Raw genomic sequence first — 51,691 nt, 5'->3', positions numbered from 1 at the left:
TTTCTGGGTCTGTTCAATGTGCTCATAGTTCAAAGATATTTAAAATTCTTTAAAATTTTCTGTTTTCGTAAAATACAAAGCATCTTTGTAAAATACAATTTCAGAAGATTTTGAAAGCAGTAAAAATACAATTTTTCGGACAAGAAAAGATCTCAAAAACAAATTTGTATTTTGTGCGCATTCCTTAACACAAACTCAAATTACGAAATACTTATGTCTTTTAAGAATTTTTAACGCCGGGTTTTCTATAAAACAAATACCTTAAAACCAAAGTATAAAAAGCAAAAATCGAAGTTGTTAAAGTTCCTATTATAAAAAGAAACTCGGTCTGCGACAGAATGAAGAATTTATACGAAACACCAAAACCATGCAGCAAAATAACAGCAGCTATAAAAATTGCCCAGGTCGAAGAAAAAATAAAAGCTTTTTTAGCATTTTCCTGTCGCAGTTTTCGCTCAGAACTTTCATTTGCCTGCTCAATTTCAAATCTTTTTAATTCAATATATTCCGAATGGCTTTTCGGATCATAAGGTTTCATTAAATGATTTTCCTTTTCGGCTTCTTTGGTAACATCTTTCGGAATATTAATAATATCGTTTCCTAAAGCACTTTCGGGTAATTTTTCTGCCAGTGTTTTTTCCATTTAACTATCTAGTTTTTCCTTATAATATTCTTTAATAATATCATTGCCAATAATTACATTGTGCGTTCCGTCCCAAGTCTGCGACCACGGACTTCCCTCTTCATGCGTTAAAGCCGAAAGCTGTAATCCTGATAAACCTTTATAATTATTCCAGATTTTTTTTAGAAACTCTTTGTCTTCATGTTTCAATGGAGTTTTAGCCGAAATATTAATCAAAAACGGATCAACAGGATCTTTTCCAAACATTCGTATTTCGTAATACAAATCAGGAATAACCGAACCGTATTTCCAGGCCTGCACTTCATTATCGAAAAGAGGTTTTCCGGTAATTCCTAAATGCCAGCCGTGCGAAATGTAAGTAAGCTTGAGCAGTTTCATTGGGTCAAGTCCCTGACCTTCTTCTTCCGCCAGCTCAATAAAATATTTGGCTATATCAAAACAATTATACATTTGCTGTCTTTTAATTTCTCTTTTAACAAAACTAAGAAAAAGGAGATGAAATCCAAATTTGTAAAACTATATCTACAACATTTTTCTTTTTTGATTTTCAATGAATTGCCTCAAGCTTTAGCTGGAGGTAAATAAATCTATATTACAAAGGCTTTAGCCAAATTATAAAGTTTGGGTAAAGCCTTTTTATCCTAAACAAAAAACCTCCAGTTAAAACTGGAGGCAATTGATTTTATTTATCAACTTTATTCACTAGTCTAATTTTAGTAGACTGTACTATTGTTTTTTGATTTATACTTTCTTTCCGATCAAACTCAATTTCTAAATTTTGCATTCCTAAAGTTTCCAGAATATCTTTTGCTTTTTTTCTAACAATCATCCAATCCAGATTAGCTGCAAGTAAATCATCATTCCAAAAACTGACTGAATCTTTTTGATTCATATTATCAAAAAAATCACTCAAATCATTTAACTTTTCTATTTGTAAACTTGTCAGCCATTGAAATTCTAAATATAAATCTATAGAAAATTTATAAAAAGTATCAAAATCCTCTGCCATTTCACAACAGACTTCTCCAAAGCCAATAATTTCAACTTGTCTTTCAGAATTGCTTGAAAGAATTATTAAAGTTTTTATTAACTCTGAAAATCTCCAGTAAACAAGATTGATTTTATTGGTTAAATCAAACTTTCCATAATCTAATAAAGGATCAAATTCCATAATTACATTTTAAAAAACTGCCTCCGTTTTAAATGGAAGTAAACAAATGTATATAAAAAAGGCTTTAGCCAAAATTCAAAATTTTGGTTAAGACCAATCCAAATTAAAACAAAAAACCTCCAGTTAAAACTGGAGGCTATTGATATATTTAATTTGTGTAATTAGCGGCTATAAAAAATCAATGTTCTCCATATCCAATATCATCCATTTTACCGCTGAAAACACGATATTGAATAATAAAATAAATAATAACCAGAAACAAAGCGATAAAAAACCAGCTCAATCCGGCGCTTAATCCGTATTCATGAGCAGCGGTGTTGTAAATTGTTAACGATGGGTTTACATTATTGGTTGACGGCAGAACATTCGGGAAAATCGAAACAGCAGTTGAAGCAAAACCTCCCACTAAAAATAAAGTTGAAAATATAAATCCGTGACCGTCTTTTTTAAAGGAACGTACTTTAAATAAACCCGCAATGCCAACAAAAGTTAAAAGCGGGAAAAACCATAAAATAGGATTCTCAACAAAATTATGAAACGGTTTCGGCTCGATAAAATGCCAGATTTGTAACGATATACAAACTAAAACCAGCAAAACAATATTCAAAGCAAAAACCACTTTTTTTAGTTTTGGGTTCAACGATGAATTTGTTTTATAAATAATCCAGTTGGCACCGTGAATTGTTAGAGCAACTACACTCACAATTCCTAAGAAAAGTGTAAACCAGTCGATAATTCCCAATTCATTTGCCTGCGGACTAAAAGTTGGATTCCACAAAGGCAGAAAGAAAAAATGAGGTTCCTGAGTAGAAACGCCATTTTGAACCATTCCGAGATTGACACCGCGAACAATATTTCCTAAAGCAATTCCGAAGAATAAAGCCAAAAGCAGACTCGCAATCCCGAAAGCTTTGTCCCAAATACTTTCCCACATAGGATTATGAATTTGTCCGCGCATTTCAAGTCCGATGGCACGGAAAATCAAAAGCCATAAAATCATAATCAACGGCAGATAAAAACCGCTGAAAGAGGATGCATATAAAGTTGGGAAAGCAAAAAACAAAACACCTCCGGCTGCAATAAGCCAAACTTCATTGGCATCCCAAAATGGACCAATGGCGCTTGTAATTGCTTTTTTATCTCTTTCTGTATCAGCAAAAAATAAATGAATTATTCCTGCTCCAAAATCGTAGCCGTCTAAAACCAGATAAACAGCCAGGATTCCCATTAAAACTACGTACCAAAAAAATTCCATACTTATATTTTTTCTGATGAAAGGTCCACATTATGAGGGCCTTTATTAATAATTTTTCCAACTAAAAGCAAAAACAACATTCCCAGTAAAAGGTATAAACCAATAAAACCCAGTAATGTAAACAAGGTATTTCCGGATGAAACCGTTGGCGAAGCACCGGCTGCAGTTCGCATTAAATTGTAAACCAGCCACGGCTGTCTTCCTAATTCTGCCGTATACCAGCCTGTTGTATTGGCAATATATGGAAATGGCATCATGAACATCAAAGACCATAAAATCCATTTGGTTTGGAATAATTTCCCTCTGATTAATTGGAAAAGCGAAATCACCATTAATCCAATAAAAACCGTTCCAAGTCCTACCATAATATGATACGCATAATACAATCCCGAAATATTGGTTGGATGCAGATCTTCTTCAAACTGATCTAAACCTTTTATTTCCTGCTCCCAGTTTCCGTAAGTCAGGAAACTTAAAATATTTGGAACGGCAATTTTATTATCGAGTTTTTTGTCTTTTACGTCGGGCTGTCCTATTAAAACAATTTCAGAACCTTTTTTCTCGGTATGAAAAATTCCTTCCATTGCTGCAAAAGTTACAGGCTGATATTTTACAACATTTTTTGCCAGTAAATCTCCGGTTGGAACTGCTACAATTACACTCGAAATCAATCCGAAGATTACTCCCGTTTTTAGGAACAATTTCCCAAAAGAAACATTCTTCTTACTCAATATATAAAAAGCACCAATTCCTGCCACAACAAACGAACTCGTAACTAAAGAAGCTGCCTGATTGTGTAAATAAGAAGGCCAAAGCCAAGGATTAAGGAATAAAGCCTGAAAATTATTCAGAACAAATTTTCCGTTTTCCAGGATTTCATATCCAACAGGATTCTGCATCCAGGAATGTGTAGCAATAATTAAGTAACCACTGGCCCAGGAACCTATCATAATTAATAATCCGGTTACAAAATGCCATTTATGGCCAAGGAGTTTTTCTCCAAATAAAAATAATCCCAAAAAAGAGGATTCAAGAAAGAAAGAAAACATTCCTTCCATTGCGAGGGTCTGGCCTATGATTCCTCCGGTTAATTCGGAGAATTTTGCCCAGTTGGTTCCAAATTGAAATTCCATTGGAATTCCTGTTACCACACCCATTGCAAAATTGAGGGCAAAGATTTTCATCCAGAAATGGGTGGCGTGATTGTATTGTTCGTTATTAGTTTTTAAGTATTTCCATTTGAAGTAAACAATGATGAGCGAAAGACCCATTGTAAGCTGCGGAAAAAGATAATGAAAAGTAATGGTGAAGGCGAATTGCATTCGGTCATAAAAGAGCATTTCTTCCATAATGGTAATTTGTTTATGAAGTTCCACAAATTTAACCATTAGAACCCGAATTAACCTCCTTTAAAAAAAGTTTATCACCTGATATTTGTTAAACTTTTCAACAATTTAAAGAGTAGAAATGACACTTGTCATTTTTTTGAGTTACATACAGTTTGTCATTTCGACCGAAGGAGAAATCCCCTCAAATAACTCCGCAAAGTAAATCGCCAATCTTTGTCGAGCTTCTTGCGAAGATTTCTCCTTCGTCGAAATGACAAGATTATCTATAGATTTACGTGATAAAACATAACCCGCGGTTTCAACCTCGGGAACACAATGCATATCGATACGTTTCCTGCGGTTGAAACCGCAGGCTATGTTTGATTTTGATTGCCTGACTTTTATTGGTTATTTTTCTAAAATCCCTTTTTCTACACTTTCATTAATCAAACCTTCGGCGTAATTCCATATTGATTTTGAGCCTTCTTTTATGATACTTTTCTTTTCATAGACTTTATCATATCTCACTCCAAATTCTTTCCAGGTGCCGCCATTGTTAGACGTGTTTTGCAAAAGAGGTTCTAATCGGTCCATAGATCTGGCAAATTTAGCTTCGTTGGTTTCTCCCGCTTCAAATTCTTCCCAGATTGAAATAAATTCTTCGGCTTGATTTTTTGGCAGTAAACCAAAGATTCTGTTTGCGGCTAATCTTTCCTCATCAGTATTTGAGTGATTTTTTACTGTATCGTAAATAAAAACATCTCCCGCATCGATTTCTACAATGTCATGAATCAAAACCATTTTTACAACTTTCAAAACGTCAATAGTTTCATTAGAATGTTCTGCCAGAACAATTGCCATTAACGCCAGATGCCAGCTGTGTTCTGCATCATTTTCACATCTGTCGCTGTTGAATAATTTTGTTTTGCGCTGTATGTATTTTACTTTATCAATTTCTTTTATAAAAGCTATTTGATCAAATAAGTCTTTTGTGTTCATTTTCTTTTTTATTTTGAAATGACATTCGTCATATGCAAAATTAAAGCTTAAAGCGTAATTGCTCAAGTTTAAACACATTTATATTAAAGCATATGGCAAAATCCGCATTATTTTACACAAAAACCTAATTTCTGTAACATTAGTCACCTATTTTTTTAAAAAACAAAACTACCTTTGTATCCCATCATTTTACAACACCTATCATGAAAATAGAACAAATTTACACCGGATGCTTAGCACAAGGTGCATATTATATCACTTCAAATGGCGAAGCGGCCATTATTGATCCGCTTAGAGAAATACAGCCTTATTTAGATCGTTTAGAACGCGACGGAGTAAAGCTGCAATATATTTTTGAAACGCATTTTCACGCTGATTTCGTTTCAGGACACGTTGATTTAAGCAAAGAAACCGGAGCACCAATTGTTTACGGTCCAAATGCTGCCTGCGAATTTGACTGCATTTCTGCAAAAGACGGACAGGAATTTAAAGTTGGAAAAGTAACGATCAAAGTTTTGCACACTCCGGGACATACTATGGAAAGCACTACTTTTTTACTTATTGACGAAAATGGAAAAGATCACGCTATTTTCTCTGGAGATACTTTATTTATTGGCGATGTAGGCCGTCCGGATTTAGCTCAAAAAGCTTCTGGAATGACTCAGGATCAATTGGCGGGAATTTTATTTCATTCGTTAAGAGATAAAATCATGACGCTGGCTGATGATGTGATTGTATATCCTGCTCACGGTGCGGGAAGTGCCTGCGGAAAAAATATGAGTAAAGAAACGGTTTCGACTATTGGAAATCAAAAAGCTACAAATTATGCTTTGCGCGCTGATATGACCGAAACAGAATTTATAAAAGAAGTTACTGACGGATTATTACCTCCTCCGGCCTATTTTAGTATGAACGTTGCCATGAACAAACAAGGTTACGAAAGCTTTGAAACGGTCTTGCATAATGGAATGAAATCTATTAAAGCAGAAGAATTTGAGGCTGTGGCCGAAGAAACCGGAGCTTTGATTTTAGATACTCGTAAAAGCGGTGATTTTGCCAAAGGATTTATTCCGCAGTCTATTAATATTGGAATCAACGGTGATTTTGCACCGTGGGTTGGAACTTTAATTGGAGACGTAAAACAACCTATTATATTAGTAACCGAAGCTGGCTTAGAAGAAGAAACCGTTACGCGCTTAAGCCGTGTAGGTTTTGACTCAATTATTGGGCATCTTGAAGGCGGTTTTGAAGCCTGGGAAAAAGCAGGTTTTGAAATTGATACGGTAAACCGAATTTCAGCAGAAGAATTTGCCGGAAAATTTAATATTAAAGAAGACAAGGTTATTGATGTTCGTAAGGAAACAGAATATGAAGCAGAGCATATCGAAGATGCTTACAGCAAACCTCTAGCTTATATTAATGACTGGGTAAAAGATATTAACCCAAATGAACATTTTTTCCTGCATTGTGCCGGCGGTTACCGCAGTATGATTGCGGCTTCTATTCTTCAAGCACGAGGATTTAGAAATTTCAGCGAAGTTGACGGCGGTTTCGGAGCAATCTCAAAAACAAATATTCCAAAATCTGATTTTGTTTGTCAAAGCAAAACATTAAAAGCTTAAATTTTCACCATTAAGATATTAAGTTAATTAAGTTGAAATGCTTAATTTTTCTTAACCTTCTTTAAGAAGTTTCATTAAGTCAGATTGGCTTAATTTCCTTAATCCCTTAATGGTGAAAAACCAAAACACTTAATTTTAATTATGAGTATATTAGAAATTATAAGAGAACCATGGCCTTGGTATGTTGCAGGTCCGTTAATTGGATTAACAGTTCCAATTTTATTAATTATTGGGAATAAATCTTTTGGGATTAGTTCGTCTCTGCGACATATTTGTGCGGCTTGTATTCCGTCGAATATTTCATTTTTTAAATACGACTGGAAAAAAGAAAGCTGGAATTTATTCTTTGTTTTCGGAATATTTCTGGGTGGTGTAATCGCTGCGTATTTGTTATCTAATCCAAATCCAGTAGAAATTACTCCGGAACTTTCAGAACAATTGGCTTCTTACGGAATTACAGATCATACTGGTTTAGTTCCGGTACAGCTGTTTTCATGGGAAAGTTTGTTTACACTTCGCGGATTTATTATGATGGTCGCGGGCGGATTTTTAGTTGGTTTTGGAACACGTTATGCTGGCGGATGTACAAGCGGACATGCTATTATGGGAATTTCAAATTTACAATGGCCTTCAGTTGTAGCTACAATTTGTTTTATGATTGGCGGTTTTGTAATGTCACTTTTGATTTTACCATATATTCTTTCACTTTAAAATTTTTAAAATGAGCAATTTAGAAAATAAAAATACAGACAGCGAAGGAATCAACGCAAGTCATAAAAAAGAAACAGCATTTGCAAATCTTAAATATTTAATCGTTGGAATCTTTTTCGGAATTGTATTCGTAAAAGCCGAAATCATCAGCTGGTTTCGTATTCAGGAAATGTTTCATTTGCAGTCATTCCATATGTATGGTGTAATTGGAAGTGCAGTTGCGGTTGGAGTAATTTCAGTATTCCTAATTAAAAAATTAAACATCAAAACCCTTCAGGGCGAAAAAATCGAAATTCAGCCTAAAACTTTCAATAAAGGACAAATCTACGGAGGCCTGATGTTTGGTTTTGGATGGGCAATTACAGGAGCTTGTCCGGGGCCTCTTTTTGCTCAAATTGGTACTGGAGCAACAGTAATCGTGGTAACTTTGGTAAGTGCCATTGCAGGAACCTGGGTTTATGGTTTGATAAAAGATAAACTGCCTCATTAATTTTTTATATAATCCAAAAAATGAATTCTACTCAACAATTAGTTTTACGAAAAGCAGTTATTTCTGAAGTACCTGTTATTTGGGAAATACTTCAGAATGCCATTGAACAAAGAAGACTAGACGGAAGTACACAGTGGCAGGATGGTTATCCAAATGAGCTTACCATTAAAAATGACATTGAAAATGGTTATGGCTATGTGCTTACAGAAAATGAATCTATTTTGTGTTATGCAGCTATTATTTTTGGTAAAGATCCAGCTTACGAAAATATCGAAGGCAAATGGCTTAGCGACAGTGATTACACAGTAGTACACCGCGTAGCAGTTTCGAAATTGGCAAAAGGAAAAGGAATTGCCACAAAATTATTTGAAAAAATTGAAGGCTTATCTATTGAAAATAATATTTACAGCATAAAGGTAGATACTAATTTTGACAATGTTCCAATGCTGAAAATTTTAGACAAATTGAAATACACTTATTGCGGTGAAGTCTATTTAAGAGGCTCTGCAAGAAAAGCATTTGAAAAACTACTGCATTAAAATATAGTTCTCAAAATATTCGATAACCCGACAGATTTTAGAATCTGTCGGGTTTATTTTTTTAATAGTTAATTCATTCCGTAGGAATGTCTCATTGGTAGAATTGAATTTGAATTTCATTTGTACGTTCCGCAGGAACGTTTGATTAATGAACAAATACATAATAAACACCTGTCCTTACAAAGACACAATACAGAACGATATTTTTTTCTACCAATGACACATTCATACGGAATATTTCTTCATCAATTTTTAATTTCATTTCGTTAAGTTTGCTTTAAACAAAAAGTCCCGTAAAAAATATGAATCGTTCAGAGCAGTTACTAAAACTACAAAATACCGAAAATTGGGACGTAATAATTATAGGCGGAGGAGCCAGTGGTTTAGGAACTGCAATTGATGCTGCCAGCCGAGGTTATAAAACCATCTTACTTGAAGCTGTAGATTTTGCCAAAGGAACTTCCAGCAGAAGTACCAAATTAGTTCATGGCGGTGTACGATATCTAGCACAGGGAGATGTCCACTTAGTTAGAGAAGCATTAAAAGAGCGAGGTTTACTGGCACAAAATGCAAATCATTTGGTAAAAAATCAATCTTTTATTATTCCAAATTACCATTGGTTAAGCGGTTACTTTTACACCATTGGATTAAAAATTTATGATCTATTATCAGGAGGTTTAAGTTTGGGGAGTTCTAAATATCTTTCCAAAAAGAAAACTATCGAAATGCTTCCAAATGTAGAAGAAAACGGACTTGTAAATGGTGTTATTTATCATGACGGGCAATTTGACGATTCTCGTTTGGCTGTAAATCTGGCTCAGACTGCGGTAGAAAACGGAGCTTGTGTTTTAAATTATACAAAAGTTATTAATTTAATAAAAGATGATAAAAATCAAATCACCGGCGTTCAGGCAGTTGATCAGGAAACCGGAATAAACTATAACATAAAAGGTGCAGTTGTAATAAATGCAACAGGAGTTTTTACAAATGCCATCATGAAGCTAAACGATAAAGTTTACAAAAAATATATCGTGCCGAGTCAGGGAATTCATTTGGTGTTTGATAAATCTTTTCTCCCGGGCGAACATGCTTTGATGATTCCAAAAACAAAAGATGGAAGGGTTTTATTTGCTGTTCCGTGGCACAATCACGTTGTAGTAGGCACAACCGACACTTTAATAAAAAAACAAAGTTTAGAACCTATTGCTTTAGAGAGCGAAATTGAATTTGTTTTAGAAACAGCACAGCGATTCCTTGCCAAAAAACCAACAAGAGCCGATGTATTATCTGTTTTTGCAGGTCTGCGTCCGTTAGCTGCTCCAAAAGAAGAAGGCAAAAGCACAAAAGAAGTTTCCAGAAGCCATAAAATTATAGTTTCAGAAACTGGTTTAATAACCATAACAGGAGGAAAATGGACTACTTACCGAAAAATTGCCGAAGACATCATTGACAAAGCAATACTAAAAGGAAAACTTCCCAAAAAACCTTGTATTACGCAACACTTAAGCATTCACGGAAATAAGCCTACAACGACTCTTGATCGGGAAGATCACTTGTATATTTATGGTTCTGATATTGCAAAAATACTCCAGTTGCAAAAAAAAGAACCAGAATTAAAAGAAAAACTCCATCCTGATTATGAATTTACATTGGCAGAAATTGTTTGGGCTGTACGTTATGAAATGGCAAGAACTGTAGATGATATTCTGGCAAGACGTGTTCGATTATTGTTTTTGGATGCCAGAGCTGCAATTGAAGTATCTGAAAAAACAGCAAGGGTAATTGCAAAAGAACTTGGACATGATGAAAATTGGATCGCTAAGGAAATTGCAGATTTTAAAGCGACATCTAAAGGATTTTTTCTCTCAGAATTTCGATAAGCAGTTCAAAATCAAAGTACATTTTTAACTCCATCCGATTTATGGTTAAAAAATTAATCTTACAAAAATGCCTCAGCAATAAAAATATTTAAATCTGAACATTCTAGTTTAACATTAAGTTAAATATCAAAATATCAACTATTTAAATCTAAAAAATAAATTAACTTTAGGCATTAATAATTAATTATTTATACGGCTTTTTTTCATATTAACAAATAATTAACACAACACTTGTATATACAACTATTAAAAGTTATACATTTGTATATACAAATTATACACTTACGACTATGACAATTGAAGAGGTTATTAAGAGTACAGTTAAGATGGATAATGCGAAAAAAGTTATTCTGAACATTATGTACACACAAAATGTGATTCAGGATCATTTCAACGAGATAATGAAACCGTATGATTTGTCTGGAGAACAATATAATGTGCTGCGTATATTAAGAGGACAAAAAGGAAATCCTGCTAATATGTGTGTTATACAAGAACGTATGCTGGCAAAAACAAGTAATACAACACGATTAGTTGACAAATTATTACTTAAGGAACTGGTAACAAGAAACGTTTGTCCGGATAATCGCAGAAAGATTGAGGTGCTGATTACACAAAAAGGACTTGATGTTTTAAAAGAATTAGACCCGAAAGTAGATGCGCACGAGCGTGCATTTGCCGAGAATATAAGTCCTGAAGAATTAGAATTATTAAATAAATTATTAGAAAAATACCGAACCCAACAAAATTAACATTATGAGCACATTATTAGACAATCTAAAATGGAGGTATGCAACAAAGAAGTTTGATGCAACAAAAAAAATATCTGCTGCAGATTTAAATACTTTAAAAGAAGCTGTAAGATTAGCTGCTTCTTCATACGGATTACAACCTTATAAAGTAATTATTGTAGAAAATCCAGAAATTAGAGAAAAGTTAAAAGCAGCAGCTTATGGACAAACTCAAATTACTGATGCTTCGCAATTATTCATTTTTGCAAACGACTTAAATGCAGGACCAGAATCTGTTGCTGCTTACATTAAAAACATCAGCGAAACAAGAGGTGTTCCTGCTGAAGCTTTAGGCGGATTTGCTGACATGATAAATGGCGTAATTTCAAACTTATCACAAGAAGCTAAAAACATCTGGACAGCAAAACAAACTTATATTGCTTTAGGAACTTTATTAGCTGCTGCTGCAGAATTAAAAATCGATGCTACGCCAATGGAAGGGTTTAATCCTGCTGCGTTTAATGAAATCTTAGGTTTCGACAAATTAGGTTTAAACGCTTCGGTTATTGCAACTGTAGGTTACAGACATGATGAAGACGATACGCAGCACTACAAAAAAGTTAGAAAATCTCACGAGGAATTATTTATCACTATATAATTATTTACAAATCTAAATTCAATTTTAACAACATGAAAAATTTAAAAACAATTGCAATTGCATTATTCGTAGCTGCTGCTGGTATTTCAGTAAACGCACAAACTAAAAAAATCGACGTAAAAGCTTCTACTATTAAATGGGTAGGTAAAAAAGTAACTGGAGAGCACTCTGGAACTGTAAACTTTAAAGACGGTGCTGTAGTTTTCAAAGGAAAAAAATTAACAGGTGGTTCATTTACTGTTGATATGACTTCATTAACAGCTACAGATTTAACTGGAGAATACCAAGGAAAATTAAACGGTCACTTAAAAGCTGACGATTTCTTTGGAACTGATAAATTCCCAACTTCTAAATTAGTTTTCAAAACTATTGGTTCTAAATCTGCTGACGTTTATACTGTAACTGCTGATTTAACTATTAAAGGAATTACTAAACCAGTAACTTTTGATATCACTGTAAACGGAAACACTGCAACAACTGCTTTCAAAGTTGACAGAACTAAATACGATATTAAATACAACTCTGGTAACTTCTTCGAAAACTTAGGAGACAAAACTATCAATGACGATTTCGAATTAGCAGTGTCTTTAAAATTCTAATTAAGGCTTACTAATTCATATTATAAGAAAAACCCCGGCAGTTTAATTCTGCCGGGGTTTCTTTTTTCTATTACTTTTCATAAAAATAACGTTCTTAATACTATAATAACACTTTCATAACAACCATCCCCGTATTGATTAACATACGGCCTCTAATTTTGAGGAAAATAAAAACTCAAAAACTAGAAACTCAAAATTATAGTTATGAAAACAAAATTACGAATTGTATTTTTCGCTCTGATTACCAGCTTTTTTATACACGCCCAGCAGCAGCCAAAAGGAATTATTGGAACTACAAACTGGATGAACAATTGGACAAATTTTAAACCAGCCATAAATGAATATAACGAAGCAACTAATATAATTGCCGGAACAATTGATAAAGATACCCGCTTAGTTAAGCGTAATACGTATCATTTAGTTGGTGTTGTGTATGTTACCAATAATGCTACTTTAACCATAGAACCGGGAACAGTAATTCGAGGCGATGATAAAACCTGCGGTACTCTTGTAATTACAAACGGAGCAAAAATTATGGCTGAAGGTCTTGAAACTGACCCAATTGTTTTTACATCAGAAAATGAAAAAAACAATAGAAAGCCAGGTGACTGGGGCGGGATTATTATTTTAGGAAAAGCGCCTATAAATACTTTGGGAGGCATTCACACTTTACCTTTTGATCTAGAACCAACTTTAAATCATTATGGAGGTCAGGACCCAGAAGACAATTCTGGAGTTATGAAATATGTTAGAATTGAATATGCAGGACGAAAATTAAGTGCTTCTAAGGAATTAAACGGACTTTCTTTAGCCGGAGTGGGAAGAAAAACAGTTTTAAGCAACATTCAAATCAGTTTTTCAAATGATGATTCTTTTGAATGTTATGGAGGTGACCTGAATATGAGTAACTTAATCTCATACAGAACAACTGATGATGATTTTGATTTTACACAAGGTGCACAAATCAATATTACTAACAGTATTGCTGTTCGTCATCCGTTCTCATCAGATATCTCAGGATCAAGATGTTTTGAAGTAGATTCATACGATAAAGTTCAAAATACAGATATGAGCAAAAAAATGACCAAAATTAATGCTTCAAATATCACTTTAATAAATTTAGAAGAAAACAATCAGGGCTTGGTTAGGGAATCTATTTATGTAAGAGAAAATACATTTTTTAACTTAAACAATAGTATTGTTTCTGGTTTTTCGCCTTTTGTTTTATTAGAAGGAAATATTGGAAACGGAAATGAAAACTTAGCAAAAATGAGTTTTAAAAATACCATAGTTAACAATTGTAACGGAGGAATTACGAGCGAATCATCAAGTTCAGATGCATCAATTCAAAACTTTTACAATCCAAATTCTGGTCTTGAATACACAAAAATGAAAAATATAGAATTGTTTATAACGCCAAACATCAAAGGAAATCCAGATTTTAGAGCAAACGTAAACAACACGCTGGCAATTGGAAATTAAGCTTTTAGTCAAAAGTTAGAATTTAAAATTTAACAAATTTCAAAGATTAGAAAAGTTTTTTTTGAAAATTTATGTATTCTAATTCAAATTACATTTATATCTTTGTCACATCAAAATAAAGAAATGAGAACAATAATGAACAATACTTGGTGGTGGAACAATTTACGTCAAACGTCGTGAACGAAGCTTCCTATGGTATTTTCAAAACTATAAATATAAAAGGCTTGTCATCACGACAAGCCTTTTTTTTTGGCCGGAACTTTAACAGAAAAATATATTAAAACTAAAAAACAACATACATTGAAACCGTTTATACTCAACACACATTACAAACAAATTCTGGCAGATACCATTACGCCGGTAAGTATTTATTTTAAAATAAGAGATAAATTTCCAAATAGTTTATTGTTGGAAAGTAGTGATTATCACGGAAACGACAATAGTTTCTCATACATCTGCTGTAACCCTATTGCAACAATAAAAATTGAAAACGAAACCATTTCAAAAACTTTTCCAGACGGAACTTCAGAGCAAAGTACAATCGATGCTTCAACCAATATTCCAGAAGTAATTCAGGAGTTTTCAAATCAATTTAAATCAGAAAAAAACGATTTTAAATTCATTAATAATGGTTTATTCGGATACATTTCTTACGATGCTGTCCGCTACTTCGAAAAAGTTTCAATTGCCAAAAAAGACAATGCAACTTCAATTCCTGATGTATTTTATGCAGTTTACCAAAACATAATTGCGATTAATCACTTTAAAAATGAGGCTTATATTTTCTGTCACAGTGTTGACGGAAGAAATAACATTTCTGAAATCGAACAATTATTGCAGTCAAGAAATATCGCTTTATACAAATTCACTAAAGAAGGTGAAGGTTTCTCTAACCTAACAGATGAAGAATTCAAACACAATGTAGCTTTAGCAAAAAAACACTGTTTTCGCGGCGATGTTTTTCAATTGGTTTTATCACGTCGTTTTACACAAGGTTTTAAAGGTGATGAATTTAATGTTTACAGAGCTTTACGAAGCATCAATCCTTCTCCTTACCTATTCTTTTTTGATTATGGAGATTTCAAAATATTTGGTTCTTCACCCGAAGCACAAATTATTGTAAAAAACAGAAAAGCAGAAATTCATCCAATCGCTGGAACTTTCAAAAGAACAGGAAATGACGAACGCGATGCGCTTTTAGCAAAAGAACTTTCTGAAGATAAAAAAGAAAACAGCGAACACGTAATGCTGGTAGATTTAGCCAGAAATGATTTAAGCCGCAACGGACATGATGTAAATGTAGAAAAATACAGAGAAGTTCAGTTTTTCTCTCATGTAATTCATTTAGTTTCAAAAGTTACAGGACATTTACATGACAAAGCTACAACTATGCAGGTCGTTGCAGATACTTTCCCGGCAGGAACATTAAGCGGTGCGCCTAAACACAGAGCGATGCAGTTGATTGAAGATTACGAAAAAACAAATCGTAATTTTTACGGAGGTGCAATTGGAGTAATGGATTTTGACGGAAACTTTAACCATGCAATTATGATTCGAACTTTCCTTTCAAAAAATCATCAATTGCATTGCCAGGCTGGTGCCGGAATCGTAGCGAGTTCTGACGAAGAAAGCGAAATGCAGGAAGTTTATAATAAATTAAGAGCCCTAAATACAGCGCTTGAAATGGCGGAAAATATTTAGTCGCCAGTCGCGGTTTTCAGTCGCAGAACTTGAAACCTGAAACAATAAAAAAACAAACCATAAAAACCACAAACCATGAAAAAAGCAGTATCAATTTTAGTTTTAATCATTGCCATGACATCTTGTAATTCAGAGAAAAAACACAATCCGATTGAAGGAACCTGGCGTCTTATATCAGCAGAAACGACAGAAAAAGATTCAACTTTTTCTACTTTCAATTCAAAAACAAAAATGATTAAAATTATAAATGAAACGCATTTTGCTTTTTTCAATCATGATTTAAATAACGGAAAAGATTCAACAAATGCAGTTTTCTTTGGAGGAGGCGGGAAATACACCTTAAAAGACAGCACATATACAGAGTATCTGGAGTTTTTCAATAACAGACAATGGGAAAACAACAAATTTGAATTTACAGTAAAAGTTAAAAACGACACATTGATTCAAAAAGGAATCGAAAAAATAGAAAAGTTAGGAGTAGACCGAATTATTACTGAAAAGTACGTTCGAGAAAAATAAATAAAAAAACAGCTGGGAGTCACGGTTTTCAGTCGCAGTTAAAAACCTTAGCAACTTAGAACCTTAGCAGCTTAGAACCTCAAAGAAAATGAAAAAAATATTAGTTATAGACAATTACGATAGTTTCACTTATAATTTAGTACACTATCTGGAAGATTTAAACTGCGAAGTAACCGTTTATAGAAATGATGAATTCGAAATTGACGAAATCGCTTCTTTTGATAAAATATTACTTTCTCCAGGTCCCGGAATTCCAGATGAAGCAGGTTTACTAAAAGCAGTAATCGAAAAATACAGTCCTACAAAAAGTATCCTTGGAGTTTGTTTAGGACAACAGGCTATCGGAGAAGTTTTTGGCGGAACACTTTCTAACCTTGATAAAGTATACCATGGTGTCTCGACAAATGTAAAAACGGTAGTTTCAGACGAAATTTTGTTTGAAGGCTTAGGAAACGAATTTGAAGTTGGAAGATACCATTCATGGGTTGTCGATGCAAATTTACCTGATGATTTAGAAGCAACTTCGGTAGACGAAAACGGGCAGATTATGTCTTTACGACACAAAAATTATGATGTAAGAGGCGTTCAGTTTCATCCGGAAAGTGTTTTAACCCCAAAAGGAAAAAGGATTTTAGAGAATTGGATTAACAGCTAGTCGAAAGTTTTAAAGTCGAAAGTCATAAAGTCAAAAAAGGTCTTTCGCTATTTTAAAACTAAAAAACACAAGAAAAAAAATGAATTACAAAGTCAAGGACTTTAAGACCTTCGACTTTAGACTTTAAGACTAAATTTCAATGAAAACTATATTAAACAAATTAATCAACCACGAAGTGCTTTCTAAAGAAGAAGCAAAAAACGTATTGATTAATATTTCAAGCGGTCAATACAATCCAAGTCAGATTTCGGCATTTTTGACTGTTTTTATGATGCGAAGCATTACGATTGACGAACTTTCTGGCTTTCGCGAAGCTTTATTAGAATTATGTATTCGTATCGATTTATCTGCATATAACACAATCGATTTATGCGGAACAGGCGGTGATGGAAAAGATACCTTTAATATTTCGACTTTAGCCTCTTTTGTAGCGGCAGGAGCTGGAATAAAAGTGGCAAAACATGGAAATTACGGTGTTTCTTCTATTTCAGGATCAAGCAATGTAATGGAAAAAATGGGAATTAAATTCAGTAATGATCCTTCATTTTTAGAAAAATGCATCGATCAGGCAGGAATCTGTGTTCTGCACGCTCCCCTGTTTCACCCAGCAATGAAAAACGTTGGACCAATCAGAAAAGAACTGGCAGTAAAAACTTTCTTTAATATGTTAGGTCCAATGGTAAATCCATCATTTCCACAAAATCAGCTCGTTGGAGTTTTCAACTTAGAACTGGCAAGAATGTATGCCTATTTATACCAAAATACCAATGTAAATTTCACAATCCTGCATTCGCTTGACGGTTATGATGAAATTTCCCTAACCGGGCCAACAAAAATTATTACCAGCCACATGGAAGGAATGATAAAACCAGAAGATTTTGGCATTCGTCTTTTATCTCAAACTGAAATTGAAGGCGGAAAAACCATTGAAGAATCAGCCGAAATTTTCACCAATATTATTTCAGGAAAAGGAAACGAAGCACAAAATAATGTTGTTTGTGCCAATGCAGCAATGGCAATTGCAACAGTTACAAAATGTTCTCCTCAAGAAGGATTTGAATTAGCAAAAGAAAGTTTATTCTCAGGAAAAGGGTTAAAAGCTTTACAAAAATTACAGGAATTATCACTTTAAAAAAAGCTTTGTATCTCAGTATCTTAGAATCTTAGCACCTTAAAAAAATGAATATTTTAGATAAAATAATAATAGATAAAAAACGAGAAGTTATTCTAAAGAAATCCATTATTCCGGTTTCTCAGCTGGAAGCTTCGGTCTTTTTTAATAAACAAACTATTTCTTTAAGTCAGAAATTAAAAAACAGCAATTCTGGAATTATCGCAGAGCACAAACGTCGTTCACCTTCAAAATCAATCATCAACAACAATTTTACAGTTGAAGAAGTCGTAAAAGGATATGAAAATGCTGGTGCCTGCGGAATTTCGGTTTTAACAGACGGGAAATATTTTGGTGGCTCTTTAGACGATTTACTTTTAGCCAGAGCAAGCGTAAACATTCCGCTTTTGCGAAAAGAATTTATTGTAGACGAATATCAGATTTTAGAAGCAAAAGCACACGGAGCTGATTTAATTCTATTAATCGCAGCGGTTTTAACCCGTGAAGAAATCAAATCTTTATCTGAATTTGCCAAAAAACTAGGTTTAGAAGTTTTACTGGAAGTTCACAATCAGGAAGAATTAGAAAAATCGATTATGCCAACTTTAGACATGATTGGCGTTAACAACAGAAACCTGAAAACTTTTGAAGTAAGTCTGGATTTCAGTAAAGATTTAGCATCGCAAATTCCGGACGATTTTGTAAAAGTATCCGAAAGCGGCATTTCATCAATCGAAGCCATTCAGGAACTAAAACCATACGGTTACAAAGGTTTCTTAATAGGAGAAAACTTCATGAAAACCGACAACGCCGGACAAGCAGCTGTTGACTTTATAAGTCAGCTGTAAGCCGTAAGCTATTAGCAAAAAGTAAATAAAAAAATCAGCACAAAGCAAAAAGCCTAAAGCCTATTGCCTAAAGCTTAAAGCAGTATAAAAAAAATGAAACTCAAAATATGCGGTATGAAATATCCTGAAAACATTCTCGAAGTAGGTGCACTCCTGCCCGATTATATGGGATTTATTTTCTGGGAAAAATCCGCACGATATTTTAATGGAACTATTCCTGAACTTATAAAAACAGTCAAAAAAGTAGGCGTTTTTGTAAACCAAAGTCTGGAAGAAATTTTAGAAAAAGTCGTAAAACACAATTTACAAGCCGTTCAGTTACACGGAAATGAATCGGTTGAATTTGTATCACAACTAAAAAAACAATTATCAAAAAAAATCGAAATCATAAAAGTATTTTCAGCCGATGAAAATTTTGATTTTGAAATCATAAAACCTTTCGAACCATTCTGCGATTATTTTCTATTTGATACAAAAGGAAAACTACCCGGCGGTAATGGAACAACTTTCGACTGGAGCATATTAAAAAAATACAATTCGAAAAAGCCTTTCTTTTTAAGCGGCGGTATTGGAATGAAAGAATTAAAAGCCATCGAAGAAATTTCAAAAAGCAGTTTACCTATTTATGCAGTCGATGTAAATAGTAAATTTGAAATTGAACCAGGGCTGAAAAACAGAAATTTATTTAGCAATTTCAAACGAAAATTTGATGTTGCCAACTTTTAAAATTTAAAAAAATGAGTTTTAACGTTAACGAAAAAGGATATTACGGTGAATTTGGAGGAGCTTACATTCCAGAAATGTTATATCCGAATGTAGAAGAACTACGCCAAAAATACTTAAGCATAATGGACGAACCTGATTTTAAGGCAGAGTTCAACCAATTGCTAAAAGATTATGTAGGACGCCCTAGTCCGTTGTATTTTGCAAAACGCTTATCTGAAAAATACAATACAAAGGTTTATCTAAAAAGAGAAGATTTAAACCATACCGGAGCGCATAAAGTCAACAACACAATCGGGCAGATTTTATTAGCAAAACGTTTGGGTAAAAAAAGAATTATTGCCGAAACCGGTGCGGGTCAGCATGGTGTAGCAACTGCAACAGTCTGCGCACTAATGGGAATTGAATGCATCGTTTATATGGGAGAAATTGACATTGCGCGTCAGGCACCAAACGTTGCGCGTATGAAAATGCTTGGCGCTGAAGTTCGTCCGGCTCTTTCGGGTTCAAGAACCTTAAAAGACGCTACCAACGAAGCAATTCGTGATTGGATTAATAACCCTGTAGACACACATTATATCATTGGATCGGCAATTGGACCGCATCCTTATCCTGATATGGTAACACGTTTTCAGAGTATTATCTCAGAAGAAATAAAATGGCAGTTAAAAGAAAAAGAAGGACGCGAAAATCCTGATTATGTTGTTGCCTGCATTGGCGGCGGAAGTAACGCCGCAGGAACGTATTATCATTTTCTGCACGAACCGCAAGTTGGAATTATTGCTGTTGAAGCTGCCGGAAAAGGTGTTGACAGCGGACACAGTGCTGCAACCAGTAAACTAGGAAAAGTTGGTGTTATTCACGGTTGTAAAACGCTTTTAATGCAGACGCCAGACGGGCAAATTACTGAACCATATTCGATTTCTGCCGGACTTGATTATCCTGGAGTTGGGCCTTTACACGCGCATTTAGCACAAACCGGACGCGGCGAATTTTTCTCTGTAACAGATGATGATGCTATGAATGCAGGTTTGCAGCTGACAAAACTAGAAGGAATTATTCCTGCTATTGAAAGCGCTCATGCATTTGCAGTTTTGGATCAGAAAAAATTCAAACCAGAAGATATAGTAGTGATCAGTCTTTCTGGACGTGGAGATAAAGATTTAGATAATTATATTGATTACTTTAAATTGTAATAAAAATTGTAATTTGGACGTTGGTTTTTAAAATCGCTAACGCAAACAATAACAAGAAAAATCATAATTATGGAACTATTATTTTCATACGGAACTTTAAGATCAAAACAAATTCAAATGCAGATTTTTAATAAAGTTTTAAGCGGAACACCAGACCAAATACTGGGTTTTAAACTTAAGAGTTTACAAATAGAAGAAGAATTTGGAATGGCAGATTATGTTGTTGCAGTACCAAGCGAAAATCTGGAAGACATTATACATGGTGTTGTTTTTGAAGTTTCTAGTCAAGAAATGTTAAAAGTAGATCAATTCGAGTCTAACTCATACAAAAGAGTTCAAGTAAAATTAAAATCAGGAAGAATTGCCTGGGTTTATACAGAAAACAAATAATTAAAAATGATTCTAGCGGCAGCACAGACCAAACCTAAACGAGGCAATATTGCTTCAAATTTATTAGACCATTACAAACTCATTGAATTGGCGGCTCAAAATGGAGCACAATTAATAGCTTTTCCTGAAATGTCAATTACAGGATATGAAAGAGAAAATGCTTTGGAACTGGCTTTCGCCGAAGATGATTACAGAATAGATCACCTGAAAGATTTAGCGACGGACAATAATATTATCATTATTGCCGGCGCTCCAATCTTAATTGAAAATCAATTATTTATTGGTGAATTTATTATTTCTCCCAACGATTCGGTTTCTATTTACACGAAACAGTTTTTGCATGAAGGCGAAGATGAATTTTTCCAGTCTTCGTTTGACAATAATCCGATGATTACAATTGAAGATCAAAATATTTCATTTGCAATTTGTGCTGATATTGACAATCCGAAGCATCCTGAAAACGCAGAAAAAAATAATGTCGACATTTATATTGCCAGTATTTTCTTTTCCCCAAACGGAATCCCGAATGCTTACAGAGATTTAAAACATTATGCTGAAAAACATAAAATGAATGTTTTGATGTCAAATTTCAGCGGTGAATCATGGGGTTCTCCATCGGCTGGACAAAGTGCTTTCTGGAATAATAAAGGAGAATTGATCGGGCAAATGAATGATTCTGACTCTGGATTATTATTGGTTGAAAAACAAAATGATAATTGGAATAGCACTATTTTAAAATTTTAAAAATTGATACCAGAGTTAGATAGATTACAAAGGTTTTTTCATGCAGATTTAGCAGATTTTATTAGATTTCATTAAAAAAAATCTGCGCGAATCAGCTTAAATCAATTTAAATCTGCGTGAAATATTTTTCAAATAAACTTAATATACCTACAAGGTTTTGAAAGCCTTGCAGTAGAAAAACATATCAAAATGAACAGAATAACTCAAAAATTACAAGAAGATAAAAAGATCCTTTCGATCTATTTTTCTGCGGGATATCCAAACTTAAATGATACGGTGCAGATTATTCAGGATTTAGAAAAAAACGGAGTTGATTTAATAGAAATTGGACTTCCTTTTAGTGATCCTTTGGCAGACGGGCCAACTATTCAGGCGAGTTCTACACAGGCACTTCATAACGGAATGACAACTCAAATTCTTTTCGATCAGCTGCAAAACATCCGCGAAAGCGTAAAAATTCCATTAATCATTATGGGATATTTCAACCCGATGTTACAATACGGCGTTGAAGCTTTCTGCAAAAAATGTGCTGAAATTGGTATTGATGGTCTAATCATCCCAGATCTTCCGGTTGATGTTTATGCAGATGAATACAAAGCCATTTTCGAAAAATACGGTTTAATTAATGTATTCCTAATTACACCTCAAACTTCAGATGAACGTATTCGTTTTATCGACAGCGTTTCAAACGGATTTATTTATATGGTAAGTTCTGCAAGTGTTACAGGATCACAAAGTGGTTTTGGAGATGTTCAGGAAACCTATTTTGAAAGAATTTCAAATCTAAATTTAAAAAATCCTCAAATTGTTGGTTTTGGAATTTCAAATAAAGAAACTTTTAACCAAGCCACTAAATATGCAAAAGGAGCTATTATTGGAAGTGCTTTTATCAAACATTTAAGTGAAAGCGGCAGTGGGAAAATTGAAGAGTTTGTTGGAGAGATTCGATAATTAAATGTAAATTACACGGCATTTTAATTTTAGCAGCCCGTGTTATGTTCCAATATTCCATTAAAAAAATAGTCTTTCTATTTTTCTTAAATTTTATATTTTGTATGGTATATGCACAGGAAAATTCTTCATTGCATATACCTACAAAACAAGATACATTAAATGGTTCAATTACTCCAGAACGAATTTGGTGGGATATTCAACATTACGATCTTACCATAAAACCTGATTACAATACCAAAACGATTTCAGGAAAAAACATAATCGAATACAATGTGATTCAGAAAAAACATGCTGGTTTAATGCAGATTGATCTTGTTGCTCCGCTTAAAATCGACAGTGTTTTTCAAAAAGGGAAAAAGATAAATTATACACAGAATGAAAATATCTGGTATATAAAACTTCCCAAAAATCTTCTTTCTAAAAAAAACAAAATCACTATTTATTATTCTGGAAAACCTACAGAATCTATCAAACCGCCATGGGACGGAGGTTTAGTCTGGGCAAAAGATTCTTTAAATCGTCCATGGATTTCTGCTGCCTGCCAATACAAAGGAGCCAGTTTATGGTATCCTTGCAAAAATGCTTTATACGATGAACCTAATAAAGGAGCAAGTATTAATATTATTACGCCAGATAGTTTAACAGCAATTGGAAATGGAAGATTAAAAAGCAAAATTAAAAACGCTGATAATACTTCGACTTATAAATGGGAAGTAAAAAACCCTATTAACCATTACGGGATTAGTTTTTATATTGGAAATTATGTAAATCTTCAAGATACTTTTAAGGGCGAAAAAGGTCCTTTAAGCATAGATTTTTGGGTTTTAGATTACAATAAAGAAAAGGCAGAAAAACATATGATTCCTGAGGTAAATATTACCTTGAAATCTTTAGAACATTGGTACGGCCCCTACCCTTTTTATGAAGACGGTTTTAAAATGGTTGATGCTCCTTATATAGGAATGGAACATCAAAGCGCTGTTGCCTACGGCAGTTCGTATAAAAAAGGAACAAACAAAAAAGGCGGCGATATTTCGAATACAGGGTGGGGTAAAAAAACAGATAAAATTATCGTTCATGAAATAGCTCATGAATGGTTCGGTAATAATATTACAGCAGGCGATATTGCCGATAGATGGATTCAGGAAGGATTTGCCGGTTTAGGCGAAGAACTCGTAATAGCTGATTTATGCGGTAAACAAGCTGGAAATGAATTTATGAATGGCCGATTCAGAACAATAGAAAATGATAAACCTGTTATTGGCCGATACGGAATAAACGAGGATGGAAGCAGTGATAATTATGTAAAAGGCTGGGCAGTCATGCACATGATTGCTTCTATTATAAATGATGATGAAAAATTCCGAAATATATTGCGTGGTTTAAATCGGGATTTTCATAATAAAGTTGTTACAACACAGGAAATTGAAACTTATATAAGCACTAAATCCGGTATTAATTTTCAATACCTGTTTGATCAATATTTGAGAACAAATAAAGTTCCTGTTTTAGAATATCAATTTAAAAATGGAGTTCTTAATTATCGCTATTCAAATTGTAATAACGACTTTGCTATGCCTGTTAAAACAAACCTGATAAAAGATAACTGGTTACGTCCTACTGTTTCATGGCAATCATTAAAAGCTGAAAATCAAGATACTGCAACAGAATTAAAAATAGACATTAACTTTTACATTACACTTTTAAAGGTCGACTAATCAAAGGAAAAACTACTTTTAAAGGCATAAAACTACTACACCGTTTTATGTTAATATTATGTTAAAATAAAATTAAACAAGCGTTTAAATTAAACAACTGTTTAATTTTGCATCCGATTAGAAACAATACCATGTCACAGATCGAATTAAACGACAAAAAAATTCAAATACTTAACGTTGCAGAAAAGCTGTTTTCTGAGAAGGGATTTGAGGGGACATCTATACGGGACATTTCAAAAGAGGCAAAAATTAACATTGCTATGGTTTCGTATTATTTTGGTTCAAAAGAAAGACTTCTGGAAGCTTTAATTCTTTACAAAACTGTTGATTTAAAATTACAACTCGAAAACTTATTACAAGAAAACATTGAACCTCTTGATAAAGTCAATAAATTAATCGAAATTTACGTTAACAGAATCTGCCTTAACAAAGGGATTTACAGGGTTTTACATTTTGAACTTTACAACAAAAAGAGAGAAAAAAGCCTGCAGGCATTTACTGAACTTAAAAAAGGAAATTTAAAGTCAGTTGAAAGCATTATCAAGCAGGGTCAGGATCAGGGAGTTTTTAGAAAAGATGTTAATATCCAACTTATTACACCAACCATTATCGGCACCTTTTTTCACTTTCATATGAACCGTTCATTCTTTGAAGAATTATTGGGGTTAAAAACAGAAGAAATGTTTAACAATTACATTAACAACGATCTAAAAAAGCACATTCAACAAACTATAAAAGCGCTACTTGTTTATGAAAATTAGTCAATTAATGCTCTTTGGAGTTTTCTTTATCGGAATTTCTTCAATAGAAGCACAAGAAAAAACAAGTTTAACTTTAGATGAAGCCGTAAAAATGGCCTGGGAAAAAAGTAACGAAGTTACGCTTGCCAACACTAAGGTAAACTCGAAAAAATACGAATTACAATCGGTTAAGAATAACCAATATCCTGATTTAAAAATTTCCGGACAATATCAGCGTCTTACAAAAGCCTCGATTGATATGCCAGGTCAGGGTGAAGGTGCTTCTTTGGCATCTCCAGATCGCGCGATGCTGGGAATGGCAAATTTAAGCCTTCCTATTTTTGCCGGATTTAAAATCCAAAGCAGTATCGACGCATATGAAAGTTTATACGAAGCTGAAAGCGTTAACGCAGCAAAAACAAAAGAGGATGTTGCTTTAAAAGTAATCACCTACTATACAGCTTTATACAAAGCACAAAAAACTTTGGACGTTTTAAATGAAAACCAAAAAAGTGCAAAACAGCGTGTTACGGATTTTATTGAATTAGAGAAAAACGGAATTATTCCGAGAAATGATTTATTGAAAGCCCAATTATTGGTTTCAAAAACACAATTATCAATTGATGAAGCTAATAATAATATCAATAACATTAACTTTTATCTAACGACATTACTTAAATTAGAGCCATCTGTAAAAATTCAGGTTAATGAAGATGATTTCTTTAATTTAAAAACAACCAATGCACCAACATCTGATGCTTTGGCACTTGAAAACAGAAAAGACTTAGAAGCTATTCGTTTACAGCAGAGAGCTTCTGAAGCCAATGTTAAAATTGCAAAAGCGGGTTATTACCCAACACTTTCGCTTCTTGGAGGCTATACAGCTTTAGATCTTAAAGATATTATTACTGTAAAATATGCTATGAATTTTGGTTTAGGTTTATCTTATGATTTATCCGGAATCCTTAAAAACAGCTCGCATGTAAAAGAAGCAGAAAGCAAAGCTCTTGAAGTAAAAAACACAGAAGCAATTATGACGGATCGTATAAAAGTTGAAGTTCAAAAATCTATTGAAGATTACGACTTAGCGATCAATCAAAGTGTTGTTTATGAAGAAGCATTTCAACAAGCTGCAGAAAATTACAGACTTGTAAAAGATAAATTCGACAATGGTCTTGCTGACACCAATGATTTGGTTGAAGCTGATGTTGAACAATTAAGTGCAAAAATTAATACAGCTGTAGCAAAAGCAACAATTATTCAAAAATATTACGAATTACTTTCAGTATCAGGACAATTATCACAATCATTCAATCTTTCTAAAATATAATCGATAGCTCTCATGGAAAAGAAAAAGACAAATAAAAAATTCATCATCATACTTGCAGTTCTGATTTTAGGAGGCGGAACTTATGGAATCTCTAAATATTTACATTCACAAGCTCACGAAGAAACAGATGATGCTCAGATTGAGAAAAAAATGAACCCAATTATCCCGAGAGTTTCAGGATATATTAGTAAAGTGTATGTGAAAGATAATGACTATGTAAAAAAAGGAGATACTTTATTTACAATCGATAAGAGAGATTATCAATTAAAAATCGATGAAGCAAATGCTGCATTATTAGGAGCTGAAGGTCAATTTGAAGCAGCAAAAGCTGATATTGGAAGTGCAAATGCAAGCATTTCAGTATCTGACGCTCAAATGAGATCTGCATCTGGTTCTATCGAAAGTGCAAAAATCAGATTAAGACAGCTTACAAACGATTTTAACCGTTATAACAATTTATACAAAACTCATACAATTACAAAACAGCAATTCGAGCAGGCTCAGGCTGCAAAAGATGAAGCTGAAAATCAAGTACGTGTTTTAGAGCAGCAGCAAAGAGCAAGCTCTTACCAAAAATCAGTTATTCAGTCAAAATCTAAAGTTTCTGATAAGCAGACAGAAGTTGCAGCAGCAAACATCAAAAAAGCAAAAACAATGCTTGATGTTGCTCACTTAAACCTTTCTTACACAGTAGTAACAGCAGCTATCGACGGTCAGGTTTCTAAAGTAGACATTCAGCCGGGACAATTGGTACAGCCAGGACAATCATTATTCTATATCATTAATAATAATGAAGCTTGGGTTGTAGCTAACTTTAAAGAAACACAATTAAACAAAATGATTGTGGGACAAAAAGTAGGTTTAAAAGTTGATGCTTATCCAAACTATGAGTTTAAAGGAACTGTATCTTCTTTCTCTCCTGCAACAGGATCTCGTTTTTCATTATTACCTCCTGATAATGCAACAGGAAACTTCGTAAAAACAATTCAGAGATTACCGGTAAAAATTACTATAGACGAATCTAACGATCCTGAAAAAGTAAAACTTTTAAGACCAGGAATGAACGTTGACGTTGATGTACATTTAAAATAAAACATGGCAGGAGCAGTACAAGCAGACGACGATTTAGTAGAATACGGTTTCAGACGTGTTATCATTACGATTACAGCAGTGCTTTGTGCACTGTTGGAAATTGTAGATACTACGATTGTAAACGTAGCGCTGACAGACATGCGCGGAAGTCTTGGTGCTACCTTGACTGATGTGGCATGGGTTATTACTGCATACGCAATTGCGAATGTTATTGTAATTCCGATGACGAGCTGGCTATCACAGCAATTTGGAAGACGTAATTATTTTGTGGCTTCCATTATAATATTTACGGTCTGTTCTTTTTTGTGTGGTAATGCCACAAATATTTGGGAACTTGTAGCTTTCCGATTCGTACAAGGTATGGGAGGTGGAGCATTACTGGTAACAGCCCAAACGATTATTACAGAAAGTTATCCCGTAGCAAAACGTGGAATGGCACAGGCTATTTACGGAATGGGTGTAATTGTAGGTCCAACTTTAGGTCCGCCTTTGGGAGGATATTTAGTAGATAATTATTCTTGGCCTTATATATTTTATATCAATATTCCGTTGGGAATTATTGCTACTATTTTGGCTTTAACATTTGTTAGAAGTCCGAAATATGGAGAAAAATTAAAAGCCAATCAGGTTGACTGGTGGGGAATTATTCTGTTGAGTACCTTTATTGGATCTTTACAATTCGTATTAGAACACGGACAGCAAGACGACTGGTTCAATGATTCATTAATCGTAACCTTAAGTGTTGTTACCGTTCTTGGATTGGTTTTATTTATCTGGAGAGAGCTAACTTATAAACATCCAATCGTAAACTTAAGTGTTTTAAAAGATGGAAACTTAAGAATTGGAACCGTAATGTGTTTTATTCTTGGTTTCGGTTTATACGGATCAACATTGATTATTCCAATTTACACGCAGTCAATTTTAGGATGGACAGCAACTGATGCCGGTTTATTATTAATTCCGGGGTCTATTACAACGGCAATTATGATGCCTTTTGTTGGAAATATGATTCAGAAAGGTGTACCGCAAGGATATATGGTGGGAGTAGGATTTTTAATTTTCTTCTTCTTTACTTTCATGATGTACAGCCGAATGACACCAGACACTGGAGTTGAACATATGTACTGGCCTTTAATTTTGAGAGGAATAGGTTTAGGATTGCTTTTCGTTCCTATTACAACACTTTCTCTTTCAACTTTAAAAGGAAAACAAATTGGTGAAGGAGCAGCATTTACAGGAATGATGCGTCAGTTAGGCGGATCTTTCGGTATTGCTATTATTACCACTTTCATCACACGTTTCAGCCAGTCACACAGAGTAGATTTAATTAATAATTTAGATCCGGCGAAATTTGAAGTACAACAGCGAATTGCAGGAATGCAGCACGCGTTCATGGCAAAAGGATATAGCGCAGATGTTGCTTTGAAAAAAGCATATCAGGCTATAGAGTATTCTGTAATGAAACAAAGTACTGTAATGGCTTATATGGATATTTTCCTTTATCTGGGAATCATGTTTTTATGTTGCATACCGATTATTCTCTTTATTAAAAAAGGGAAAAACAAAATTAGTGCAGCCGACGCAATGCATTAATAATAATAATTTTATAATACGCAGAAACGCCGAATTCATCATTTAGAATTCGGCGTTTATTTTTTTATAGTCGCAGTGTGCAGTGGCAGTATTCAGTTTATAAACCTTTATGTCTTGCGGTAAAAACTTAGTATCTTTTTTATTTCATCTCTGCAGGGATTAAAATCCCTGCCTACAATATGCCCCGATCCTTCGGCTCTCTAGCAAAAAAACCTTTGTCACTTTGCCACTTTGAATCTTTGTCCCTCAAAAATCTATCTTGTAAAAACCAAGTGATTCCCTTTAGAAAGATTTGCATCAAACTGATATCCTTCGTAATTAAAGCCTTTTAAGTCGTCAATAGTTTCTGCATTCGTATCAATGATATAACGCACCATCATCCCTCTCGCCTTTTTGGCAAAGAAACTAATCATTTTTAATTTCCCGTCTTTATAATCTTTAAAATCAGGAGTAATAACTGGAACTTTCAACGCTTTTACGTCAACAGCAGAAAAATATTCATTACTCGCTAAATTCACGAATAATTCATCTTTTTTCAATTCTTTATTTAAAGCTTTAGTGACAGTTGGTTTCCAAAACTCATGTAAGTTTTTGGACTCACCAACCGGCATTTTAGTTCCCATTTCTAAACGATACGCCTGCATTAAATCAAGCGGTTTTAAAAGACCATAAAGTCCCGATAAGATTCTTAATTTATCTTGTAAAACATCTAATTTTTCTAACGGAATCGAATAAGCATCTAAACCTGTATAAACATCGCCGTCAAAAGTATAAACTGCCGGACGTGCATTTTCTGGAGTAAACGGAGTTTTCCAATCCTGGTTGCGTTTCCAGTTCAAATCGGCTAATTTGTCTGAGATAGACATTAATTCTGATAATTCAGATGGCTTTTTTGTTTTTACAACTTTATGAACCACTCTCGCTTCTTTTAAAAATGAAGGTTCAGTATATTGAGATGTTGGTAATTCTTTTTCGAAATTCAGTGATTTCGCTGGCGATATAACGATTTTCATTTGTGCGCTTTTGTATGATTCAAAAATACAAATTGAAATTTTAAAAATTAGAGATTGTAATTGATTTGTTTTATAGTTCTATTTTTTCAGCCACGAATTACACAAATTTCCACAAATTAATCTTTTGAGCAAATTGTTATACTTTTTGCCACAGATTAGAAAGATTTCTACAGATTTTTTTAATCCTTTTAATCCTGTAATCTGTAGCAAAAAAATAATTCATGGAAATTCGTATAATTCGTGGCTAACCTTTCTCAATTTATAAAAATCGACGCTACAAAATGTGAAATTGTTCAAAAAAGTGAGCGATAGATTATAATAGGCATTTTCTATGTTGTAAATTTGCATGCATTTTATTTCTACTGAAATTAGAAATGCTTTTTATTCAAAAACTGAATTCGTGGCGATACAAACAAATTATAAAACTGCTTTACAAAACAAAATCTTCGATGTTATTTCGAAAGCTTCTCAGGAATTAAAAGTTGACTCTTATGTGATAGGAGGTTTTGTTCGTGATTTGCTTTTAAATCGAGGTTCTAAAAAAGACATTGATGTTGTTGCAGTTGGAAGCGGCATCGAATTAGCTCTTAAAGTTTCAGATTTACTTCCTAACAAACCAAAAGTTCAGGTTTTTAAAACTTATGGAACAGCGATGTTACGTTTTGAAGATACTGATATCGAGTTTGTCGGCGCCCGAAAAGAATCTTATACCCGAGACAGCCGAAATCCGATTGTCGAAAACGGAACTTTACAAGACGATCAAAATCGTCGTGATTTTACGATCAATGCATTGGCTTTATCTTTAAATTCAACTAATTTCGGAGATCTTCTGGATCCGTTTGACGGTCTAACCGATTTAGAAAATAAAACAATCAAAACGCCTTTGGATCCAGATATTACGTATTCTGATGATCCTTTGCGAATGCTTCGCGCCATTCGTTTTGCAACGCAGTTGAATTTTGAAATTGAAGAAAATTCGCTGAATGCCATCACAAAAAATGCTGATCGCATCAAAATAATTTCCGGCGAAAGAATTGTTGATGAATTAAATAAAATTCTTTCTACACCAAAACCTTCAACCGGATTTTTACTTTTATACAAAACTGGACTTTTAGATTTAATATTACCTGAATTAACGGCGTTGAATCAGGTAGAAGAAATTGAAGGTCATACGCATAAAAACAATTTTTATCATACACTTGAAGTTGTTGACAACATCTGCCCGAATACAGACGACGTTTGGCTTCGCTGGTCGGCATTACTGCATGATATTGGAAAAGCACCAACGAAACGTTTCACAAAAAAACAAGGATGGACTTTTCACGGACATGAATTTCTGGGCGGAAAAATGGCTAAGAAAATCTTCGAACGTTTGCACATGCCTTTGAACCATAAAATGAAATTCGTTCAAAAAATGGTTATCATGAGTTCACGTCCCATTGTTTTGGCGCAGGATATTGTAACCGATAGTGCGGTTCGCCGTTTGGTTTTTGATGCTGGTGAAGATGTAGAAAACTTAATGACTTTGTGCGAGGCGGATATCACAACCAAAAACCCGTCAAAATTCAAGAAATATCATAAAAATTTTGAAATCGTCCGCAAGAAAATTGTAGAAGTCGAAGAACGCGATCATGTACGTAATTTTCAGCCGCCTATTTCTGGTGAAGAAATTATGGAAATATTCGATTTAAAACCTTCACGCGAAATTGGAATTTTGAAAGAAGCCGTAAAAGAAGCTATTTTAGAAGGCGATATTCCAAATGAATATCAGGCGGCTTATGATTTTGTAATTAAAAGAGCAGAAAAATTAGGCTTAAAAAAAGTTGAGAAATAAGTAGTATTTAATAAAATGAAAAAAGAGAATAAATCAGTAATCATTTGGTTACTATCAGGCTGTGTTTTATTGTTTTTAATGGTTGTTGTGGGAGGAATTACCCGTTTAACCAATTCAGGTTTATCTATGACCGACTGGCATTTAGTAACCGACACTTTCCCGCCTCTAACAGATGCAAAATGGCAGGCTGCATTTGATGAATATAAAAAGTTTCCTGAGTACCAAAAAATCAATATTCACAACGATTTTCAGCTTTCAGATTATAAATTTATTTATTTCTGGGAATGGTTTCACCGTTTCATCGGCCGTATTATTGGATTGGTTTTCTTTGTTCCTTTTGTTTACTTCTTAGCCAAAAAGAAATTAGATACTCCAACTATTAAAAAATGTATTGTTCTTTTAGCAATGGGAGCATTCCAAGGATTTTTAGGATGGTTTATGGTTCGCAGCGGATTAATCGATAATCCAGATGTAAGCCATTTTAGACTTTCTCTTCACTTGACTTTTGCTTTTATAACTTTTGCTTATACACTTTGGGTTGCGCTTGATTTAATTTATCCGGAACGAAATATCAACAAGATTTTACCTTTAAGAAATATTGCCCGTTATGCTTTAGCCGCTTTATTAATTCAGATTATTTACGGCGGATTTGTCGCTGGACTAAATGCCGGATTAATTCACAATCACTGGCCTTTAATGAGCGATGGCGAGTTTATTCACGAATCGGTTTTTATTGAGCAGTCGAGCTTGATTAAAAATTTAATTGAAGGAAAAAGCGGTGTTCAGTTTGTGCACAGAACTTTTGCTTATGCAGTTGTTGCTGTTATTCTTTTTCTTTTCTTTAAAAGCAAAAAATATACGCTTACAAGAACGCAGTCAAACGGAATCAATACTTTAGTCGTTTTTGTTTTTATTCAATTTTTACTGGGAGTATTTACATTATTATACAGCGTTCCTTTGGCTTTAGGATTAATTCACCAGATTATGGCATTTTTCCTTTTGAGTGCCATGACGTATACTTTACACCGATTAAGCAAATAAATCGAAATATATTATAACAAAAAAGGCTGTCTCAAAAGGACAGCTTTTTTTGTAAGCTTCAGAGAAGCGAAATATTTATAGCAAAGGATAAATGTTTACAACATAAAGCTCCGGAGGAGCGGTATATTTTTTCTACATTCTTAATATATGCAGCTCCTCCGGAGCTTTTTTTCATTTGATTATTGTAATTCTATAAATATTTCACCCCGCTGCGGCTATTATCGATAAAATGAATTAAAATCTATTGAATTTCTATTTTATTTGGATTTTTATCCCAGCCAAGATTTAAAATCTTGCACTTTCTCACGACTCACGATTACCTCATCATCTTTGTAACTTGGCAGAATAACTTTTAAACGGGAATTGGTGTAAACCTGAATTTCTTTAATTGCTTTTAATGGAACAATAAATTTTCTGCTTACGCGAAAGAAATCCTTTTTATCTAATTCCTGTTCCAGAATTTCTAAAGTAGAATCGATTAAATAATCACGGTTTTCAAAAGTATGAATGTATGTTCCTTTGTTTTCACTAAAAAAACATTCGATTTCTTCTGTGTTTATTACTTTTAAATGCTGCCCAATTTTAACCGTAAAACGCTTTTTATATGTTTTCTCAAACGGATTTGACAACATCTGGCGAATCTGCTCAAAATCTAACTGCATGTTTGAATTTTCTGCAGGAGCTTTAGGAATTCTTGATTTAAATTTTATAACTGCAGCTTCGAGATCATCTTCATCAATTGGTTTTAAAAGATAATCGATACTGTTTAATTTAAAAGCTTTTAAAGCATACTCATCGTATGCTGTTGTAAATATAATTGCGCTTTTGATATCTATTTTCTCAAAAATTTCAAACGACAAACCATCTGACAGCTGAATATCCAAAAAAATCAAATCCGGATGCTGGTTCTTTGAAAACCACTCTACCGATTCTTCAACTGAATGAAGCATCGTTTCTACTGTAACATCTAACTTTTCAAGTTTTCTTTGCAGCAGTCTCGCTGCGGGTTTTTCGTCTTCTATAATTAATGTGACCATTTATATATTGTAAAATTTGAAAAAAAATTAAATCAAAATTACTCCCATTTATTGGTATTTGCAGCTTCTTTTTCCATGTATTTTTGGATTTTTTTCTGCTCCCAATCTGAACTGAAAAAAATATCACGACCAAAAACTGATAATCCGTGTGCAGCTAGACCAATTCCCCAGAAAAATGCCGTAGAGTAAGTCTGCCAATCCGTTAAACCGCTTGAGTGAATTCCTTCGGTAAAAAGTTCTTTATTTAAATTGGCAATAATAACAATAATATTTACAAATATATAAACTCTTAAATGCGAGTAAAATCCTCTCAGTCTTTTTACTTTTCTGTAAGCATTATTATAACTTTCATCTGAGCTGAACTCCTGTCCGTATTGCTCATACATTCTTCTTCTAAAACGTCCCATGTCTTTATCTTTTAATTATGTCCACTTATTTTTATTCTCTTTTTCTTTTTCCATGAATTCTTTAATTTTTCTTTCTTCCCAGTTTTTTCCAAGAACCGGAAAAACTTCAAAAACTTTTAATCCATGAAAAACAACTCCAATTCCCCACCACATCAAGGGCCAGAAAAACCATAAATATTTTGGTGAAGTATATAAATTAATAAAAATCAAAATTGCATTTACCAGTACATAAGCAACTAGATTTCCATAAAATCCTTTAATTCTTTCGACTTTCTTTTTGGCTAAAAAGTATTTATCTTCTTCATTAAAATTCATTTCCATAATTACTCCCATTTTTGTGTTTTATTTTTCTTTTCTAATAGACTTTTTAATTTACGCTCTTCCCATTCTTTTCCAAAAATCTTAAAAGAAACAAAGACGTCAATGGCAGAACCTATATAAACTGCTGACCAGATAATAACTACTACAGGATTTAAAAACTGAATTGGAAAGAAATTTAAAGGCAGTTGTGAATATTCTTTCAATAAAAATAAAGTCAGACCAATGATATATAGAAATGTATGTTTGTAAAATGACTTTAGCTTATGAACTTTTTTTACTGCTAAATCCTGAAGTTCTTTTTGTTCATTATTTGTATTAAAATCTGTTTCCATCTTTATTTTCAAATTTTTGATTTTCTTTTTCCAGAATTTCTCTAATTTTTCTTTCTTCCCATTTTTTATTGAAGAAAGGCGGGTAACTAAAAACCTGCAGTCCGTGTAAAATTATTGCTATTCCCCACCCCATCAAAGACCATATATACCACAAATATCCCGGCGAAGTCATATAATTTACCACTATTACAATTGGGTTAACCAAAACATATACTGTTAAATGCTCATAGAATTCTCTTATTTTCTTGACTCTTTTTTGAGCCTGATAATAACGTTCTGCTTCTGTATAATTAGGTTCCATAATTATTTCCAGTTTTTTTGATTGTTTTCTTTTTCCAGAATTTCTCTAATCTTTCTTTCTTCCCAGTCAGAACTGTAACCAAAAACTTTAAAAGCATGCATGGCTACTCCAAATCCCCAGCCTAAAGCTGAAAACCAAAACCATTGAAATCCCGGTGAGAACCTTAAATTAATAAACACTAAAAACGGAATTACACAACAGTATGAAATCACATTTCCGTAAAATCCTTTTAATTCTTCGACTCTTTTTTTAGCTCTGTAATAAGCTTTTGCTTCGTCGTTATATTCTGCACTTACATCCATGACGGTTATTTGTTTAGTTAAAATTGGAATTTTAACGGAGAAGTTTTTTTCATCCTGCTGAATCATCACTTTCCTATCGGTTATAATTCCGTAACGATTTACAATATTCTGCAGTCCAACACCTTGTCTGTCCTGCAAAACTTCTTTTTTCTGAAGATCATTTTGTATAACCAAATAATCTTTATCAACAAAAATTCGAATATGCAATGGTTTTTGTTCACTCACTACATTATGTTTCACTGTATTCTCAAGCAAAAGCTGTAAGGACAACGGCACTACTTTAGCATCAGGATTTATGTTCTCTGTTGGAAGTTCATAAAACAAACTGTTTTCGAAACGCATTTTAAGCAGATTCATATATGTTTTTGCAAACGATAATTCATCTTCTACAGATACCAGTTCTTTATCTTTCTGTTCCAGAACATATCTGTAAATTTTAGATAAAGATGTTGTAAAACGCTGCGCATTGTCCGGGTTTTCTTCAATCAAAGAACTTAGAACATTTAAGCTGTTAAAAAGAAAATGCGGGTCGATTTGATTTTTTAAACTTTCGAATTTAGCATTTGCCGTTCCCGCAATAATCTTTTGCTGTATAACTTTATTTTCCTGATATGCCTTGTAAAAATGCAAGGCATGAAATCCTAACAGAATAATAAAAGCAATAACTGCATTTTCTATATATGTAGAAGCTTCTTCATTAGCCAGAAAACTTAAAATAGATCGTCTTTCAATTACTACATTTGTAAACACCCGAAGGAGAAAAACAACGAAAATCGAAACAACAAATGAACTTACAAAACCTATAAAAATTCTTTTATTAGAAAATCTGCTGTCTTTAAAAACCTTATCTAAATATACAAATAGAGAAGCATTTACAATGTACAACACAACGCTGTAAAGCATACAGTACAAGAAAAATATGTACAGGTTATTGTTGAAAATTGCCGTTCCAAATGAAGCAAAACGAATCAGGAAGGAGAATAGAAAAACGATTCCGCCTACTAACAACGCCTTAAGTAGATTTGGTTTTAAAGTCATTATTTCTTTTGAATTAAATTATTTACAAGTTTTTTGGATTTCTAAAGCTCTGTCTAATCCCCATTTTGGAGAAAAAGGAGTTGCTGGTTTAAAAGTAGCAAAAAGTTCAATAGATTTATCAACCTGCGCGCATAATGGTTTTGTATCAACACCTGTCCATTTTGCTCCACCTAACTGATAATCTGCCTCTCCAAAAACCGCTCTTGGATTATTAGGATCGATCGCTTTTGCTTTTGCATAAGCTTCCATCACTTTACCGGAATATTTCATTCCGTTTGTCATTGGGTCAGCTACAACATATCCTGTATAAATTAAAGCCTGCAATACATACAATTCAGCATTGTTTTGATCTTTAATAAACTCTACATCTAATGCATCCTGTGCTTTTGTTAACAGCAGATCAATTTTAGTTTTGTCTTTTTCAGTAAAAACTGCCGTCGTATTGATTAGAGCAATATAATAATTTGGTAAATAACTGTTTTTTTCTGCAGCGGCAATTCTTTCAAATAATGCCGAAGCTTCTGCATTTTTTCCCTCTTTCCAAAGTCCGAAAGCTTTGGTCATTCCTTGTTCAAACTGTGTTTGAGCTGAACTTATTACTACTACAAATAATGCGATTAAAGTGATGATTTTTTTCATTTTATAAGTTATTTAATGGTTTGTTTATATGGATTAGTTATATATTTAGAATTGAATTTCGATTTTTGAATCTTTACTGACATCAAATTTAGCATCTTTATACGAAGGCGGCCCCATAAATCCTTTTGCATTGTTTGAAGCTGCATATTCTTCAGATGGAATTCCCATTGCATTTCTGTCAAGTTTTCCGTTGATGTTTTCATCATGATAAGTCGAGATGGCGTATTCTCCTGCAGGAAGATTGTCAAAAGTTACAACTGCTTTATTATTTACAATTTCAGAATTAAGGCTTTTGTAAGTTGTTTTAAGAAACGTCCCTTCTGAATTATATAATCCTACTTTAACAATTCCTGTATTGTTTTTTAAACCCGAAACATCAACGGTTAATTTTACATTTTGAGCAGACATTAAGCTGCAGATAAATAAAATGGTTATTGTAATAATTTTGGTCATGATTTCTATTTTTTTTTTAAGGTTCTAAGATTCTGAGCTGCTAAGGTTCTAAGTTTTTTTTCTTAATCTATTAGCAACTCAGCTATTCTAATTTAATTGATGATTAAAACTCTTTTTTTTAGGAACAAAGGGACAGAGTTTTTTGAATTTGCAAAGAAGCCTTTGTGACTTTGTTTCTTTTAATTAACACTTCAAAAGTATACTGGTTTTTAGTCTTTTAAAATTAAATGCTGCTGAGTTGTTGATTTTGGTTACTGAATTGTTTCTTTTTGAGAGACAGAGGTTCAAAGGCACAAAGGTTCAAAGGTTTTTCTTTATTTATTCTCCAAGACTATGTCCCTTTGAACCTTTGCCTCTTTGTCCCTTTTTTAAAGATTCTTCAACTGATTCTCATTTTTATTCTGGCTGATGGTCCAGAAGAAACCAATAAAGAAGAATCTGTCAGCAGTTGGAACAACAGCTTGTCTTTGATAAACACCGCTGGCGTCTGGTACTTTTGCATAATCGTATCCAAAAACATTTTGAGTTCCTAAAACATTCGAAACTGAGAAATAAAGGATTTTTTGTGTGGTTAATAAATACGCCCAGTTAAAACTCAAGTTGTTATATGATTTTGTTTTTCCGTTCATAAATTGTGTCTGGTTTGGATCGTTGTACGGACGTCCTGTGCTGAAACTATTTGTGAATCCGATTTGTGATTTCCAGTCTGTAATAAAATATTTCGTTACAACAGATAAATTATGATTGGCTACAAAACTTGGAGTTGCCATAGTTGGAAAGTTCTTGTATTGTCTTTCTGAATCGATGTATGAATATGAAATCCAATATTCTAAATTTTTGTACAAATTACTGTCTCTCCAAAAAATATCTAATCCTTTTGCGTAACCTGAACCGTTATTATTGAAAACTGAATTGTACTGAATATCTCTAGTATCGTATTGAACCAGATTGCTGTAATCTTTATAATAAGCCTCTGCTCTAAAAGTTTGTCCCGGCTGAGTAAACTGATAATTTAAAATATAGTGTCTCGCTTTTTCACTTTCAAACTGATGGTATTTTGAATACTTAATATAATCTACAACTGGTGTCTGCGAAAAATCTCCGTAAGCAAATGAAAACTGGCTGGTTTTTGACACTTTATAAGCTAATGAAGCTCTTGGCGCAATATTATTTTCGTTTAATAAACTGTTATTAGAATATCTAAAACCCACTTTCATTGCCAGATTTTTAGAGAATAAAATATCTGCTTCTGTATAAGCTGCAAAAATGTTAGAATCGTAGCCATTTGCAACATCAATAGAAACATTATCATTAAAATTTTCATTGAATTTTGTAATAAAATAATCTGTACCAAAAGACAGTTTAAAATGATTTGAGATTTTTTTCTGCAATTTCAATTTTAACTGAGCTGCATTTTCATTGCTGTCAACATCATTAATATCGTATTTGATTTTGTTTTTGCTGTAACCGTAGCTTATTCCAGATGTTAATTGCCAGCCTGTTCCAAAAGTTCCTTTATAAGATGAGTTTAAGTAAAAGTTATTGTTGTTTAAATCTGTTCTAATTGGGTTTTCGAAATTCACATTTTTCTGGTTCAAATCGAATCTTTCAGAATCAAAAGAGGCATATAATTTGAAAATTCCGTTTGTAAAATTGTATCTGTAAACCGTTTCACCGCCAAGTGACTGATAAGGGCTGTTCCATTTTACATTTTGAGGAATTACTGCCTGATATGGCGCCAGATTGATATAAGCCATATTTACACTCAAAGAACTTTTTTTGAATTTTTGAGTATTTCCTAAACTCAAACCAACAGTCATTAATCCAATATCTGTTTTTTCATGATCTGCCTCATCCTGCGTATTTAAAAGTAAAACACTTGACAAAGCTTCACCATATTCTGCCGAATAACCACCAGTAGAAAATGCTATTCCGCTGAATAAGAAAGGAGAAAAACGGCTTCTGGTTGGTAAATTGTTCGTTGTTGCTCCATAAGGCTGTGCTACACGAATTCCGTCAACAAAAGTCTGCGTTTCGCTCGCTTCACCACCACGTACGAATAAACGTCCGTCTTCGCCAACACTTTGTGTTCCCGGTAAAGTCTGTAAAGCGGCCACTATATTTCCGGCAGAACCGGCAGTTGTAACAATATCCAGAGGTTTTAAAACCGAAACTCTTGCTTTGTCTCCAGATTCTAAAGTTCCGGCTGTAATAACAACTGCATCCAGAGCATTTATGTTTTCTCTTAATTTAACCGTTTGATCTTTATAATTGGCAACATCAATTTCCTGTTTGAAAGTTTCGAAAAGTAAAAAGCTTACTACTAAAAATTTGTTGCCGGTTTCTGTAGTTTCAAAAGAAAACTCTCCCGTTTCAGAACTTGTAGCTCCGTCGTAAGTTCCGTCTAAATAAATATTTGCACCGGCAACCGGTTTTCCTTTTTGATCGACTACTTTACCTGAAATAATATTTTGAGCAAAAGTAAAAGTGCTAAGTAATAATAAAATAAAAGTAATTCTGGTTTTCATGATATTGGTTTTTGATGAGACAAATGTATTTTAACATTTCCTGTTAAAAAATATATAATAACCCAATTGTAGATTTTTAAGGATGAGTTGTAAATGACTAATTTGTATCTTAGCTAGGAATTCTAAAAAATTACCATTTATGTCAGAAAGCACCAGAATTTCAAATTTATATCAGTCCATTTATAATGGAAATCCTTGGCTGGAAGTAAACCTGGACAATACTTTAAAAAATGTCACGGCAGAACAAGCATACAAAAAAATAAACCCTAATCTAAATACGATTTGGGAAATTGTAAATCATTTGATACAGTGGAGAAGAAACATTTTAGAGCGAATGCAGGGCGAAGTAACCAAAACTCCGGATCATAATTATTTTGTTCCCGTTTTAGATCCCTCTGAAGCTGCTTGGGAACAGTCTCTTCAAACCTTAGCAAAATCACAAGAATCATGGAATGCATTTTTTGAAGATTTTGATGATGCCGATCTGGCAAAAATATACGTTAATAACGGCCACAGTTATTATGAGCATCTGCACGGAATTATTCAGCATGATGTGTATCATTTAGGGCAGATTGTTATTTTGAAGAAACTGCTTTAAAAATTCATAATCATCAAAAAGTCTCTTTCAGTTTCATTTTTTTAGCAGTAAGTTCTGCAGGATTTGCTCAGGAAACTGAAACAAAATACGATGATAATAGGGCAAAATCCTTAAATGCCGATGAATACAGAATGTAAGGCAATCACAAAAATACAGGATAAGATCGCCAAGACGAAAATGTAATACACAATATGAAAACTGAAAAAGAAAAAATGATCTCTGGCGAATATTATAACGCCTTTGATCCTGAATTGGTAAAAGGACGCCGAAATGCTAAAAATCTCCTTCACAGCCTCAATGTAAAAGAATACAGAGTTACCAAAAAAGCAAAAGAAATTCTAAAGGAACTAATTCCAAATACCGGAGCCGGTTTTTATATCGAACCTCCTTTTCATTGTGATTATGGTTATAATATTTTTTGCGGAGAAAATGTATATTTTAATGTGAACTGTGTGGTTTTAGACTGCGCTCCTGTAAATATTGGATCAAATGTGTTTATTGCGCCAAATGTTCAAATTTACACGGCTTCGCATCCGCTTGACGCTGAATTAAGAAAATCACTGGAAAATGCTTATCCCGTTACAATTGGCGATGACTGCTGGATTGGCGGAAATTCGGTTATCTGCCCCGGAGTTACAATTGGTAAAGGCTGCGTTATTGGAGCCGGATCTGTCGTTACCAAAGATATTCCAGACAATTCGCTGGCAGTTGGAAATCCCGCAAAAGTAATTCGAAAACTAAATCAGGAATCTGAAACAAAAAAATAATGCTTACCCTTAATAAAGTTCACCATATTGCCATTTTATGTTCTGATTACGAAAAATCTAAACATTTCTATACTCAGATTTTAGGCTTAACGATTATCCGCGAAATCTATCGTGAAGAACGCCAGTCTTATAAATTAGATTTGGCTTTAAACGGCACTTACGTTGTAGAATTATTCTCTTTTCCTGATCCGCCAAAACGTCCTTCAAGTCCAGAAGCCGTTGGACTGCGCCATTTAGCATTTGAAGTAATTAATTTAAATGAAACTGTTGCTTTTTTAACCTCAAAAAACATCGAATCAGAACCGATAAGAATTGATGAAACTACAAACAAACGTTTCACATTTATTGCTGATCCTGATTTACTGCCTATTGAGTTTTATGAGAGATAGGCGTTTAGGTTTAAAGGTGCAGAGGGACAAAGGGACAAAGGTTTCTTATTTATCGCTATAAGTAAGTAGAGTTTATCATTTCGAAGAAGGAGAAATGACAAACATGAGAAAAAACTTTGCTTCTAGTACTTTTAAAGCTAAATTTAAACAGAAAGAATTTTCCTGTTTATACCCATTTTAACACACTAAATTGAAGATTTCCTATAAAAAACCGAATTTGATGCTTAATTTTGTAATCCGCATAAAAAAAGTGCGGATTCAAATTTACTTCTGATGAACAAAACGGCGCAAATCAAAAAAAATCATCAATTTATCAAATTCCGAAAATTAGTTATTGTTTCTATTTTAATTGGCTTTCTTTCAGCATTCCTCGGAATATCACTTAAAAAAATAACCGAATATTACGAAGAAATTTTCTTTCACGAAGTATCGGTTCATCCTGTATTTTATATCGTTTTTCCGGTTTTTGGGTTATCAATAATTTATTTTCTGAGACAATATCTTTTTAAGAAAAAAGAAAATAAAGGCATCAAAGAAGTTTTTGAAAGTACGGCTTCAAAATCTAAAAACCTTCCTTCTTATAAAATTCCATCTCACTTTATAAACGGATTATTAACTGTTATTTTTGGAGGCTCAACCGGAATTGAAGTTTCAACAGTTGTTGCAACGGCAACGATTGGTTCTGTAGCCCATGAAAAAGAAAATGTTTTCCGCCAGTACAAAACCGAATTAATCTGCGCGGGTGTAGCAGCTGGAGTTACAGCACTTTTCAGCAGTCCAATTGCAGGAGTTTTGTTTGCATTTGAAGTAATTTCACGAAAAGTGACACGAGCTTTTGTTATCTCTAATTTAATTGCTGTTTCAATTGCTTTTGGTTTGCTTACCATTTTAAAAGAAGAACCTTTATTTGCGGTTTCAATTGTATCCTGGCAGTTAAAAGCAATTCCATATTTTATTCTCCTTGGAATTTTGGCGGGAATGAATTCGGTTTATTTAACTAAATGTGTTTTATTCTTCAAGTCTCAATTCGGAAAAATCGATACGCATTATTATAAAATCATTATTGGTTCAGCTGTTTTAAGTGTATCGCTATTCTTTTTCCCTCAATTATACGGAGAAGGATATCATGCTATTAAAGGAATTTTTGGAACTTCATCTCAGCTTCCTTTAACCATAACTTTAGCACTGACTTTTATTGCAATATTAATTTTAAAACCAATCGTAACATCCATTACATTGGCTTCAGGAGGCGACGGAGGTGTTTTTGCGCCTAGTTTATTCATTGGAGCTTTCTTAGGTTTATTACTGGCTTCGGTTTTAAACAGCTTTTTTCATGTAAATGTAATTCCGGTCAATTTTATGATTCTCGGAATGGCTGCCGTTTTAAGCGCCAGCATTCATGCACCTTTTACCGCAATCTTTTTGGTTTGCGGTTTAACAAACGACTATACTTTGTTTTTACCAATTCTTGCCGTTTGTTTAATTTCAAAATATACTGCAAAAACAATTTATCCATACACAGTATACAGTTACTCTCCAAGCTTGACTAAATAATTTCAGACTAATCATAAAAATCTGACGAGTAAAAACATACAGCAAAGTATATTTAAAAGCATAACGAGTAAAATATAATACCACAATAATGCCAACTGAAAAAATAAAAAGAAGCTATCGCAAAACACGTTACATCCTTTACAAAGAAACTTTAATTGATTATAAAGAGCACTTTTGGTCATTTTTAGGTTCTTTCGTTGGAATTGGAATTCTTGCCTATCTCGAATCTTCACAATTTACAGGAAGTGATGTTGTGTATTTAATTGGCTCTTTTGGTGCTTCGAGTGTTTTGATTTACGGAATTATACAGAGTCCGTTTTCACAGCCAAGAAATTTAATTGGAGGTCATCTTATTTCTGCCTTTATAGGTGTTACGGTAAATAAACTGGTGCCCGATATTGTATGGATCTCGGCTCCACTAGCAGTTTCTCTTTCAATTATTTTCATGCAGATTACTAAGACCTTGCATCCACCAGGTGGAGCGACAGCTCTAATTGCAGTTACAGGTTCAGCGCAAATAAAAGGTTTAGGGTATATGTATGTGATTTCTCCCGTTCTTGTTGGTGTTTTAATTTTGTTTGTAACTGCCTTATTTTTTAATAATATTACTTCAACAAGAAGCTATCCAAGCCACAGCACGTATCACAAACATTACCATAAAATTAGAAAAAGATTGACAGGAAGATAGTTTTGAACTATCGTATGTCACCCTGAGCGAAGTCGAAGGGCTTTCTTCCTGAATAGGGCTTCGACTCCGCTCAGCCTGACTGTCGACAGACTTAATCAGAAAAATGAAAAAATCTTTTCAACAAATCGTAATTCACAATTCGGATTTCGTTTTTTATATTTTACCTTTGACCTCTCAATAAAAACAAAGATTATGGTTTATAAATTTAGAGTAATTCTAGACGCCGAAGAAGATATTTTTAGAGACATTGCAATTCTTGAAGACGATACTCTTGAAGATTTACACAATGCAATCTTCAACGCTTTTGGTTTTGACGGATCTGAAGTGGCTTCATTTTATACTTGTGATGAAACTTGGAATCAGGAAGATGAAATTCCTCTTTTTGATACAGGAGATGTTCCTGGCGAAATAAGAACCATGAACGATTATCCGTTGTCTAGTATTTTAGATAAACAAAATACAAAGATTATCTACGTTTACGATTTCATCAGCATGTGGACTTTCTTAGTAGAATTAGCTGCTGTTGAAGATGAAGCTGTTGGAGCAACTTACCCTGAAACTTTATTTTCTCATGGTGAAATGCCAGATGAAGCTCTTGAAAAAAACTTCGAAGCTGATGATATGCACAACGATATCTACGGAGAATTTGAAGACGACCTAGATGAAGACGATCTAGACATGTTCGAAGGAGATGACAGTTTCGAGGATTATGGATTTGAGGAGAATTGGAATTAGTTTTCCTTAGGTACAAAGGTTCAAAGAGGCAAAGGTTCAGAGGTTTTTATTTTAAAATCTTTGATTTTAAAATGTAAGAATATTTTTATTTTTGTGTTTAATTTTTAAATACATAAATGAAAACATTTAGAGACCTCTTGATTTGGCAAAAATCAATGAACTTAGTTACCGAAATTTACCTATTAACCAATTCATTTCCGAAAGAAGAAATTTATGGACTATCTTCACAAATCAGAAGATGTTCAATATCAATACCGAGTAATATTGCTGAAGGTTATGGCAGAGATGGGAATAATGATTATCTGAGATTTTTAAATATTTCTATTTCATCCTTATTCGAAATGCAGACTCAGCTTGAAATTTCATTCAATTTAAAATACATAACGGAGAATCAATTCAATAAAATTAATGGAGAAAGCAGAGAATTAGAACGAATGTTAAGTTCTTTTATTCGAAGAATAAAAGACAGAAAATAACCTTTGTCCCTTTGAACCTCTGCAACTCTGAACCTATAAACACATGATTAATCTTTTCAACACCCACATCGACACGCTGGCAATACACCGCGTGGGAAACAAAAGCCGTAATGAGGCTATTTTTTTATCAGAGCAGCCATTTAATTTAAATGATGAGATTGTTCCTTTGATAAAAGAATTCTTTTTTAAGCCTTTTAGAGAGAAAGAAGAAAACTATTATCAGTTTGCACACGAAGTGGACTTGGACTACAACGACATGTTTAAATATGCAACTGAAATTTTTGCTAATCCGGCTAATGTTCATGAGGTTTCTAAAAAAATCACAAAACATTTATACGAGCAGTCAAATCACCCGCACATTAAAAACGGAGAGGTTTATGTAACTTATTTAACAAACCTGAGTATTGATAACAATGTTGTTGATGCAATTGGAATTTTTAAAAGTGAGTTACAAGCCGACTTTTTACAGTTTGAAGAAAACGGAAGCAACCTGGAAATGATCCTGCAGCAAGGAATTAACCTGAGCAAACTAGACAAAGGATGTTTAATTTTTAACTACAAAAAAGAAGAAGGCTACAAAATCCTGACTGTAGACAGCAACCGTTATGATGCGCGTTACTGGTTAGAGCACTTTTTGTCTGTAGACGCTTTTGAAGATGAAAATTTCATCACTAAAAAATATTTAAAATTCTGCCAGAACTTCGCAAAAGACGTTGTTTTGCCAGCTGAAGACAAGAAAGAGGAAGTAATGTTTATGAACCGATCTGTGAATTATTTCGCTAAAAACGATCAGTTTGAAGAGCAGAATTTCTTGAATGAAGTATTAGACAATCCTGAATTAATTCCTGAATTCAAAAACTATAAAGTTGATAAAGGAGAAAAATACAGCATCGAAGATGTAACCTCATTCCCTATTGCAAACGCAGCAGTTTCTGACGCTAGAAAATCAATTAAAAACGTTATTAATCTGGATACACATATTCAAATTAAAATGGATTTTATTAACCCTGAAAGTGCAGAAAAATTTGTTGAAAAAGGCTGGGATGAAGAAAAACAAATGTATTACTACTTAGTGTATTTCAATAAAGAAGAAAAAAGCTAAGAAGTTTTCATTTTCTATTACTTACTTAAAACAAAAAACGGCAGTTACAAATGTAACTGCCGTTTTTTATTGAAATTGATTTTCTAAAACAATGCGAAAATCGATTTTAAAATATCATCATAAACTTGTTTGTCTCTCTCGCCTGCTCTCGCCAAAACCCTTATTCCGGAGTAATTGTTAAAAATAAAACGAGCTAAAGATCTGGCTTCTTGCTTAGACGAAATCTGCCCCAGCTCCTGCCCTTTTTTTACAGCTGTATAAAAAACTTCTTCCATGATTTTTCGATTATCGTTTACAATTTTTGCGATATCAGCATCATGCATAGCAAGTTCTACAGCTGAATTTACCATAAAACAACCTTTAGTAATTCGGTCTTCGAGACTTTCTACTACAGCCAGCTTAAAAATTACGCTAAGTGTTTCTTTTATATTTGTGGCGGTTTCGAGTATTTCTTTAATCTTGATGTAATTTTCATCATGATATTTTTTTAAAGCTCTGGCAAACAGTTTTTGTTTATCTCCAAAAGTATCATACAAACTCGAACGGCTTAATCCTAAATGATTTACCAAATCCTGAGCAGAAGTTCCGTTATAACCTTTGTGCCAAAAAATTTCAATTGCTTTATCTAAAACCTGATCTTCATTAAATTCTTTCGTTCTAGCCATGATATTCAAATTAAATTCTTTACAAAGATATTAAAAATACGGAACAATCGTTCCTGAATAAGTCAAAAAAATTATAATACTGTATTTACAGTAAGTCCGCCGTCGACAACAATTTCTGTTCCTGTAATGAATGATGAATCATCAGAAGCAAGAAAACTAATTGTTTTTGCAACTTCAGAAGCCTGACCAAAACGTTTCAATAAGATTTTTTCTCCCAAAGCTGCTCCTAAACCTTCTACTTCTTCTTTTTCTAAACCTACTTTACCATACAAAGGAGTTTCAATTGGGCCAGGAGAAACTGCATTAACTCTGATTTTTCTTGAAGCTAATTCGGCAGCAAATATTCTGTTTAATGATAAAACTGCTGCTTTACTTGCTCCATATACACTTGAACCCGGCATTCCTAATTGAGCATTTACAGAAGTATTAAAAATAATAGAACCTCCGTCATTTAAAATTGGCAGTACTTTTTGAACTGTAAAATAAACTCCTTTTACGTTTACATTCATTATACTGTCATAATGTTCTTCTGAAGCTGAGTCTACCGGAGCAAAAGCAGCAATTCCTGCATTCAGGAATAAAATATCAACTTTCCCAAATTTTGCTTTTACTTCTTCTACTAAATTGTCAATAGATTTCAAATCAGATTGATCTGCCACAATTCCGGTAACATTTAATTCAGTTTCAGCTTTTGCCAAAGCTTCTTGGTTTCTTCCTGTTACAATTACTTTTGCACCTTTTGATGCTAATTCGGCAGCAGCTGCGTACCCAATTCCACTATTTCCACCTGTTACAATAGCTACTTTGTTTTCTAAATTTTTCATTTTATTTGTTATTTAAGTTATTGATTATTCAATTATTATGGTACAAAGATATAATAACGGAACAATCGTTCCGTTATTATTATTGTTAATTTTTAGTTAAAATAATTAAGCAGTTTGAAAAACGCCCATTTACAAGGGTTTGTGTCTATGAAGCTATAAGCGAAACAAATTGTAAAATGCTGTTGATTCTTAATTTATGCTTAATTTTGTATTTCAAAAAAAAATTATCAGATGGATCGACACGTACCTAAAGAAAGTCCTTTCGAAACGATAATCTCATTTCATAAACTAATTGAATCTTTTGAAGAAATTGCTTTATCTGATGTTGATTACCGATCTAACTATGCCAAAGCCATTTTAAAAGAAATTGAAGCTTTTCCGGAATTTAGAACCGGAATTCGTGATCTTAATTCTATTCGAAACAATGAAGCTTTAATTAAAAATATAGCTGCTGATTTATTTCCAACAGCTCTGACTCACAACGAAATAAAAGCAATTACAATTCCTTTTCAAAACATTTCTTTTAATTATACCGAACGTTTCAAAAAAATTCTGCGTAATGCCGGAGATGAATTTTATATGGAAATTCGTGATTTTGATGATCATCAGTTTTATGTAAACAACTGTTGTTTGATTTTGGCATATCATTACAATCAAAATGTAGATTTCAGTAAACCTTTTTTCTATGATATTCCTGATGAAGAAGGTGTAGAAAGACATTATAGAATCATGTACAATGCTGATTTCATGGAAATTATTCCTACCGAAAAATCAGTAGAGCTTTCACAAGATGATATTGATCAATTGATAGACAACTACAATGATATCGATTTATGGAAATCTAAATTTCCTCCGGGAAGCTGGATTTTAAAAGGTTTTGGAATTGTTTCTTTATTTGATGCTACTACAGAAAGTGCTATTTCGACTTTAAAAAGTAATTTATTAAAACCAGATAATACGAGAGTAACTTCTACAGATATTGTAGAAAATATCTTCAGATCTATTTTTAAAATTCCAAGTTTAAAAGTGGGTTTTATAATTTACAATCCTGAAGAAGAAAAGTTTATCAGACCAATGAAGTTTGATAATCATATGGAAAGTTATCTTTTGAAATCAGATCAGGAAATGGATTGCAAAAATGCTTTCTTTGGCTGTTCATTCGAGAATCTTCTGGATAACAAAGAACCTTTTGTAATTTCGAACGTTAAAAAATTCATTGAAGAATCCAGTAATAAAAAACTTGGCGAGCATTTGCTTAAACAAGGTATTCAAAGCTGTGTTTTTGCTCCGGTAATTAAAGACGATCATTTATTAGGAATTGTCGAATTGGTTTCTGAAAACCCTAGAGATTTAAACAGTGTAAATGCAATAAAGTTAGATTTGGTTTTACCATATTTAACTGACACTATCGATCGTTACAATACTGATATGCAGCATCAGATTGAGGCGATTATTCAGCGTGAGTACACAACAATTCACCCAAGTGTATATTGGAAATTTAGAAAAGAGTCGCAAAATTACTTTCAAAATATAAGCCATACTAAAGATTACATTTTTAAGGAAATCGTATTTAAAAATGTATTCCCTTTATATGGTCAAATAGATATTAAAGGTTCTTCTGAACATAGAAATGAAACGGTTAAAATTGATTTAAAAAATCAATTGACTGCCTTGTTGGAAATTTTCGACAATCAGGACCCAAATTCTAATCTGGTACTTTTAGAACAAAGAAAATTCGAATTAGAATCGCTTAGAAGTGAATTAGATTTTCCGCTGAAAGCAGATATGGAACAACATATTCAGCGTTATATCGAAGAAGAAATTCACCCGATCCTGAAAAACACAAAAAGCAATGCTAAAAACGAAAAGTTAGAAGAGTTGTATTTTGAAAGTCTGGATGAAAAAACAGGAATGTTCTATCAGGAAAGAAAGAAATTTGATAATGCAATGTCGATTATCAATAAAAAACTGGCTTCGGTTTTAGATAAAAAACAAGTTGAAGCACAGCAGATTTATCCGCATTATTACGAGCGTTTTAAAACTGATGGTGTTGAACATAATTTATACATTGGGGCATCGATTTCGCCAACAAAACCCTTTGATATTATGTACCTGCATAATCTGCGTTTATGGCAGCTGCAGACTTTATGCGAAATGGAATTAGAACATCATCAGCTTAAAGAATCGCTTCCGTATGAATTGGATGTTACGTCGCTTATTTTGGTTTTTAGTTCCCCGCTTTCTATTCGTTTTAGAATGGATGAAAAACGTTTTGATGTTGACGGAACCTATAATGCCAGATATGAAGTTGTAAAAAAACGTATCGATAAATCGCATATTAAAGGAACTAACGAACGTATTACTGAAAAAGAGAAAATTACAATTGTTTATTCTCAAAATAGTGAAGAAGCTGAATATTTAAAATACATTAAATATTTACAGCACAAAAAAATTCTTGAACCTTCAATAGAACAATTTGAAGTCGAAGATCTTCAGGGAGTTTCTGGTTTAAAAGCAATTCGCGTAAAGGTGATTAACAACACCAATGCTTCAAAAATGAAAAAAATTACCTATCAGGATTTATTAGATGAGCTCAACTAAATAGTTGGGCTTTTCCTATTTAAACACATATAAACATAGCAGTTTCTATATAATATTTAAAAAAAGCTTTGTCAAGTTTTAAACTTCGACAAAGCTTTCTGTATTTTGAGTTACATTTAAGAAGACTAGTTTGAAAAACTAAATTGATTTAAAAGCAATTACAAATGAAATTACAGTTATAATTAATCCGAACATGAAAAAGTTGTAAGCAATTCTCAAAAGATTATATTTTCGCTGTAAAACCAATCCAAGGTAATACAAATCTTTAATCATGGTCGAATAAAGATAATCTCGGTCTTTCATCATTTCATTCATTGCCCAATCGTAATCTTCAAGAGGCATCTTATAGAAATTTCCAAAAAACATCAAATTGACTTTTCTGGCTTCAACATCACCTCGTGTAAAAAATCCCGAAGTTACTTTTGGCCTTGTAGAAAGAATTGCAAAAATAATTGTGATAACACTCGACATCAGCATAATAAATGTCGGCACCACCAAATGGGCGTTTTTTGGACTGTCAAGTTTTGGAATAATTGTAGAAAGTGCGATCGAAATAATAATTGCATTTACAGACAATAAAATATTCGCTTTACTATCGGCAATACCGCTTAAACGAGTATGGTT

Annotated in this window: 54 protein-coding genes (1 of these 54 only partly in view); 35 read left to right on the top strand and 19 right to left on the bottom strand. The window is 33.4% G+C overall.

What is annotated here, in order from left to right; genetic code table 11:
* Positions 1-220 precede the first annotated feature (220 nt).
* The 6 genes from ACTJIW_RS09190 to ACTJIW_RS09165 form a co-directional block, all read right to left on the bottom strand.
* On the bottom strand, positions 221-643 hold the full coding sequence (locus tag ACTJIW_RS09190; protein WP_073408673.1) for a hypothetical protein: 423 nt from the start codon (positions 641-643) through the stop codon (positions 221-223).
* Positions 644-1,093, bottom strand: coding sequence for a Panacea domain-containing protein (locus ACTJIW_RS09185; protein WP_121360416.1), 450 nt, complete (start codon positions 1,091-1,093; stop codon positions 644-646).
* 232 nt (positions 1,094-1,325) lie between these two features.
* Positions 1,326-1,814: a hypothetical protein gene (locus ACTJIW_RS09180; protein ID WP_440715161.1), complete on the bottom strand. Its 489-nt coding sequence runs from the start codon at positions 1,812-1,814 to the stop codon at positions 1,326-1,328.
* Positions 1,815-1,992: 178 nt separating this feature from the next.
* Positions 1,993-3,069, bottom strand: coding sequence for a cytochrome d ubiquinol oxidase subunit II (cydB, locus tag ACTJIW_RS09175; RefSeq protein ID WP_440715162.1), 1,077 nt, complete (start codon positions 3,067-3,069; stop codon positions 1,993-1,995).
* A 2-nt stretch (positions 3,070-3,071) separates the two neighbouring features.
* Positions 3,072-4,418 (bottom strand): cytochrome ubiquinol oxidase subunit I, encoded by a 1,347-nt coding sequence (locus ACTJIW_RS09170; protein WP_044048599.1) that lies wholly within the window; start codon positions 4,416-4,418, stop codon positions 3,072-3,074.
* Between the two features lie 387 nt (positions 4,419-4,805).
* A complete protein-coding gene (locus tag ACTJIW_RS09165) occupies positions 4,806-5,396 on the bottom strand; it encodes an HD domain-containing protein (protein WP_440715163.1) in 591 nt (196 codons plus the stop codon).
* Between the two features lie 203 nt (positions 5,397-5,599).
* Between ACTJIW_RS09165 and ACTJIW_RS09160 the strand changes: the two genes are divergently transcribed.
* The 24 genes from ACTJIW_RS09160 to ACTJIW_RS09045 all read left to right on the top strand — a co-directional run bounded on the left by ACTJIW_RS09160 (position 5,600) and on the right by ACTJIW_RS09045 (position 29,422).
* Positions 5,600-7,018: an MBL fold metallo-hydrolase gene (locus ACTJIW_RS09160; protein WP_440718447.1), complete on the top strand. Its 1,419-nt coding sequence runs from the start codon at positions 5,600-5,602 to the stop codon at positions 7,016-7,018.
* A gap of 141 nt (positions 7,019-7,159) precedes the next feature.
* Positions 7,160-7,729: a YeeE/YedE family protein gene (locus ACTJIW_RS09155; RefSeq protein ID WP_440715165.1), complete on the top strand. Its 570-nt coding sequence runs from the start codon at positions 7,160-7,162 to the stop codon at positions 7,727-7,729.
* A 10-nt stretch (positions 7,730-7,739) separates the two neighbouring features.
* Positions 7,740-8,219, top strand: coding sequence for a DUF6691 family protein (locus ACTJIW_RS09150; protein WP_121360413.1), 480 nt, complete (start codon positions 7,740-7,742; stop codon positions 8,217-8,219).
* A gap of 20 nt (positions 8,220-8,239) precedes the next feature.
* Positions 8,240-8,758 (top strand): N-acetyltransferase family protein, encoded by a 519-nt coding sequence (locus ACTJIW_RS09145; protein WP_440715166.1) that lies wholly within the window; start codon positions 8,240-8,242, stop codon positions 8,756-8,758.
* A gap of 302 nt (positions 8,759-9,060) precedes the next feature.
* Complete coding sequence (locus tag ACTJIW_RS09140; protein WP_440715167.1) at positions 9,061-10,638, top strand: FAD-dependent oxidoreductase; 1,578 nt, start codon at positions 9,061-9,063, stop codon at positions 10,636-10,638.
* A gap of 290 nt (positions 10,639-10,928) precedes the next feature.
* The gene (locus ACTJIW_RS09135; RefSeq protein WP_012026851.1) at positions 10,929-11,390 is read left to right on the top strand and encodes a MarR family winged helix-turn-helix transcriptional regulator; all 462 of its coding nucleotides are present in this window, start codon (positions 10,929-10,931) and stop codon (positions 11,388-11,390) included.
* Positions 11,391-11,394: 4 nt separating this feature from the next.
* Complete coding sequence (locus ACTJIW_RS09130; protein ID WP_440715168.1) at positions 11,395-12,027, top strand: NAD(P)H-dependent oxidoreductase; 633 nt, start codon at positions 11,395-11,397, stop codon at positions 12,025-12,027.
* A 32-nt stretch (positions 12,028-12,059) separates the two neighbouring features.
* The gene (locus ACTJIW_RS09125; protein WP_440715169.1) at positions 12,060-12,626 is read left to right on the top strand and encodes a YceI family protein; all 567 of its coding nucleotides are present in this window, start codon (positions 12,060-12,062) and stop codon (positions 12,624-12,626) included.
* Positions 12,627-12,830: 204 nt separating this feature from the next.
* Positions 12,831-14,108: a hypothetical protein gene (locus ACTJIW_RS09120; protein ID WP_012026854.1), complete on the top strand. Its 1,278-nt coding sequence runs from the start codon at positions 12,831-12,833 to the stop codon at positions 14,106-14,108.
* Positions 14,109-14,408: 300 nt separating this feature from the next.
* The gene (locus tag ACTJIW_RS09115) at positions 14,409-15,809 is read left to right on the top strand and encodes an anthranilate synthase component I family protein (RefSeq protein WP_440715170.1); all 1,401 of its coding nucleotides are present in this window, start codon (positions 14,409-14,411) and stop codon (positions 15,807-15,809) included.
* A 75-nt stretch (positions 15,810-15,884) separates the two neighbouring features.
* The gene (locus ACTJIW_RS09110; RefSeq protein ID WP_012026856.1) at positions 15,885-16,328 is read left to right on the top strand and encodes a hypothetical protein; all 444 of its coding nucleotides are present in this window, start codon (positions 15,885-15,887) and stop codon (positions 16,326-16,328) included.
* Positions 16,329-16,416: 88 nt separating this feature from the next.
* On the top strand, positions 16,417-16,983 hold the full coding sequence (locus ACTJIW_RS09105) for an anthranilate synthase component II (protein WP_012026857.1): 567 nt from the start codon (positions 16,417-16,419) through the stop codon (positions 16,981-16,983).
* Between the two features lie 139 nt (positions 16,984-17,122).
* Positions 17,123-18,115, top strand: a complete 993-nt coding sequence (gene trpD / locus ACTJIW_RS09100) for an anthranilate phosphoribosyltransferase (RefSeq protein ID WP_012026858.1) — start codon at positions 17,123-17,125, stop codon at positions 18,113-18,115.
* Between the two features lie 47 nt (positions 18,116-18,162).
* Entirely contained in the window at positions 18,163-18,942 is a 780-nt protein-coding gene (trpC, locus tag ACTJIW_RS09095) for an indole-3-glycerol phosphate synthase TrpC (protein WP_440715171.1), read from the top strand.
* A 93-nt stretch (positions 18,943-19,035) separates the two neighbouring features.
* On the top strand, positions 19,036-19,668 hold the full coding sequence (locus tag ACTJIW_RS09090; protein WP_440715172.1) for a phosphoribosylanthranilate isomerase: 633 nt from the start codon (positions 19,036-19,038) through the stop codon (positions 19,666-19,668).
* An 11-nt stretch (positions 19,669-19,679) separates the two neighbouring features.
* Positions 19,680-20,861: a tryptophan synthase subunit beta gene (trpB, locus tag ACTJIW_RS09085; protein WP_012026861.1), complete on the top strand. Its 1,182-nt coding sequence runs from the start codon at positions 19,680-19,682 to the stop codon at positions 20,859-20,861.
* A 69-nt stretch (positions 20,862-20,930) separates the two neighbouring features.
* A complete protein-coding gene (locus tag ACTJIW_RS09080; RefSeq protein WP_012026862.1) occupies positions 20,931-21,251 on the top strand; it encodes a gamma-glutamylcyclotransferase family protein in 321 nt (106 codons plus the stop codon).
* Positions 21,252-21,257: 6 nt separating this feature from the next.
* Entirely contained in the window at positions 21,258-21,995 is a 738-nt protein-coding gene (locus tag ACTJIW_RS09075) for a carbon-nitrogen hydrolase family protein (RefSeq protein ID WP_433813151.1), read from the top strand.
* A gap of 189 nt (positions 21,996-22,184) precedes the next feature.
* Positions 22,185-22,946: a tryptophan synthase subunit alpha gene (gene trpA / locus ACTJIW_RS09070; RefSeq protein ID WP_121360405.1), complete on the top strand. Its 762-nt coding sequence runs from the start codon at positions 22,185-22,187 to the stop codon at positions 22,944-22,946.
* Positions 22,947-23,050: 104 nt separating this feature from the next.
* Positions 23,051-24,667 carry a M1 family metallopeptidase gene (locus ACTJIW_RS09065; RefSeq protein ID WP_440715173.1) on the top strand — a complete coding sequence of 539 codons (1,617 nt, stop codon included), beginning with the start codon at positions 23,051-23,053 and terminating at the stop codon, positions 24,665-24,667.
* Between the two features lie 131 nt (positions 24,668-24,798).
* Complete coding sequence (locus ACTJIW_RS09060; RefSeq protein WP_073408693.1) at positions 24,799-25,428, top strand: TetR/AcrR family transcriptional regulator; 630 nt, start codon at positions 24,799-24,801, stop codon at positions 25,426-25,428.
* Entirely contained in the window at positions 25,418-26,737 is a 1,320-nt protein-coding gene (locus ACTJIW_RS09055; protein ID WP_012026867.1) for a TolC family protein, read from the top strand. The genes ACTJIW_RS09060 and ACTJIW_RS09055 overlap by 11 nt, the downstream gene beginning before the upstream one ends.
* A gap of 12 nt (positions 26,738-26,749) precedes the next feature.
* On the top strand, positions 26,750-27,829 hold the full coding sequence (locus tag ACTJIW_RS09050; RefSeq protein ID WP_440715174.1) for an HlyD family secretion protein: 1,080 nt from the start codon (positions 26,750-26,752) through the stop codon (positions 27,827-27,829).
* 3 nt (positions 27,830-27,832) lie between these two features.
* Positions 27,833-29,422, top strand: a complete 1,590-nt coding sequence (locus tag ACTJIW_RS09045; protein ID WP_012026869.1) for an MDR family MFS transporter — start codon at positions 27,833-27,835, stop codon at positions 29,420-29,422.
* A 254-nt stretch (positions 29,423-29,676) separates the two neighbouring features.
* Here the strand turns inward: ACTJIW_RS09045 and yaaA are convergent, their stop codons facing one another.
* On the bottom strand, positions 29,677-30,435 hold the full coding sequence (yaaA, locus tag ACTJIW_RS09040; protein ID WP_121360402.1) for a peroxide stress protein YaaA: 759 nt from the start codon (positions 30,433-30,435) through the stop codon (positions 29,677-29,679).
* Positions 30,436-30,781: 346 nt separating this feature from the next.
* Here yaaA and ACTJIW_RS09035 point away from each other — a divergent pair, with 346 nt between their 5' ends.
* Both ACTJIW_RS09035 and ACTJIW_RS09030 read left to right on the top strand, forming a co-directional pair.
* Positions 30,782-32,269, top strand: coding sequence for a CCA tRNA nucleotidyltransferase (locus tag ACTJIW_RS09035; protein ID WP_262410771.1), 1,488 nt, complete (start codon positions 30,782-30,784; stop codon positions 32,267-32,269).
* Between the two features lie 15 nt (positions 32,270-32,284).
* Positions 32,285-33,310, top strand: a complete 1,026-nt coding sequence (locus tag ACTJIW_RS09030; protein ID WP_121360401.1) for a COX15/CtaA family protein — start codon at positions 32,285-32,287, stop codon at positions 33,308-33,310.
* Between the two features lie 269 nt (positions 33,311-33,579).
* Here the strand turns inward: ACTJIW_RS09030 and ACTJIW_RS09025 are convergent, their stop codons facing one another.
* The 9 genes from ACTJIW_RS09025 to ACTJIW_RS08985 all read right to left on the bottom strand — a co-directional run bounded on the left by ACTJIW_RS09025 (position 33,580) and on the right by ACTJIW_RS08985 (position 40,668).
* On the bottom strand, positions 33,580-34,347 hold the full coding sequence (locus tag ACTJIW_RS09025; RefSeq protein ID WP_440715175.1) for a LytR/AlgR family response regulator transcription factor: 768 nt from the start codon (positions 34,345-34,347) through the stop codon (positions 33,580-33,582).
* A 38-nt stretch (positions 34,348-34,385) separates the two neighbouring features.
* A complete protein-coding gene (locus ACTJIW_RS09020; RefSeq protein WP_012026874.1) occupies positions 34,386-34,754 on the bottom strand; it encodes a 2TM domain-containing protein in 369 nt (122 codons plus the stop codon).
* Positions 34,755-34,769: 15 nt separating this feature from the next.
* Positions 34,770-35,087, bottom strand: coding sequence for a 2TM domain-containing protein (locus ACTJIW_RS09015; protein ID WP_440715176.1), 318 nt, complete (start codon positions 35,085-35,087; stop codon positions 34,770-34,772).
* A complete protein-coding gene (locus ACTJIW_RS09010; protein WP_012026876.1) occupies positions 35,078-35,407 on the bottom strand; it encodes a 2TM domain-containing protein in 330 nt (109 codons plus the stop codon). The genes ACTJIW_RS09015 and ACTJIW_RS09010 overlap by 10 nt, the downstream gene beginning before the upstream one ends.
* Positions 35,391-35,708 (bottom strand): 2TM domain-containing protein, encoded by a 318-nt coding sequence (locus ACTJIW_RS09005; protein ID WP_073408698.1) that lies wholly within the window; start codon positions 35,706-35,708, stop codon positions 35,391-35,393. The genes ACTJIW_RS09010 and ACTJIW_RS09005 overlap by 17 nt, the downstream gene beginning before the upstream one ends.
* Before the next feature lie 2 nt (positions 35,709-35,710).
* Positions 35,711-37,048 (bottom strand): 2TM domain-containing protein, encoded by a 1,338-nt coding sequence (locus tag ACTJIW_RS09000; protein WP_012026878.1) that lies wholly within the window; start codon positions 37,046-37,048, stop codon positions 35,711-35,713.
* Between the two features lie 18 nt (positions 37,049-37,066).
* Complete coding sequence (locus tag ACTJIW_RS08995; protein ID WP_012026879.1) at positions 37,067-37,687, bottom strand: hypothetical protein; 621 nt, start codon at positions 37,685-37,687, stop codon at positions 37,067-37,069.
* A gap of 45 nt (positions 37,688-37,732) precedes the next feature.
* On the bottom strand, positions 37,733-38,140 hold the full coding sequence (locus ACTJIW_RS08990; RefSeq protein WP_440715177.1) for a DUF2141 domain-containing protein: 408 nt from the start codon (positions 38,138-38,140) through the stop codon (positions 37,733-37,735).
* 368 nt (positions 38,141-38,508) lie between these two features.
* Positions 38,509-40,668 carry a TonB-dependent receptor gene (locus tag ACTJIW_RS08985; RefSeq protein WP_440715178.1) on the bottom strand — a complete coding sequence of 720 codons (2,160 nt, stop codon included), beginning with the start codon at positions 40,666-40,668 and terminating at the stop codon, positions 38,509-38,511.
* A gap of 139 nt (positions 40,669-40,807) precedes the next feature.
* On the opposite strand from ACTJIW_RS08985, the gene ACTJIW_RS08980 reads away from it, so the two are divergent.
* From ACTJIW_RS08980 to ACTJIW_RS08945, 8 genes are all read left to right on the top strand, one after another.
* Positions 40,808-41,266: a DinB family protein gene (locus tag ACTJIW_RS08980; RefSeq protein WP_012026882.1), complete on the top strand. Its 459-nt coding sequence runs from the start codon at positions 40,808-40,810 to the stop codon at positions 41,264-41,266.
* 191 nt (positions 41,267-41,457) lie between these two features.
* On the top strand, positions 41,458-42,033 hold the full coding sequence (locus tag ACTJIW_RS08975; protein WP_012026883.1) for a sugar O-acetyltransferase: 576 nt from the start codon (positions 41,458-41,460) through the stop codon (positions 42,031-42,033).
* Entirely contained in the window at positions 42,033-42,422 is a 390-nt protein-coding gene (gene gloA2 / locus ACTJIW_RS08970; protein ID WP_440715179.1) for an SMU1112c/YaeR family gloxylase I-like metalloprotein, read from the top strand. Before ACTJIW_RS08975 ends, gloA2 begins: the two co-directional genes overlap by 1 nt.
* Positions 42,423-42,695: 273 nt before the next feature.
* On the top strand, positions 42,696-43,976 hold the full coding sequence (locus ACTJIW_RS08965; RefSeq protein ID WP_440715180.1) for a chloride channel protein: 1,281 nt from the start codon (positions 42,696-42,698) through the stop codon (positions 43,974-43,976).
* Between the two features lie 88 nt (positions 43,977-44,064).
* Positions 44,065-44,664 carry an HPP family protein gene (locus ACTJIW_RS08960; RefSeq protein ID WP_440715181.1) on the top strand — a complete coding sequence of 200 codons (600 nt, stop codon included), beginning with the start codon at positions 44,065-44,067 and terminating at the stop codon, positions 44,662-44,664.
* Between the two features lie 192 nt (positions 44,665-44,856).
* Positions 44,857-45,399: an IS1096 element passenger TnpR family protein gene (locus ACTJIW_RS08955; RefSeq protein ID WP_012026887.1), complete on the top strand. Its 543-nt coding sequence runs from the start codon at positions 44,857-44,859 to the stop codon at positions 45,397-45,399.
* Between the two features lie 116 nt (positions 45,400-45,515).
* Positions 45,516-45,875: a four helix bundle protein gene (locus tag ACTJIW_RS08950; RefSeq protein WP_012026888.1), complete on the top strand. Its 360-nt coding sequence runs from the start codon at positions 45,516-45,518 to the stop codon at positions 45,873-45,875.
* Positions 45,876-45,918: 43 nt separating this feature from the next.
* A complete protein-coding gene (locus ACTJIW_RS08945; protein ID WP_012026889.1) occupies positions 45,919-46,977 on the top strand; it encodes a nucleoid-associated protein in 1,059 nt (352 codons plus the stop codon).
* 83 nt (positions 46,978-47,060) lie between these two features.
* Here ACTJIW_RS08945 and ACTJIW_RS08940 read toward each other — a convergent pair whose 3' ends face one another.
* Positions 47,061-47,642, bottom strand: coding sequence for a TetR/AcrR family transcriptional regulator (locus tag ACTJIW_RS08940; RefSeq protein WP_149206472.1), 582 nt, complete (start codon positions 47,640-47,642; stop codon positions 47,061-47,063).
* 71 nt (positions 47,643-47,713) lie between these two features.
* Positions 47,714-48,466: an SDR family oxidoreductase gene (locus ACTJIW_RS08935; protein ID WP_440715182.1), complete on the bottom strand. Its 753-nt coding sequence runs from the start codon at positions 48,464-48,466 to the stop codon at positions 47,714-47,716.
* Between the two features lie 231 nt (positions 48,467-48,697).
* On the opposite strand from ACTJIW_RS08935, the gene ACTJIW_RS08930 reads away from it, so the two are divergent.
* Positions 48,698-51,067 carry a GAF domain-containing protein gene (locus tag ACTJIW_RS08930; protein WP_012026892.1) on the top strand — a complete coding sequence of 790 codons (2,370 nt, stop codon included), beginning with the start codon at positions 48,698-48,700 and terminating at the stop codon, positions 51,065-51,067.
* 138 nt (positions 51,068-51,205) lie between these two features.
* Here ACTJIW_RS08930 and ACTJIW_RS08925 read toward each other — a convergent pair whose 3' ends face one another.
* A protein-coding gene (locus tag ACTJIW_RS08925; RefSeq protein ID WP_440715183.1) for a Pycsar system effector family protein crosses the window boundary here: on the bottom strand, positions 51,206-51,691 show its end. Its footprint extends 690 nt past the window's final position; the window shows 486 of its 1,176 coding nt (coding positions 691-1,176); the start codon falls outside the window, past its right edge; its stop codon occupies positions 51,206-51,208.

Origin of the sequence: Flavobacterium sp. 22659 (genome assembly GCF_052044235.1) — a bacterium.
GTDB lineage: Bacteria > Bacteroidota > Bacteroidia > Flavobacteriales > Flavobacteriaceae > Flavobacterium > Flavobacterium johnsoniae.
Note: the sequence above shows the minus strand (reverse complement) of the source record. Positions and strands in the feature narration are given on the sequence as shown.

Coding starts and splice junctions, on each gene's coding strand:
- ACTJIW_RS09120 (WP_012026854.1), top strand. CDS start 12,831: ATGAAAACAAAATTACGAATTGTATTTTTCGCTCTGATTACCAGCTTT.
- ACTJIW_RS09080 (WP_012026862.1), top strand. CDS start 20,931: ATGGAACTATTATTTTCATACGGAACTTTAAGATCAAAACAAATTCAA.
- ACTJIW_RS09135 (WP_012026851.1), top strand. CDS start 10,929: ATGACAATTGAAGAGGTTATTAAGAGTACAGTTAAGATGGATAATGCG.
- ACTJIW_RS09075 (WP_433813151.1), top strand. CDS start 21,258: ATGATTCTAGCGGCAGCACAGACCAAACCTAAACGAGGCAATATTGCT.
- ACTJIW_RS09170 (WP_044048599.1), bottom strand. CDS start 4,418: ATGGAAGAAATGCTCTTTTATGACCGAATGCAATTCGCCTTCACCATT.
- ACTJIW_RS09185 (WP_121360416.1), bottom strand. CDS start 1,093: ATGTATAATTGTTTTGATATAGCCAAATATTTTATTGAGCTGGCGGAA.
- ACTJIW_RS09190 (WP_073408673.1), bottom strand. CDS start 643: ATGGAAAAAACACTGGCAGAAAAATTACCCGAAAGTGCTTTAGGAAAC.
- ACTJIW_RS09150 (WP_121360413.1), top strand. CDS start 7,740: ATGAGCAATTTAGAAAATAAAAATACAGACAGCGAAGGAATCAACGCA.
- ACTJIW_RS09155 (WP_440715165.1), top strand. CDS start 7,160: ATGAGTATATTAGAAATTATAAGAGAACCATGGCCTTGGTATGTTGCA.
- trpA (WP_121360405.1), top strand. CDS start 22,185: ATGAACAGAATAACTCAAAAATTACAAGAAGATAAAAAGATCCTTTCG.
- ACTJIW_RS09025 (WP_440715175.1), bottom strand. CDS start 34,347: ATGGTCACATTAATTATAGAAGACGAAAAACCCGCAGCGAGACTGCTG.
- ACTJIW_RS09160 (WP_440718447.1), top strand. CDS start 5,600: ATGAAAATAGAACAAATTTACACCGGATGCTTAGCACAAGGTGCATAT.
- ACTJIW_RS09055 (WP_012026867.1), top strand. CDS start 25,418: ATGAAAATTAGTCAATTAATGCTCTTTGGAGTTTTCTTTATCGGAATT.
- ACTJIW_RS09015 (WP_440715176.1), bottom strand. CDS start 35,087: ATGGGAGTAATTATGGAAATGAATTTTAATGAAGAAGATAAATACTTT.
- ACTJIW_RS08980 (WP_012026882.1), top strand. CDS start 40,808: ATGTCAGAAAGCACCAGAATTTCAAATTTATATCAGTCCATTTATAAT.
- ACTJIW_RS08940 (WP_149206472.1), bottom strand. CDS start 47,642: ATGGCTAGAACGAAAGAATTTAATGAAGATCAGGTTTTAGATAAAGCA.
- ACTJIW_RS08950 (WP_012026888.1), top strand. CDS start 45,516: ATGAAAACATTTAGAGACCTCTTGATTTGGCAAAAATCAATGAACTTA.
- ACTJIW_RS09030 (WP_121360401.1), top strand. CDS start 32,285: ATGAAAAAAGAGAATAAATCAGTAATCATTTGGTTACTATCAGGCTGT.
- ACTJIW_RS09020 (WP_012026874.1), bottom strand. CDS start 34,754: ATGGGACGTTTTAGAAGAAGAATGTATGAGCAATACGGACAGGAGTTC.
- trpB (WP_012026861.1), top strand. CDS start 19,680: ATGAGTTTTAACGTTAACGAAAAAGGATATTACGGTGAATTTGGAGGA.
- ACTJIW_RS08945 (WP_012026889.1), top strand. CDS start 45,919: ATGATTAATCTTTTCAACACCCACATCGACACGCTGGCAATACACCGC.
- yaaA (WP_121360402.1), bottom strand. CDS start 30,435: ATGAAAATCGTTATATCGCCAGCGAAATCACTGAATTTCGAAAAAGAA.
- ACTJIW_RS09140 (WP_440715167.1), top strand. CDS start 9,061: ATGAATCGTTCAGAGCAGTTACTAAAACTACAAAATACCGAAAATTGG.
- ACTJIW_RS08960 (WP_440715181.1), top strand. CDS start 44,065: ATGCCAACTGAAAAAATAAAAAGAAGCTATCGCAAAACACGTTACATC.
- ACTJIW_RS09145 (WP_440715166.1), top strand. CDS start 8,240: ATGAATTCTACTCAACAATTAGTTTTACGAAAAGCAGTTATTTCTGAA.
- ACTJIW_RS08965 (WP_440715180.1), top strand. CDS start 42,696: ATGAACAAAACGGCGCAAATCAAAAAAAATCATCAATTTATCAAATTC.
- cydB (WP_440715162.1), bottom strand. CDS start 3,069: ATGGAATTTTTTTGGTACGTAGTTTTAATGGGAATCCTGGCTGTTTAT.
- ACTJIW_RS08995 (WP_012026879.1), bottom strand. CDS start 37,687: ATGAAAAAAATCATCACTTTAATCGCATTATTTGTAGTAGTAATAAGT.
- ACTJIW_RS09035 (WP_262410771.1), top strand. CDS start 30,782: ATGCATTTTATTTCTACTGAAATTAGAAATGCTTTTTATTCAAAAACT.
- gloA2 (WP_440715179.1), top strand. CDS start 42,033: ATGCTTACCCTTAATAAAGTTCACCATATTGCCATTTTATGTTCTGAT.
- ACTJIW_RS09180 (WP_440715161.1), bottom strand. CDS start 1,814: ATGGAATTTGATCCTTTATTAGATTATGGAAAGTTTGATTTAACCAAT.
- ACTJIW_RS09005 (WP_073408698.1), bottom strand. CDS start 35,708: ATGGAACCTAATTATACAGAAGCAGAACGTTATTATCAGGCTCAAAAA.
- ACTJIW_RS09050 (WP_440715174.1), top strand. CDS start 26,750: ATGGAAAAGAAAAAGACAAATAAAAAATTCATCATCATACTTGCAGTT.
- ACTJIW_RS09045 (WP_012026869.1), top strand. CDS start 27,833: ATGGCAGGAGCAGTACAAGCAGACGACGATTTAGTAGAATACGGTTTC.
- ACTJIW_RS09060 (WP_073408693.1), top strand. CDS start 24,799: ATGTCACAGATCGAATTAAACGACAAAAAAATTCAAATACTTAACGTT.
- ACTJIW_RS08955 (WP_012026887.1), top strand. CDS start 44,857: ATGGTTTATAAATTTAGAGTAATTCTAGACGCCGAAGAAGATATTTTT.
- ACTJIW_RS09000 (WP_012026878.1), bottom strand. CDS start 37,048: ATGACTTTAAAACCAAATCTACTTAAGGCGTTGTTAGTAGGCGGAATC.
- ACTJIW_RS09110 (WP_012026856.1), top strand. CDS start 15,885: ATGAAAAAAGCAGTATCAATTTTAGTTTTAATCATTGCCATGACATCT.
- ACTJIW_RS08975 (WP_012026883.1), top strand. CDS start 41,458: ATGAAAACTGAAAAAGAAAAAATGATCTCTGGCGAATATTATAACGCC.
- ACTJIW_RS09065 (WP_440715173.1), top strand. CDS start 23,051: ATGGTATATGCACAGGAAAATTCTTCATTGCATATACCTACAAAACAA.
- ACTJIW_RS09090 (WP_440715172.1), top strand. CDS start 19,036: ATGAAACTCAAAATATGCGGTATGAAATATCCTGAAAACATTCTCGAA.
- ACTJIW_RS08935 (WP_440715182.1), bottom strand. CDS start 48,466: ATGAAAAATTTAGAAAACAAAGTAGCTATTGTAACAGGTGGAAATAGT.
- ACTJIW_RS09105 (WP_012026857.1), top strand. CDS start 16,417: ATGAAAAAAATATTAGTTATAGACAATTACGATAGTTTCACTTATAAT.
- ACTJIW_RS09125 (WP_440715169.1), top strand. CDS start 12,060: ATGAAAAATTTAAAAACAATTGCAATTGCATTATTCGTAGCTGCTGCT.
- trpC (WP_440715171.1), top strand. CDS start 18,163: ATGAATATTTTAGATAAAATAATAATAGATAAAAAACGAGAAGTTATT.
- ACTJIW_RS09165 (WP_440715163.1), bottom strand. CDS start 5,396: ATGAACACAAAAGACTTATTTGATCAAATAGCTTTTATAAAAGAAATT.
- ACTJIW_RS08930 (WP_012026892.1), top strand. CDS start 48,698: ATGGATCGACACGTACCTAAAGAAAGTCCTTTCGAAACGATAATCTCA.
- ACTJIW_RS08985 (WP_440715178.1), bottom strand. CDS start 40,668: ATGAAAACCAGAATTACTTTTATTTTATTATTACTTAGCACTTTTACT.
- trpD (WP_012026858.1), top strand. CDS start 17,123: ATGAAAACTATATTAAACAAATTAATCAACCACGAAGTGCTTTCTAAA.
- ACTJIW_RS09010 (WP_012026876.1), bottom strand. CDS start 35,407: ATGGAAACAGATTTTAATACAAATAATGAACAAAAAGAACTTCAGGAT.
- ACTJIW_RS09130 (WP_440715168.1), top strand. CDS start 11,395: ATGAGCACATTATTAGACAATCTAAAATGGAGGTATGCAACAAAGAAG.
- ACTJIW_RS08990 (WP_440715177.1), bottom strand. CDS start 38,140: ATGACCAAAATTATTACAATAACCATTTTATTTATCTGCAGCTTAATG.